The sequence below is a fragment of the Burkholderia sp. MSMB1589WGS genome, from assembly GCF_001636105.1.
In the GTDB taxonomy this organism is placed as follows: domain Bacteria; phylum Pseudomonadota; class Gammaproteobacteria; order Burkholderiales; family Burkholderiaceae; genus Burkholderia; species Burkholderia humptydooensis.
This window is the reverse complement of sequence record NZ_LNJT01000008.1, coordinates 2,582,369-2,640,039: the sequence shown is the minus strand read 5'-3', so window position 1 is coordinate 2,640,039 and position 57,671 is coordinate 2,582,369. Positions and strand designations below refer to the sequence as shown.

The following is a 57,671-nucleotide window of genomic DNA, read 5'->3' as shown; positions in this document are numbered from 1 at the left end:
TCCCCGTCGCGACGAACGCGTTTTGACCCGCGACGACGTTCACGTGCCGATCCGCCGACGTGTGCAGCGACTGAAACGTCGTCAGGCCCATGCCGCCCGCGCTGCCGAGCAGCATCGCCGGCACCTTGAAGCCGTTCGCGCTGCCCGTGCCGCCGCCCGACGTGCGCCCGCCGCTCAAGCCCGGCTCGACTGGCTGCCGCGTCGCGTCGGTCAGTTCCGTGAGCGCGTCGTGACCCGCTTTCAGACTCTCCGCGCGATGCTGCTCGCTCAGCGACGACTGCTGCGCGAGCACCTCGGCCGCGTCCTTCAGTTGATCGCGCGCCGCGTCCACCTCCAGTTGCTCGGCGTCATGGCGGGTCGAGTGCGTGCCGATGTACAGGCCGCGATTCGCGCGGACCGCGCCGTATTGGTCGGCATGCAGCGTGAAGCCCGAGCCGAGATAGCGGCCGCGCGTATTGCCCCGCTGAACGATCCCGTAGCCGAGCGTCAGATGGCTGTAGTCACCCCGCGTCTTGCTCAGCAGACGCGCACGCACCTGTCCGGTCGCATCGTCGAGCTGCATCTCGCTGTAACCGCCGCCGCCTCCGTATTCGCGCGACTGGAAGCCCGACAGCAGCCCGTCCGAATGCCACATCGGCGGCGTCGCCCCGCCCGGCGCGCGCGATACGATATACGGGCGGTCGCAGTCGCCGCCGACGAAATCGACATAGACGGTCTCGCCGCGACGCGGCACGTGTACGCCGCCGTACTGCTGCCCGGTATCCGACTGCGCGACCAGCAACGGCGGCGACGTCTCGAACGCGTCGGGCGGACTCTGCCTGTCCCAATGGAATCGCGCGCGCACGCGGTTCAGCGGATCGGTCCAGACCTCCTCGCCGTTCGGCGTGACCACCGTCGCCATCTCGACCGACATGGCCGGCTTGCGATGCTCGAACGGGCTGCGGTATTCGATGTCGGTGCGCTGCGCGTCCACTTCGATGACGTAGAGGCCCGTCGCGCCGTCCTGCGGATGCGGCGCAACCGCGAACGCCGGGCCATAGCCCGAGCGCGCCCGCTCGATGTCCGATTGCAGGCTGTACGGGAAATGCAGGCCCGAGCGGGCGATCGGCACGTTGTTCTCGATCGTCCAGCGGGCCGCGACGGCGACGAATTCCCGCTCCTTCGGATCGGCTTCGGCGTGCGCCGGATGATCGTTCAGCACGAACCGGCCGCCGACATCGACCCAGCGCGAGCCGCCGACACCGGCGTATCGCCTCGAGCGCGACTCGTATTCCTCCGCTCGAATGCGCGCCCACGCAACGCCTCGATCCGAGTCCGGATACCGGTACGCGCCCGCGCTATAGTCTTCGAGCGGCGGATACGGAATCGCCTTCTGCTCCTGCGTGCGCCAGTTCGTCTGCTCGACGTAGCGGGTCGTTTGCACCGACTGCCGGACCTCGAACGGCATCGCCGGGCGCTGGTAGTCGCCGGAACGCGAGGCGACGTGCACGCTGTTCAACTGGCGCAGCGTTGCCCATTGCGTCAAGCCGTCGAACTCGTCGCCGGCATTGCCTCGATAGAAGTCGAGCGGCTTGGCGTCCGGCAGCGCCTCGACGCGATCGACGATCCTGAGCATCGTCTTCTGCTCGCGACCGTCGTGGGTCCAGTAGCCATAGAGCCCTTCGTCTTCCATGATCCGGTTGACGAAGTGCCAGTCGGTTTCGCTCTGCCGGCAATACGAACGCTTCGCGAGCGCCCCGCTCAGCGCGAACCGGAATGCGCCCTGAAGCTGCGGATAGCGATTGAATACGTCGGACAGAATGTCCTGCGCATCGCGGTCGAGCCAGAAATGCTCGTCGCGGCGATGCCGGAGAAAGTGCAGCGCCGACGAAAAGCCGATTTGCCACGACGTCAGGCCGCCGTCGGCCCCGAGCCGGCGCACGGTATGCACGTAGCCGTGGATCGGCCGGTAGTCGGCATTCAGGTCGAGCACGCCGCGCGGCTGCTGGAGCCACAGCGTCACGGGCTGCGCGATCAGCGCGTCGGGATTCAGGTCGTCGCGCGTGGTCGCGGCGTCGATTGTCCACGTGTAATCGCGGCCGAGCCCGGCGTCGCCGACCGCGCGCAACGGAATCAGCGTGTTCGCGCCGAGCGGCGTGTCGAGCTTCAGCAGCCGCTCGCGCTGCAACAGCCCACGATGAATCGCCTCGAAGATCGGCGCAAACGCCGCCTCCTGCGGCCCGCGTGGCCCCAATGTCATGGTTCAAATCCTTTTTTTCTCAGGTTCGCCGGAATGGGGCGCGTCGCGCCCCTTGTTGTCAGGCGATCGAGCGCGGTATCGGTACCGGCGAACCGCCATCTTTGGCGAATAAGGATACCAAATCTGCTGAGGAAAACATGAAGTCGGTCGGCCCCCGGCCCGACGCGCCAACCCGGCTAACCAAAATTGACAAATGCTTTTTGAATGCCGATCCATTGCTCATGGCCATGCTCGCGTGCGGCGAGGCGTCGCCGCATGGGAAGAGCTCGAGCGTTGCGTCGATCGTTTCATGACGATCGACGACGCACCCGAGCATGCGATGCGCGAGCTGGCCACCGGCTCCGACGACGCTGGCCCCGGCCTTTGCGCCCTCGCACAACGGCGCGCCGAAGCCGTCCGTCGCCCTTCCCGCATCAAGAACGCCTGCCCGCCCGCCGCCAACGTGTAAACTGCTGCCTTTTTTTGACACTGACACTCGTCGCATGGTGCAAGTCCCGCAACGTAGCGCGCTCGGCGGCCCGACGCTGATCCGCCTGCTTGCCCGCCTCGCGGACGCCGACGTTCCGCCGTCCGGGCAGTCGCTGTCGGACCGGCTGAGCCAATGGCTCGCGTGGACCGACGCGATCGCGCTGTCGTCCGCGCTGAGCATGAGTCCGCCCGCCGTCGCGGCCGGCGCGCGCCCCGCCGGCGACGCCCCGCACGGCCAGGGCGCGCGCGTGCGCGCGTCGCTCGCGAAGGCGATTGCCCGCACCGGCGCGTTCGCCGCCGCACGCGACGGCGTCACCCGCGCCGCCACGCGCGGCGCGCCGCCGAACGACGCGCCCGCCGATTTCACGCTCTTTCGGCACGACTACCTGTCGATGCAGCAGGCGATGGAGATCGACATCGGCGATCTGCGCAGCCGCCTTCGGCAGACGATGGCCGCGCAAACGCCCGCGCTCGCCCGGCTCGCGGTGCTCGACGCGACGATGGAGCGCGCGCTCGTCGCGCGCGAGCGGAGCCTCTTCGCGTCCGTGCCGAAGCTGCTCGGCGCGTACTTCGAGCGCGTGCGCCAGGCCGAGCAGCAGCGTCTCGCCGAGGTCGAGGCCGAGGCCGGGTCCGGGGCGACGATCGGCGCCGATGCCAACGCCGCGAAAAACACCGCCGCCCCCGCGCCGGGCGCATGGCTCGACGCATTCCGCAAGGATATGCAGAGCGTGCTGCTCGCCGAGCTAGACGTTCGTTTTCAACCGGTCGAAGGGCTGCTCGCCGCCCTTCGCGCCAGCTAACCGGGCTCCCATGTCCAGATTTCACCTTCACCTCGTCGTCTTTTTCGCCGGCCTCGCCGCGGTCTGCTGGATCGGCGCCGGCTATGCCGTCTCGAATCCCGTCGCGCTCGCCGTCACACTCGTGATCGCGGCCTGCTATCTCGCCGGCGCGCTCGAATTGCGCCGCTACCAGCAGGCCACGTCGACGCTCGCGCGCGCGGTCGCCGAGCTGTCCGAGCCGCCGTCCGCGCTCGGCGCGTGGCTCGAGCGGCTGCATCCGAGCCTGCGCCACGCAGTGCGCGTGCGCATCGAGGGCGAGCGCGTCGCGCTGCCGGGCCCAGCGCTGACGCCGTATCTGGTCGGCCTGCTCGTGCTGCTCGGCATGCTGGGCACGCTCGTCGGGATGGTGATGACCCTTAGAGGCACCGGCGCGGCGCTCGAAAGCGCGACGGACCTGCAGGCGATCCGCGCGTCGCTCGCCTCGCCCGTGAAGGGGCTCGGGTTCGCGTTCGGCACGTCGATTGCGGGCGTGGCGACGTCGGCGATGCTGGGTTTGCTGTCGGCGCTTTGCCGGCGCGAGCGGCTCGACGCCGCGCAAGCGCTCGACGCGAAGATCGCGACGACGCTGCGCACCCATTCGCACGCGCATCAGCGCGGCGAAACCTTCAGGCTCCTGCAGCGGCAAGCCGACATGATGCCGGCGCTCGTCGACCGGCTGCAGACGATGATGAGGGCGCTCGAGCAGCAGAGCGCCGCATCGGCCGAACGGCAGATCGCCAGCCAGCAGGCGTTTCTCGGCAAGGCCGAGGAAACGTACGCGCGTCTCGCTTCGTCGATCGGGCAGTCGCTGAAGGACAGCGTCGCGGAAAGCGCGCGCGTCGCCGGATCGGCGCTGCAACCCGTCATGGAGACCACGATGGCCGCTCTCGCGCGCGAGACGTCCGCGCTGCACGACGCCGTCACGCGCGCGGTGGAGCGGCAGCTCGACGGGCTGTCGGCCGGCTTCGAAACGACGGCGGCCAACGTCGCGAGCGTCTGGCGCGATGCGCTCGCCGAGCATCAGCGTTCGAGCGACGCGCTCGCGGAGCGCCTGCACGGATCGGTCGACCGTTTCGCCGAATCGTTCGATCGGCGCTCGGCGGACTTGCTGGACGGCGTCTCGGCGCGCTTCGACGCGACGGCGAGCGGCGCGGCCGCGGCGTGGCGCGCCGCGCTCGCGCAGCAGGAGCAAGCGAACGAGACGCACGCCGAGCGCAACCGGCAGGCGCTGGAGACGGCCGCCGCGACGTTCGAGCGGCACTCGGCGGCGCTGCTGCGCACGATCGGCGAGTCGCATGCGGACCTGCAAACGCAACTCGCGTCGCGCGACGAGCAACGTCTGACCGCATGGACCGCTTCGCTCGCGTCGATCGCCGCGAAGCTCGGCACGGAATGGGAGCAAGCGAGCGCGCACGCTGCAAACCGTCAGCAGTCGATCTGCGACGCGCTCGCGCAAACCTCGCGCGATATCTCGACCCAAGCCGCGGCGTTCGAACAGCACGCCGCTTCGCTGCTGCGCTCGATGGGCGAATCGCATTCGAATTTGCAGACGACGCTCGAAGCGCGCGATCAACAACGCCTGACCGCATGGACCGCTTCGCTCGCGTCGATCGCCGCGAAGCTCGGCGCGGAGTGGGAGCAAGCGAGCGCGCACGCCGCGAACCATCAGCAGGCGATCTGCGACGCGCTCGCGCAAGCCGCCCACGACATCTCGGCCCACACGCAAGCGCACGCGAGCGACATGATCGCCGAGATCTCGCGGCTCGTGCAGGCCGCGTCGGAAGCGCCGAAGGCCGCGGCCGAAGTCGTCGCCGAGCTGCGCCAGAAGCTCTCCGACAGCATGGTCCGCGACACCGCGATGCTCGAAGAGCGCGGCCGGATGCTCGCGACGCTCGAAACCCTGCTCGACGCGGTCAATCACGCGTCGACCGAGCAGCGCGCGGCCGTCGACGCGCTCGTCGCGACGAGCTCGGATCTGCTGCAGCGCGTGGGCGCGCAGTTCACGGACAAGGTCGACGCCGAGACCGGCAAGCTCGGCGCGGTCGCCGCGCAGGTCACGGGCAGCGCGATCGAGGTCGCGAGCCTCGGCGACGCGTTCGGCGCGGCCGTCCAGTCGTTCGGCGAATCGAACGACACGCTCGTCGCGCATCTGCAACGCATCGAGGCCGCGCTCGACAAGTCGCTCGCCCGCAGCGACGAGCAGCTCGCGTATTACGTCGCGCAGGCGCGCGAGGTCATCGACCTGAGCATGATGTCGCAAAAGCAGATCATCGAAGAGCTGCAGCGCGTTGCCGGTGAGCGCGCGTCCGTCGGAGCCGAAGCAGCATGAGCGACGAAATCGACGGCGGCGTCGAACAGACCGCGCCGATCTGGGCCGCGTTCGGCGACCTGATGTCGGTGCTGCTCGGCGCGTTCGTGCTGATCCTGGTCGGCGTGATCGGCGTGCAGTTGGAGCTGTCGTCGAAGCTCGACGCCGAGGTCAGGCAGCGGCAATTGGAATCGCAGCGCCGCAAGACGCTCGAGCAGGCGCTGGCGGGCCCGCTCGCGGCGGGGCGCGTGACGCTCGTCAACGGGCGCATCGGCATCAGCGGCAGCGTGCTGTTCGCGTTGAATTCCGACGAATTGCAGCCCTCGGGACGCGATCTGCTGAAAAGCCTCGCCGGGCCGCTCGCGGCGTATCTCGACGCGAATCACGAGATCCTGATGGTGAGCGGCTTCGCGGACGACCTGCAGGTGCGCACGGGCAACCGCCGCTTCGCCGACAACTGGGAATTGTCGGCGAAGCGCGCGCTGACGGTGACACGTGCGTTCATCGACGAAGGCGTGCCGGCGGCATCGGTGTTCGCGGCCGCGTTCGGCTCCGAGCAGCCGGTGAGCCCGAATTCGGACGACGCGGGACGCGCGAAGAACCGGCGCGTGGAAATCGCGCCGGTGCCGCGGCGGACGACAGGCGACGGTGAACATCGTGAATGACGTCGCGGCGCGCGCGCAGCACACGCTCGACGCATGGCGCGCGCGCGGCGCCGACCGGCTCGACCCCATGCGCTTTCGCTTCATCGACGCACTGCGGCAGCGGACGGCCGGTCACGGCGGCGACGCGCGCCGGCTGCTGGACGCGCGGCTGGCGGCGCTGATCGACGCTTACGCGGACGACCTTCGGCGCGCCGAATCGAACGCGGATGGGGCCGAATACGGGGCTTCGGCTTCGACGCCAACGCCGGCTGCGTCGCCGGCCGGGCCCGCGCGCGGGTCGCTCGCCGCGCTGCTCGACTACATCGGCAGCCACGAGCGGCGCGACGCCGGCGTTCCTGCCGAAAGTCACGCCGGCCAGGCAGCAAGCCGCACCCGCGTCGCGTTGCGCCCCGAACCGGAGATGCTCGACTACTTCCGGGAAACCTGGTCGAAGCTCAGCGCGGACAGCCAGTTGCGCGCGTCGCTCGAACAGGTGCCGAAGAACGCCGGGCCGCTCAATTCGAGCAGCCTCGTGCACCGGTCGCTGTCGCTGATGCGCGAGCTGTCGCCCGAGTATCTGCGGCAGTTCCTGTCTTACGTCGATGCGCTGTCGTGGCTCCAGCAGATGAATGGCGACGAAGCCGCGGCAGGCGACGAAGCGGCGCGCAGCGCCGGCGGCGGCGGCGGCGCAGGCGCGAAGAAGAGCACACGGAAAAAATCGCGCTAGCGCATGTCGCGCAGGCTGCCGGCCCGCCGGGGCGCGGCGCCTGCCTGCGCGCGAAATCGCGCCGCGACGTCGCATACAATGCGTTTTTCGCAAGACCGCCCATGACTTACACACTCGCCGCCCCATATACGCGCGAACTCGAAATCCGCAAGAGCCGCTTCATCGCGTACGCGATCCCCGTCGAGAACCGCGACGCGGCGATGGCCGAATTGCAGCGGCTGCGCGCCGAGCATCCGGCCGCGACGCATGTCTGCTGGGCGCTGCTCGCGGGCGGCCAGTCGGGCATGTCCGACGACGGCGAGCCGTCCGGCACCGCCGGCCGGCCGATTCTCGAAGTGCTGCGCCATCACGACCTCGACGGCGTGCTCGGCGCGGTCGTGCGCTACTTCGGCGGCGTGAAGCTCGGCGCGGGCGGCCTCGTGCGCGCGTACACCGACGCGATCGCCGCCGCGCTGCTCGACGCCGAGCGCGTCGAGCGGATCACGTACGCACGGCTCGCGGTCGAGCTCGGCTATTCGGACGAAGCGCGCGTGCGCCGCTGGATCGAGCAGGAAGGGCACGATCTCGTCGACAGCGCGTACGGGATGACGGTCAAGCTCGTGATCCGGCTGCCCGCCACCGCGCTCGACGCCGCGCGCGACACGCTGTTCGACCTGACGCAAGGGCGCGCCGGATTTCCTTCTGTCGACTGACGCCGCGCAAGGCGGCGCACGGCACGCGTCGGCCGAATCGACGAACCATCGCCCGGCCGTCACGAAACGGATGGCTGCCGCCCGCGCCACGTTCCTCATGTTCCTCTCGCGCTCCGGCTTTCCAGAGCGCGCTTTGCGGTCCGGCTTGCGGCTGCAGTCGCCGGATTTCGGGCTTCGAGTTTCAGAACCGGAGCTTCAGGCTTCGATCTCGGGCTTCTGCCGTCCGGCTTCTGATACCGGCCCTTGACGAAGCGTCACCCCGCGCGCCGCCGTATCGCCGCTCGCGCGCCGCCGTCACGACATCACGCCCGAGGCCGCGCCGACGATCCCCGCGAGGCTCACCGCCGCCGCCACCGCCGACACCATCCACAAATAGGCGTCGCGCGGCCGCAGCGCCGGCGGCAACGCGATCGCGGCGAGCGCGATGAGCAAGCCCGCGACGAGCGGCAGCATCGCTGCGTTGACCACTTGCGCCGCGACGTTCAGCGACACCAGGTCGGGCGCGATCCAGACGGTCGCCGCGCAGCCCGCGACCGACGCGACATAGATGCCATAGAACCACGGCGCGCGCGTCGGCTTGTCGTCGAGCGAGCGCTCGTAGCCGGCCACTTCGCCGAGCCCCCAGGCAAGCGACAGCGAGCAGACGATCGCCGCGACCATCGATGCGCCCAGCACGCCCGCGCCGAACAGCACGCGCGCCGCGTGCGGGCCGACCACCGTTTCGAGCGCCGCCGCGATCTCGCCGACGCTGCCGAGCGCACGCGGCGCGCCGTCGCCGGCGAGCGTCGCCGCGGCGGCGACGAGCACCGCGCCCGTCAACAGTTGCGTGAGCACGGCGCCCACGGCCGTCTCGGCGCGCGCCGCGCGATGGTCGTCGGGGCCGAGCCGCCGGTCGGCGACGGCCGCCTGCTGATAGAAGACCATCCACGGATTGAACGTCGCGCCGATCAGCGCGGCGGCAAGATAGCCGACCGGCGTGCCGGCCGACGCCGGCCGCGCGGCGCTCGACAGCAGCCCGCCCCACTGCGGATGCGCCTTCCACGCAACGACGAAGAACGTGAGCTCGAGCGCGCCGATCACGATCGCCGCCTTGTCGACGCGCTTGTGCGAGCCCGTCATCACGATCGCGATCAACAGCGCGACGGCGATCGGCAGGCTGAGCGAACGCGGCACGCCGAACATCTCGCCGACGCCCGCGACGCCCGTGAATTCGGTCACGAGCGAGCCGAGCACCGCGACGACGAGGCCGGCCGCGGACAGCCACGCCCATCCCGCGCCGAAATGCGCGCGGATCAGTTCGCCGTGGCCGCGCCCGGTAAAGATGCCGAGCCGCACGGTCAGTTCCTGGATCATGTACAGCAACGGCACGAGGCCCAGCAGCAGCAACAGCGGGCCGACGCCCCACTGCACGCCGGCTTGCGCCGCGGCGACGACGTTCCCGGCGTCGCAGTCGGCCAGCATGACGAGGAGCCCCGGCCCCCACAGCGCCGCCCATCGCAGGCGCGCGCGCAGGTTCGATTTCGACGATTTCGACGATTTCGACGGAACGGAAGAGCCCGGCATGGTTGCTGAAAGGTTGCGTCGGTAGGATGTGGCGGCCGATTGTAGCGTGCCGGACCGGGGCGGCGCACGCCAATCGCGATCGCGCCGCCCCGGTCGCAACCGTCACTTCATCCGTGGATTCGAAATGGAAACCTATATTCTGCTCGGCATCGGCTTCGGCGCGGGCCTGCTGATCGCGATCTGGGGCATCATCCAGCTCAGGTAAGCGCTCAAGTAAGCGAACGGATGCCGAACGGCTGCGGCGGATCGCCTCACGCACGCGCGGGCGCGCGTCCGAATCCGCGCTCGCGCGGTACGCGGCGATCGCGCCCGCACGGCCGACGGGCGACAGCGGCTCCGCCTCGTCCCAGCGCTGCACGCGCGTCGCGGCGACCGCGCCAACGTCCGCACGATGAGCGCGCCGCCGCCCGGCGCGGCGGCCCGGCGGCCCGGCGGCGAACGTCAGCCGAGAAACAGCCGATAGGCGGGATTGCCGGTTTCCTCGCGATACGGATAGCCGAGCGCCGCGAGAAAGCGGTCGAACGCCGCGTGATCCGCCCGAGGCACCTGCAGGCCGACGAGAATCGAGCTCGCGTCGCCGCCCTGATTGCGGTAATGGAACAAGCTGATGTTCCAGTCGGGCGCCATCGACGACAGGAACTTCATCAGCGCGCCCGGCCGCTCCGGGAATTCGAAGCGGAACAGCCGCTCGTCGTGCGCGAGCGGCGAGCGGCCGCCCACCATGTAGCGGATGTGCTGCTTCGACAGCTCGTCGCCCGACAGATCGACGGTCGTGAAGCCGTGCGCGGCGAAGTTGCGCGCGATCTCGTCCGTTTCGTCGCGCCGCCGGATCTGCACGCCGACGAAGATGTGCGCCGATCGCGCATCGGCGATCCGGTAGTTGAACTCGGTCACGTTGCGCTCGCCGACGAGCGAGCAGAAGCGCCTGAAGCTGCCGCGCTCCTCGGGGATCGTCACCGCGAACACGGCCTCGCGCGCCTCGCCCACCTCGGCGCGCTCGGCGACGAAGCGCATCCGGTCGAAGTTCATGTTCGCGCCGGACGTGATCGCGACGAGCGTCTCGCCCTCGATCCCCTCGCGCTCCGCATATCGCTTCGCGCCCGCGACCGCGAGCGAGCCCGCCGGCTCGAGCACGCTGCGCGTATCCTGGAACACGTCCTTGATCGCCGCGCAAAGCGCGTCGGTGTCGACCGTCACGACGTCGTCGAGATACGCGGCGCAGAGGCGAAACGTCTCCTCGCCGACGAGCTTGACCGCGGTGCCGTCGGAGAAGAGCCCGACCTCGGCGAGCTCGACGCGCTTGCCCGCCGCGAGCGATTGCTTCATCGCGCACGAATCGTCGGTCTGCACGCCGATCACCTTGATCTCGGGGCGCACCGCCTTCACGTACGCGGCGACGCCCGCCGCGAGCCCGCCGCCGCCGATCGGCACGAAGATCGCGTGGATCGGCCCCTGATGCTGGCGCAGGATTTCCATCGCGACCGTGCCCTGGCCCGCGATCACGTAAGGATCGTCGAACGCCGGAATGAACGCGAGCCCCTCGCGCTGCTGGATGCGCAGCGCGTGCGCATACGCGTCGCTGTACGATTCGCCCGCCTGGACCACCTCGACAGTCGGCCCGCCGTGCGCGCGCACCGCGTCGACCTTCACGCGCGGCGCCGTCTGCGGCACGACGATCGTCGCCTTCACGCGCAGCCGCGCCGCCGCGAGCGCGACGCCCTGCGCGTGATTGCCCGCCGACGCGGTGATCACGCCGCGCGCGAGCGCGTCGGCGGACAGATGCGCGATCTTGTTGTACGCGCCGCGGATCTTGAAGGAGAACACCGGCTGCGTGTCCTCGCGCTTGAACCACACCGTGTTGCGCACGCGCGCCGACAGGTTTCCCGCGCGCTCGAGCGCCGTCTCGCGCGCGACGTCGTAGACGCGCGCGGTCAGGATCAGCTTCAGGTAATCATCGAGGGTGCCCGCGCTCGGCGCGATCGTCGCGGACGCGACGGGCATGAGGGTTTCGTGTGTTTCCGTTTCGGGTGTTTCCGTGACGGCATCGTCTGACTGCATGGCAGGCTCTCCTGGGAGTGGCCGCCCGGGAGACGGAAACAAAAAACCCGCCTCACGGGGCGGGTTGCTGTGACTGCTTTCGGATGCGCGCTAACCCACCATTCGATGAATGGTGCGAATAATGTGCGCAATGCGGAAGCCGTGGATATTCATGTGCGCAAGCTTGCGGGAGTACGCGCGGTTTGTCAATCCCGCCCGGCGCGCGTCGGAAAAAGACTTCAGTAAATCTCCGGCACGATCATCTCTCCCGGCACCGGGCGCCGGATGTAGTCGTCGTGATGCTCGCGCTGCGGCAGATACACCGAATCGCGCTCGATCTCGTAGTAAGGCACGAGGCTCAGCAGATGGTGGATGCAGTTCAGCCGCGCGCGCTTCTTGTCGACCGCCTGCACGACCCACCACGGCGCCTCGGGAATGTGCGTGCGCATCAGCATCTCCTCCTTCGCCGCCGTGTACGCCTCCCAGCGGCGCCGGCTCTCGAGATCCATCGGGCTCAGCTTCCATTGCTTGAGCGGATCCTCGATGCGGTTCTGGAAGCGGACTTCCTGCTCTTCGTCGGTGATCGAAAACCAGTATTTGACGATCTGGATCCCGCTGCGCGCGAGCATCTTCTCGAACTCGGGCACCGAGCGGAAGAACTCTTCGTATTCCGCGTCGGTGCAGAAGTTCATCACACGCTCGACGCCCGCGCGGTTGTACCAGCTACGGTCGAACAGCACGATCTCGCCGCCCGCCGGCAGATGCGCGACATAGCGCTGGAAGTACCACTGCGTGCGCTCGCGGTTGCTCGGCGCGGGCAGCGCGGCGACCCGGCACACGCGCGGATTCAGCCGCTGCGTGATCCGCTTGATCGCGCCGCCCTTGCCCGCCGCGTCGCGGCCCTCGAAGATCACGATGAGCCGGTGCCCCGTGCTCACGACCCAGTCCTGCAGTTTCACGAGCTCGCCCTGCATGCGGAACAGCTCGCGGAAGTAGCGCTTGCGCGCTTCGCGGCGCTCGGCGGAAAAGAGCGACTCGTCGTCGAAGCGGCGATCGTCGAACTCCATTTCGAGCTCTTCGTCATACGCGTCGACGAGATCCTCCTCGAAGCGGCGCTGCCGCTCGTGCAACGGCGCGGTGTCGCGCCGCGTGTCCTTCTCGCTCATGTCCATGTCGGCCTCCTTGCTGCGCGTCGCAGACGCGTTCCGTGGACATTATCGCAGGCTCGGATGTCGGGGGAATGACTGCGCGCCGGTGCCGCCCGGCGATTGCCCGCGAAAGGCGAGGAACCGCGCGCGCCGCCGATACCGGCGCGATCGCGCGCCGCGCCGTTCAGAACCGGTAATTGAGCAGCAACGTGCAGAGCAGCACGTTCGTGGTGAGCGTCGTCGTGTTCGACGCGAGAATCCGCTTCGTATCGTTGATGTTGACCGTGATCGCCGCCTTCAGCGGAATGTACGACAGCGAGGTCGACAGCGACAACTGGCGCGTGAGCTGATAGTTCGCGCCGACGACGAACACGGGCGTCCACGCGCTCTTCACGCTCGCCGTCGCGCGCACGCCGTTCGGCAGGATCAGGTTCGCGCCCGCCTGCAGCAGGCGATCAAACGCGCCCGGATCGGTGAGCAGCGATTGCAGATCGCCGAGCGAGATGCCCGCCGACAGCAGGCCGCCGAGCGACGCGAGCTTGTGTGCGAACACCGGGTTCAGGTTCGTGTTCGTGAAGCGCGTGTAGCTGATGCCGAGCCCGACGTACGGCCGGAGCCGGTCCTCGCGCTTGCCGAGGTAATACTTGAACACGGTCGACGCGAGCCACGCGCGCGTCGTGCCGAGCGGATTGCTCTGCGCGTTGCCGAGGTCGATGAGCGGCAGCCGCCCCTGCACGCCGGGGAAGATCTTGTCGAACGGCAGCCCGATGCTGCCGTGGCCGCGCATCGTCAGCTCGGGCGGGATCCCGCCGACGATCTCGGCCGCGACGTGCTCGCCGAAGAAATGCGTGAACGTGAACGCCGGCGTGTTCGTGTTGCTGATCGACACGGAGGAGCCCGGATTCACGAAGCTGCCGATTCCGAGCGCCGCCGTCGACGTCGTCACGGGCGTCGAGCGCCCGGTCGACAGCACGTAGTGCCAGCCGATCCCGATCATGTTGCTGTCGTCGCCCCGCAACTGCTCGAGAAGCGTCGGCCCCTGCGCCTCCGGCAAGTCGGGCAGCCGCTCCGGATCGATCGGGTGCAGCTCGTACGGCATCCGGTCGTAGCGCACGCCGGCGATGAAGCGCGGCGCCGCGCCAGCGGGCGGGCGGCGCGGCGCGGCGCTGTCGCCGCCGCCGTCGTCGCCGCCGCCGCCGGACGCGCACCCGCCGCCGTTGCACGCGTCGGCGGACGCCGCGCCGTCCGCTGGCGGCCCGCCGGGCGCGTCGGCGAAGCCGATGCCGTCGTCGCCCTCGGCGCGCACGCGCTGCGCGGCGGCGACCGCAGCGGCGCGCTGGCCGAGCGTGATCGTCTCTTCGGTGAGCTTGCGCGGGCGCGGCGCGTTCGGGTCCGAGGCGAACGCGCTCGATGCCGCCGATACGCCTGCCCCGTCCGGCGCGCCGTCCAGCGCCGCGCCACCGTTCGACGCCGCGCCGCGCCCCGCATCGGCCGCCGCCGCGTCCGCCGCCCGGCGGCGCGCGTCGCCGGGCACCGGTCCCCACGCGCTCGCGTCGAATCCGGGCGCGTCGCCGCCCGGAAAGAAGCCAATGCCGTCCGCGCCGTCGCGCCATCTCGCCGCGCCGCTGTCCTGCGCGTGCGCGGACCACGCGCATGCGAACAGCGTCGCGCCGAGCCAGCAGGACACCGGAGCGCGCCAGCCGCGGCGCGCACGTCGCCGTCGACGATGCTTGTCACCCCGCTTGTCACCCCGCTTGTCACCCATTACGCATCAGCCGTCACGCGGGCGTACCGAACATCCGCTGCCGGATCCGATACAACGGTTCGAACAGCCATTCGAGCAACGTGCGCTTCTCGAGCACGATGTCCGCCCTGAGCGTCATGCCGGCCTTCAGCGCGAGCGCCTTGCCTTCGAACGCGGGCCTGCGCTCGGCAAGCTCGACCCAGCTCTTGAAGTAGGTCTGCGGCGCGCCGTTGTCGGCCGGCAGATTCAGCTCCTTCGCGGTGAACGCGACGGGCGACACCGACAGCAGCTTGCCGCGATAGGTGCCGAACTTCTCGACCGGATAGCTGCCGTAGGCGAGCTTCACTTCCTGGCCCGGCTTGACGAAGCCGGCCTTCGACGACGGGATGTACAGCTCGGCGATGAGCCCGTCCGCCTTCGCGGGCAGGATCTCGACGACGCGCGTGCCGGGTGGATCGATCACGCTGCCCTGCACGACGTCGAGCCGCACGATCTGGCCGTCGGCGGGCGCGTAGAGCGCCTGGTTCACGCTCTCGTCGATGTTGTATTCCTTCGAGTTCAGCTCTTCCTGCTTGATCTTCAGCTCGGCGTTCGAACCGTCGTACTTGCTCTGCACGGTTTCCAGATCGCCGCGCAGCTTCATCGCGTTCTTCACGAGGTCGGCCCGGCGCAGCATCAGGTCCTGATACGCCTGGCTCGCCTGCAGGTATTGCGTGTTGACCTGGTTGTACTGCTCGAGCGTGACGACCTGCTCGTTGAGCAACTGCTTCACGCGGTCGCGCCGCTCCTGGTATTCGGAGACGATCCGCTTCTGGTCCTGGAGCTGCTTGTCGATGAGCCCGCGGCTTTGCTCGAACGCCGCGATCTGCTGATTGATCTGCTGGATCGTCGACTGGTATTCGAGCTTCGCCGCGTCGATCTGCTGGCCAACCTCGACGCGCTGCCGCTTGATCGATTCGCGCATCCCCTGCACGTTGTTCGCCTGCGACACGAAGCTCGTGTCGCGCGTGACGCTCAACAGCTTCTGCCCGGCCTTCACGTGCTGATCCTTCGCGACGAACACCTCGCGCACCGCCCATCCGGGCGGCGCGCCGACGCCGATCAGCCCGGAGCGCGGCGTGAGCACCCCCATCACGTTCTCGGTGTTCGCATACGTGAGGCGCACGAGCGCGACGATGAACATCGCGAACATCGCGATCGACAGATAGCAGAAAAAGCGCATCGAAATCGGCACGTCGACGACGCCGTTGATCACGGTGCCGAACGTCGTACCGCGCGCGAGCTTGCGCGGCGTCTTCTGCTCTCTCAGAGCGGTCATCCAGATTGGCATGGGCGAAACTCGTCAGGCGCTGCGCAGCGTCCGCGCGGCGGCGCGCGCATTCTGCTCGAGCAACGGGGATGGCATCAGGTACGGCGTGAAGTGCTCCCAGAAGTGCCATTGCTCGGGCTGCTTCACGAGCGCTTCCTCGAGCTTGTCGGCAATCCGCTGGTGGGTGGCCGCGACGCGCGACGCGTCGTCGGCGACGCCGAGCATCCGCGACACGGGCCGCGCGTCGAGCGCGACGAAATGCACTTTGCACGCGTCGCGAAACGGCACGCCCGTCGCGTACGACACGAGCACCGGAATGTCGTGCTCGACCGCGAGCTTCACGCCGCCGCCCGCGAGCCGCACCCAGCGGCCGCCGAGCCGGCATGCGTTGGTCTTGCCGAAGCGGCCGTGCAAGTCGGAGAACAGCAGGAACACGGGCGCCTCCTTGCGCAAGCCCGTGACGAGCCGGCGCAGATGCACGCGCTGCTCGATGTCGATCAGCTCGATCTTGCCCGCGCCGTATTCTTCGACGAGGCGCTGCGCGTCGTCGAAGAACGCGCCCGGCGCGTCCTTGTGCATCACGATCATCATCTTGCGGTCGCCGGGAATCATCAGCCGCAGCTTCGACACGAACAGCATCAGATTGCCGAAGTGCAGCCCCGCGAGCATCAGCGGGCCGCCTCGCGCGAGCGCCGCGCGCAGCACGGGTTCGCCCTCGCATGCCATCCGGTCGATCAGCGCCTTCATCGACGCGATGCTGTGCGAGCGCAGCATCAGCCCCGCGACCTCGGCCTCGAACAGCTCGCGCACGATGCCGTCGGCGACGCCGCGAATGCGCGCGGGATCGTCGTTCAGGTGCGCGCTCAGCATGTGCCGCACCGACATCTCGATCGAGCCGCGGATCGACGGAAACAGGCGCAGGCACACGCCCGCGCACCAGCGCATCATGCCGAGCCCGCGCTCGGGCGAGCGGCCGAGCGCGACCCGCTTGACCACCCGCCGCACGAAAAAGCAGTACGAGAATGCATTGAAGAGAAAAAGCCGCATCAGCGTCATTTCTGCACCTCCAGCTCCGGCTGCCGCGCGGGCGTGATGTCGGCCAGGCGGCCATCGCGCATTTCGTAGATGCGCTCGACCATCGACAGGATCGACGCATCGTGCGTGACGAGCACGATCGTGCACGGCAGCGTCAGCACGTTGCGGCAGATTTCGTGCGTCGTCGCCTGGTCGAGGTTCGACGAGAACTCGTCGAGGATCAGCAGGCGCGGCTCGCAATACAGCGCGCGCGCGATCAGCAGCCGCTGCATCTGGCCCGCCGACAGGAATTTCTGCGTGTCGCCGAGCGGCGTGTCGTAGCGGTTGTCGAGCACGTCGATGTCGCGATCGATGCACGCGAGGCGCGCGGCCTCGTGCATCGCGCCCAGGCGCGGCGCGGGCGCGAAGTTCGTGATGTTGTCGCGGATCGTGCCGCGGAACAGTTGATCCGACTGCGTGACCGCCGCGACGTGCTTCCGGTAGAGTCTCAGGTTCACCTCGGACAAATCGACGCCGCCGACGAACAGCGAGCCGGGCGCCGGCTGGTACAGCCCGCAGATCAGGTTCAGCAGCGTCGTCTTGCCGCTGCCGGTGCGGCCGACGATCGCAATCTTCGCGCCGGCCGGCACGTCGAGATTCACGTCTTCGAGAATCGCACGGCGGCCGCCCTTCGGTGTGTACGTCAGCGCACGGATCGACAGCGAGCCGTCGAAATGCTCGATCGAGCGCACCGGCGCGTCGGGCGCGGGCTCCTCGGTCTCGGTCTGCAGCACGTCGGCGACGCGGTCCATGTGAACCTGCAGCACCTTGCGCCGCACGTAGAGCTGGATCGAATCGACGAACTTGTCGGCGAACAGGTTCTTGTATTGGATGAATGCGTAGATGATGCCGATCGTGCTCTGGCCGTGCATCACGAGCCACGCGCCGTACGTGACGATCACGAGCTGCTCGACGTGGACGATGCCCTTCGAGATCGCATCGAACAGCAGTTGCAGCCGCTCCTGCTGGCGCACCGCCTGCAGCTTCTGCGTGAACGCGTTCACCCACAGGCTGCTGCGCGCCGTCTCCGACGACAGCAGCTTGATCGAATGCGCGGAGCGGATGTTCTCGATGAGGAGCGCGTCGGCCTCGGCGCCGCGCGTGAGGATCTGCGACATCGCATCCTGCAGTTGCGGCTGGATCGCGAGCCGCGACAGCGCGAACAGCACCATCCCCGCGAGGCTGATGCCGGCGAGCACCGGGCTGTAGTACAGCATCAGCACGAGCGTGACGACGCACGTGAAGATATTGAGCAGCCCGCCGATCAGCCCGTCGACGAGAAAGCGGCCGATTTCCGACACCGACGACACGCGCGAGATCGAATCGCCCGTGTTGTGGAACAGGTAATAGCCGATCGGCAGCCGCGCGAGATGCCCGACCATGTTCGACGACAACTGCTGCGACACGATGTTGCGCAGGTAGCTCTTGATGTTGCCGACGAGGTTCGCATACAGCGTGTCGAACAGGAACACGATGCCGAACAGGATCGTCAGCAGGTACAGGATGTCGACGTCGGTCTTCTTCAGCGCCTCGTCGATCGTCAGTTGCACGTATGACGGCCCGAGCAGCAGCAGCAACTGCGCGGCGATGCCGCCCGCGACGCCGAGCAGGATGCTCTTGCGGATGCCCGTCAAGCCGACCAGATAGTCGCTCAGACGGATCCTGTCCGACGTGCCGACATGCTTGAAGCCGATGTCCGGATTGAGCTCGAGCGCGTAGCCCGTGATCTGCGTGAGCGCCTGCGCGAGCGGCAGCCTCGTCTCGCCGAGCGCCGGATCGACGATGTGCACGCTGCCGTAGCAGACCTTCGTCAGCACGACGTAGTGGTTCATCCCCCAGTGCAGGATGCAGGGCAGCTTCAGCGCGTCGATCTCGTTCGCTTCGAACTGGAGCCCGCGCGCGCGCATCCCGAGGTCGTTCGCGATCTCCATCAGATCGAAGAACGACAGCCCGGAATCGATCCTGACCGGATACCGGTTGCGCAGCGTGCGCAACGTGGTGTCGCGGCCGTGCCAGGTCGCGATCATCGCAAGGCACGCGAGACCGCACTCGGTCACCTCGTCCTGAAGAATGGGCCTGACTTTATTTGTATTGAACCACATAGCTTGCGAATCGCTGGACACGACAATGCCGGCCCGCGCGCGGCGCGATCTGGCCCGAGGCCTGCGCGCGAGCGCGGCGTGAACGCGCGCCCCGCCTGTGCGGAACGCGACGGGAGACGATGCGCGAAACCGGCGTCAGTTGCCGGAGCCGAGCGCCATCTTGAACTGGTTGACGGCCTGGGCCTGGTACTCGGTCAGGAGCCCGTTGACGACGGGACCGATCGACTGATTCGCAAGGGAAACCGTGTAGGCGGCCGAGTTGGCGTATGCGGAGCCTCCGCCGCGGATCGCACGGGCCTGCTGTTCTGATATGGCTTGCATTGGGGTGGCCTTTACGCTGGTAGCGATGTCATCGACCCGAATCCGCATCCGCCCGAGCGGACGACCCCATTCGGAGATGCCTCGACATCACTGTCTCCTGATCATTTCCTCCGATTGCCAACGAAAACGAATGAATAAATGTTTTTATATCTCGATTGGCCACGGATTACCGTTTTTACAGCTCGAACTTCGGATGATTTTACGCGGGGGGCGCCTCCCCGCGCGAATGCGACGGCTAGTGCTTACTTGCCGTTGCTATTGAAGTTCTTCGGGTCTTGCAGATAGCCGCCGAGCGTCGGCATGAACTGGCCGAGCGCCGTGAACAGCGGACCGGACGCCGCCGCCAGCGTGCCCAGCGAGCTGATCGGGCCGCCACCGTTGACCATCCTGGCCTGCTCCATCGTCATGACCTTCATAACTATCTCCTCGTAAAGAATAAAGACGACGTCAAGACTTCTCTATTAATGCCAATGGCCGTAAATAACCGAACGACGTTTATTTTTTATCGCTGCGATTACAAGCCGGAATCAGGCTATCATGCGCCCAAGACAGAAACAAGATGGCCGGCCGCGTCTTATATAGATTTTTGACGATCCGGAATTCACCAAAAAGATGCATGCGTTTCAACTCATTATTTAAAACGTTTAATTTGTGTCGCAGACCGCTTGACACAAGGCGGAAGAGGGAGACGGAGATGTTTGAAACAGCGAATTTGGGTGCCTCGTCTAAATTTCGGCATGCGGGTTTTCACTTAACGACAAAATCCTTTCGGCTTCACGTCAATGTGGCTTACGTTACTGTTTGCGCGGCGCTTGCCGCACTCGGCACCGGTTCCGAATCGGCGCGCGCATTCTGTCTCGACGACGCTTATCAGCACGCGATCTCGAACGATCCGAAATTCCTCCAGGCGCGCGCCGAATACGACGCCGCGCGGCAGAAGTTTCCGCAGGCGCGCGCGCAGATGCTGCCGCAGGTGAGTGCGCAGCTCGAATGGGGCCGCTACGGCACGCACGCGAACCTGTTCGGCATCGACGTGAGCGGCAACAGCACCGCCGCGTACGGCGCCGCGCAGCTCTCGCAGGCGCTCTTCAACATGCCGTACCTGTACGACATGAGCCGCGCGAAGGAATTCGAGGAATCCGCGCGGCAGCAGCTCGAAGTCGCGAAGCAGGAGCTGATCATGCGCGTCGCGAACGCGTGCTTCGATCTGCTGTCCGCGCGCGAGAAACTGCAGCTCGCCGACGACGAAGTCGACGCGCTCACGCGCCTCGAGAGCGACACGCGCCGCATGGCGCAGCTCGGCATGAAGACGATCGGCGACACGGCCGAGATCGAGGCGCGCAGAAGCCTCGCGCAATCGGACGAGGCGCTCGCGCGCACCGACGTCGAGGCGCGCCGCGCCCGCTACGAGACGCTGCTCGGCTCCGCGATCGACTTCACGCGCTGGCCGCGGCTCGCGATGCACGGCGTGTCGCCGCGCATTCCGACGGGCGACTACCAGCCTCAGGACAACCCGTCGTATCAGCAGGCGTACCGCGACCTGCGCGTCGCGCGGCTCGCGTCGAAACGCATCAACGCGGAGCACCTGCCGACCGTCGATCTGTTCGCGACGTATTCGCGCGGCCTCAATCCGAACCTGCGCGGCCTCACCGACAAGAACGACTTCCATCAGAGCGCGATCGGCGTGCAGGTGACGATTCCGATCTTCTCGGGCGGCAGCGTGCACTACCGGAAGATCGAGGCCGACCACGTCGCGACGCAGTACCAGAACCGGCTGCGCGAAGTCGAGCAGCAACTGAGCACCGACCATCGCGAGACGCTCGCGGCGCTGCAATCGATCGGCGCGCGAATCCGCGCGCTGCAGCAGTCGCTGCAGGCGGCGCGGCTCGCGTACGACTCGTCGATGAAGGCGCACCAGGTGGGCTACAGCACGACTTACGAGACGCTGAACCTGCGCACCGACATCTCGAACATCCGCCAGAAGCTGTTCGAGAGCTACCTCGACGCGCTGAAGCTGCAACTGAAGCTCAAGGGCATTCTCGGCACGCTGGACGAGCAGTCGCTCGTCGCGGTCGACAGCTTCCTCGCGAGCAATGCGGCGCAAACGGACCGGAAGAGCGAATGAGCGCCCGCGCCGCTACGTGCGTCGATGAACGGCTGCCACGTCCAACGATGCGAAGCGATCGCGGCGCTGCGCGCTCACTGGATCACGCGCGACACGCCGCGGCCGCGCGGATCGGACACGGCCTCGGGCGTCTTGCCGTCGATCTGGATCGCCTGGATGTCGCCGCTGAAATCCTGGCCCTTCAGCGTGTAGCCCTTCGCCTCGATGCCCTTCGCCAGATCGCCGTCGATCGGGTGGTACGGCTCCCAGAAGATCGTGTTCGGCGGCAGCAGTTGATGGTGAAAGCGCATCGCGCCGACCGCGTCCTTCAGCGGCATCCTGAAGTCGTACAGGTTCGTGATCACCTGGAAGATCGACGTGAAGATCCGCGAGCCGCCCGGCGTGCCGATCACGAGCGCGACCTTGCCGTCCTTCGTCAGGATCGTCGGCGACATCGACGACAGCGGCCGCTTCCTCGGCTCGATCGCGTTCGCGTCGCTGCCGACGACGCCGAACATGTTCGCGACGCCCGGCTTCGCGGAGAAGTCGTCCATCTCGTCGTTGAGCACGATGCCCGTGCCTTCGGCGACGACGCCCGAGCCGAAGTAGCCGTTGATCGTGTACGTGTTCGACACCGCGTTGCCCCACTTGTCGACGACCGAGAAGTGCGTCGTCTCCGCCTTCTCCGGCATCGACGTGCCCAGGCCCGGCTGCACGCTCTTCGTGTCGGACGGCTTCTCCGGATTCACCTCGGCCGCGCGCTTCGCGATGTACGCGTCGCCGGTGAGCTGCGCGACGGGCACCTTGTAGAAGTCCGGGTCGCCGAGATACTGCGCGCGATCGGCGAACACGCGCTTCTCGATCTCGGCGATCAGGTGCACATATTGCGGCGAATTGAGCGAGACGCCGTCGAAGTCGGCCTTGCGGTCCGCCTTCATCTTCAGCAACTGGACGAGGCCGATGCCGCCCGAGCTCGGCGGCGGCGCGGTGATCACGCGATAGCCGTTCCAGCTCGCCTGGATCGGCTCGCGCCACACCGCCTTGTACTGAATCAGGTCCTGCTTCGTGATCAGGCCGCCGCCCTTCTTCATCGACGCGGCGATCAGGTCGGCCGTCCTGCCGTCGTAGAAGTCCTTCGCGCCGTCGTTCGCGATGCGCGCGAGCACCGCCGCGAGCTCCGGCTGCCTGAAGTTCGCGCCCGCCTTCAGGCCGCTGAAATATTGATCGAAGTTCGTCTTGCCGCCGAACTCCTTCGACGCGTCGACGCCGCGCTGCGCGAGCTGCTCGTCGACGATGAAGCCGTCGCGCGCATAGCGGACCGCGGGCGCGAGCACCTGCTTCCACTTCAGCTTGCCGAAGCGCTTCTGCACTTCCCACATCCCGGCCACCGTGCCCGGCACGCCGACCGCGCGATCGCCGTACAGGCTCATGCCCTTGACGACGTTGCCGTCCTTGTCGAGATACATGTCCTTCGTCGCGGCGAGCGGCGCGCGCTCGCGATAGTCGAGGAAGTACGGCTTGCCGCCGATGTAGACGGTCATGAAGCCGCCGCCGCCGATGTTGCCCGCTTCCGGATAGGTGACGGCGAGCGTGAACGCGATCGCGACCGCGGCGTCGACCGCGTTGCCGCCCTGCTTGAAGATCTGCTCGGCCGCGTCGGCGCTGTATTTGTCGGCGACCGCGACGGCCGAGCCGTCCAGCACGACGTGCTGCTGCGGGCCTTTCGCGTGAGCGGGCGCGCTCGGCAGGAAGCCGGCGACCGCCGTGCTCATGAGTGCGGCGAGCACCGTCGACTTGAAGCGATTCGTTGCGTTCATGACATGTCTCCCATTTGGATCTCCTTGCTAATTGGGGCACGAAAGTTCGATGAATAGGCTTATAGCATGGCCGCGCGCGTATACAAAAATGGGGTTTCGTAGGCACGCCGGCGGGCGGGCCGCACGCGGGCGAAGCGCGTCGCACCGGATGGCGGCGACTCACGCCGGACGGCCATGCGGCGCGCGGAGGCCGTCGGGGCGGGACCGACGGCGCCGGATCGTGACGGCGCGTGAAGCAATGCAGCTTGAATCAACATGGTTAGTTGCATCGCAGAATTCGACGACGACAGCGCATCGTGCGACCGCGGAATGCCTGCATCCGGCACGACGCCGGCGTTGGCCGGATGGACCGTGGCCTTGACGCATCACACGAGCGCCGCACTGCTTGCAACTACTCGTTCGAGCGCATCGACCCGCGCCGAAAATTTTCCTTCCCCGCCGCTGCGCGCAGCGCGCCAAATCTGCGAAGATAGCGCCCCCTTTCGATTTCGGCGGTACGCCGACGCAATACCGGCATGGCATCACACGCAGCACATCATGCGAGCGGCTGGGCCGCGGGGCTCGTCGCCGCGGCGCTCGTCGCGCAGGCGGGCGCGGCGGGACCGTGGCACGTCTACAGCCTCGCCGCGTTCGCGGCGGGCGTCGCGGGCGGCACCGCGCCCGACTGGCTCGAACTCGCGTGGTGGCGCCGCTCGCGGCGGCTCTGGGTCACGCATCGCACCGTCACGCACTGGGGCGTCGCGTGGGTCGCAATGCTCGTCTTCGCGTACCGGTCGCTCGGCCATCGCCACGGGTGGGCGGCGCCGCTTTTCGGCTTCGCGTGCGGCGGCCTCGTCCACCTGATCGCCGACTGGCCGAACCCGCTCGGCGTGCCGTGGCTGTGGAAGCGCCATTCGCTGAACTGGTGGAACAGCGGGCACTGCGATCTGATCGTCGTCGCGGCCGCATGGGCGGGCGCGCTGTGGCTCGCGCAGGCCGCGTGGGGGCACGCGGCGCCGCTCGCGCACTGGCTCGGCTGGCTGCGCACGGTGTGACGCCCGGCAGACGGCATGCCCGGCCGACGTCGACATACGGCCCGGCCTGCGCCGCGGCCGCCGGCATAATGGCGAACGCGGCCTCGCCGCGCCCTTCGACGATCGGGCCGGATCGTCCGTGACACAACGCACAAGAACATGACCGACGACATCACGACGCCTCCGCCTTCGTCCGGCACTGACGCGGCGGCTATTCGCTCGCCGACGTTGCGCTGTCCCTCCTCAACGTCTGGTGGATCGTCGGCGTCTGGCGCGCGGCCAGGCAGCACATCGCCCGCACCGGCCGCCGATTCTGGGCGCGCGCGGCACAGGTGACGGTGGCGCTCGTCGCGGCGCGCATCGTCTATTCGATCGTGGCCATTCCGCACTCGATCGAGACGCTCCAGTTCCTCGTCATCAATCCGGGGAGCCTGTTCACGGACCCGGTCGGCACGCTGAGGAACTGGCTGTTCTGACGGCTGTCGGGGCGGCGGCGACTCGCACCGCGCCGATCGCTCCGATCCCCCTACCGCGCGCCGCAGTGCAACGCGCCGCCGTTTGCGTTTCGCCTGCAGGCCGCCCGCGCGTCTGGCACACTATCCCGCTGGGCCGGGCCGAGCCTTGCAACGCCCGCGCCCGCCCTCACTTACGGTAGCGATGGACATCACCCCCACCCGCCCCGCCGCCGGCGCGCTCGGCGCGTTCCACCCCGTCGTCGCCGCCTGGTTCTCCGGCACGTTCGCCGCGCCCACCACCGCGCAGGCGCTCGCGTGGCCGCACATCAAGGCCGGCCGCTCGACGCTCGTCGCCGCGCCGACGGGCTCCGGCAAGACGCTCACCGCGTTCCTGTCCGCGCTCGACGATCTCGTGCGCGACGCGCTCGCGCACGACGGCGCGCTGCCGGACGAGACGCTCGTCGTCTACGTGTCGCCGCTGAAGGCGCTGTCGAACGACATCCACGTCAACCTCGACGTGCCGCTCGCCGGCATCGCCGCCGAGATTGCGCGGCGCGGGCTGCCCGTGCCGCAGATCCGCACCGCGGTGCGCACCGGCGACACCACGCAGGCCGAGCGCGTCGCGCACCGCAAGCACGCGCCGCACATTCTCGTCACGACCCCGGAATCGCTGTACGTGCTGCTGTCGTCCGAATCGGGCCGGCGGATGCTCGCGAGCACGCGCACCGTGATCGTCGACGAAATCCACGCGCTCGCGACAGCCAAGCGCGGCAGCCATCTCGCGCTGTCGCTCGAGCGGCTCGACGCGCTCGTCGGCCGCAAGCTGCCGCGCATCGGGTTGTCCGCGACGCAAAAGCCGGTCGAGGCGGTCGCGCGCTTTCTCGTCGGCGGCCGCGGCGACGCGCCGCTCGATTGCGCGATCGTCGATACCGGCCACACGCGCACGCGCGATCTCGCGCTCGAATTGCCGCCCGTTCCGCTCGGGCCGGTGATGGCGAACGACGTGTGGGAACGCCTCTACGACCGCATCGCGGAACTGGCCGCCGCGCACCGGACGACGCTCGTGTTCGTCAACACGCGCCGGATGGCCGAGCGCGCGGCGCGCCATCTCGCGGACCGGCTCGGCGCGGACGCGATCGCCGCGCACCACGGCAGCCTCGCGAAGGAGCACCGCTTCGACGCCGAGCAGCGCCTGAAGCACGGCAGGCTGAAGCTGCTCGTCGCGACCGCGTCGCTCGAGCTCGGCATCGACATCGGCGATGTCGACCTCGTCTGCCAGCTCGGCTCGCCGCGCGGCATCGCGCCGTTCCTGCAACGCGTCGGACGCTCCGGGCACCGCGTCGGCGGCGTGCCGAAGGGGCGGCTCTTTCCGCTGTCGCGCGACGAGCTCGTCGAATGCGCGGCGCTCCTCGACTGCGTGCGGCGCGGCGAGCTCGATCTGCTGCGCATCCCGCGCGCGCCGCTCGACGTGCTCGCGCAGCAGCTCGTCGCCGAAGTCGCCTGCCGCGAATGGGACGAGCACGCGCTCTATCGCTGCGTGACGCAGGCCGCGCCCTACGCGACGCTCGCGCGCGAGACGTTCGACGACGTGCTGAAGATGCTCGCCGAGGGCTTCACGAGCCGGCGCGGCGCGCGCGCCGCGTACCTGCATCGCGACGTCGTCGCGCACACGGTGCGCGGGCGGCGCGGCGCGCGGCTCGCGGCCGTCACGTCGGGCGGCACGATCCCCGACAACGCCGACTACGCGGTGCTGCTCGAGCCGCAAGGCGTGAACATCGGCACCGTCAACGAGGACTTTGCGGTCGAGAGCCTCGCGGGCGACGTGTTCCAGCTCGGCAACCAGTCGTACCGGATCATCCGGATCGAGACGGGGCGCGTGCGCGTCGAGGATGCGCACGGGCAGGCGCCGAACATCCCGTTCTGGCTCGGCGAGGCGCCCGCGCGCAGCGACGAGCTGTCGGCGGGCGTCGCGCGGCTGCGCGCGCAGGTCGACGCGCTGCTTGCGCGCGGCGATGCGGCCGGCGCGCCCGCGGCCGCACCCGCGCCGCGCCGCCTCGCGCCCGTGCTCGCGTGGCTGACGGGCGAGCTCGGCATCGACGCCGAGGCCGCGCGGCAGATCGCCGACTACCTCGCGCGCGCCCGTGCGGCGCTCGGCGCGCTGCCGACGCAGGACACGCTCGTGATGGAGCGCTTCTTCGACGAATCGGGCGGCATGCAGCTCGTGATCCATTCGCCGTTTGGCAGCCGGATCAACCGCGCGTGGGGCCTCGCGCTGCGCAAGCGCTTCTGCCGCAGCTTCAACTTCGAGCTGCAGGCGGCCGCGACCGACGACGCGCTGATCCTCTCGCTGTCGCTCGCGCACAGCTTCGCGCTCGACGAGGTGTGGCGCTACCTGCGCGCGTCGAGCGCCGAGCACGTGCTGATCCAGGCGCTCCTCGACGCGCCGCTCTTCACCGCGCGCTGGCGCTGGAACGCGACGACGTCGCTCGCGCTGCCGCGCTTCGCGGGCGGCCGCAAGGTCGCGCCGCAACTGCAGCGGATGAGGAGCGACGATCTGCTCGCGACCGTGTTCCCCGATCAGGTCGCATGCGCGGAGAACATCGTCGGCGAGCGCGAAGTGCCGAAGCATCCGCTCGTCGACCAGACGCTCGACGACTGCCTGCACGACGCGATGGACACCGAAGGCTGGCTCGCGCTGCTGCGGCGGATCGAGACGGACGGCGTCGCGCTCGTCGCGCGCGATCTGAGCGCGCCGTCGCCGCTCGCGGCCGAGATCCTGAACGCGAAGCCGTACGCGTTCCTCGACGACGCGCCGCTCGAAGAGCGCCGCACGCAAGCGGTGCTCGCGCGGCGCTGGACCGATCCGGAATCGGCCGACGATCTCGGCGCGCTCGACGCGGGCGCGATCGACTCGGTGCGCGACGAGGCGTGGCCGCTCGTGCGCGACGACGACGAGATGCACGACGCGCTCATCGGGCTAGCATGCGTCGCCGACGATGAAATCGATTCGCACGACGGCTGGCGCGCGTGCGCCGCGCGGCTCGCGGCGGGCCGGCGCGCGGCGCGGCTCGCGCTCGCCGGCGGCCGCGGGCTGTGGATTGCCGCCGAGCGCGTCGCGTGCATGCGCGCGCTGTACGGCGAGGACGTCGCGCCCGATCCGCCGCTTGCCCCGCCGCCCGGCTTCGACGCGCCGTGGGAGCGCGACGCCGCGCTCGTCGACGTGATCCGCGCACGCCTCACGGGCTTCGGCCCGCTCACGGCCGACGCGCTCGCCGCGCCGCTCGCGCTGCCCGCCGCGTCGGTCGCGATCGCGCTCGCCGCGCTCGAGCGCGAGGGCTACGCGATGCGCGGACGCTTCACGCCGGGCGCGCGCGACGACGAATGGTGCGAGCGGCACCTGCTCGCGCGCATCCATCGCTATACGGTCAAGCGCCTGCGCCGCGAGATCGAGCCCGTCGAGCTCGCGGATTTCATGCGCTTCCTGTTCCACTGGCAGCGCGTCGCGCCCGATACGCGCGGCTTGGGCGTGGATGCGCTCGCGCCGGTCGTCCATCAGCTCGAAGGCTTCGAGGCGGCCGCGAGCGCGTGGGAAGACGAGATCCTGCCCGCGCGGCTCGCCGACTACGTGACAGGCGGCCTCGACGAGCCGTGCCGCGCCGGCAAGCTGACGTGGACGCGGCTCGGCGCGCCGCCGAAGGCCGCGAGCGCGCCGGTGAAGACGACGCCCGTCGTGCTGCTGCCGCGCCGCGAGCTCGCGGTCTGGCAGGCGCTGCGCGATCCGGCCGCGCTGCCGGCGCTGTCCGCGCGCGCCGAGCGCGTGCGCGCGACGCTCGCCGCGTATGGCGCGATGTTCTTCGACGAGCTGACCGCGCACGCGCGCCTGTTGCCCGTCGAGCTCGAGCGCGCGCTCGGCGAGCTCGTCGCGGCGGGCCTCGTCAATGCGGACAGCTTCGCGGGCCTGCGCGCGCTGATCCGGCCGGCCGCGCAGCGCAGTGCGCACCTGTCGTCGCGCGTGCGGCGCGGCGGCGCGCTGATCGGCGGGATGGACGACGCGGGGCGCTGGGCGCTCGTGCAGCGGCTGCCGCTCGCGCCGCTCGATTTTGATGAAGACGACGATGACGCATCCGGCGGCAGCGCGCGCCGCTCCGGCGCATCCGTCGCCGATGCCGATGCGCGCATCGCGCGCGCGATGCGTGCGGCGCCGCCGCCGACGGGCCGCCATGCGATCGCGCCCGCCGCGCTCGAGCACGTCGCGCGGACGCTGCTGCGCCGCTACGGCGTCGTGTTCTGGCGCATCCTCGCCTGCGAGGCCGAATGGATGCCGGGCTGGCGCGAGCTGCTGCCCGTCTACCGGCGGCTCGAGGCGCGCGGCGAGATCCGCGGCGGCCGCTTCGTCGCGGGCCTCGCGGGCGAGCAGTTCGCGCTGCCCGACGCGATCCCGATCCTGCGCGAGCTCCGCCGTCGGCCGGCCGAAGGGTTGCTGCTGTGCGTGAGCGGGGCCGATCCGCTCAATCTGACAGGCACGCTGCTGCCCGGCGAGCGCGTGCCCGCGCTCGCGGGCAACCGGCTCCTGTTCCGCGACGGCGTGCCGATCGCCGCGCTCGTCGGCGGGCAGTTCGTCTATGCGCGCGAGCTCGACGCAGCCGGGCAGGACGACGCGCGCGCGAGGCTTGCGCGGCATCGGTAACGCGGGCCGCGGGGTTCGGCGGTTCTGCATCGATGCTCGATCGACTCGTGCTCGGCGCGGCCCCTACCAGAACTGGTCAGTAGTGTTTTCCGGGCTCCGCCCGAACAATCGTCGACGGGCACGCCCGGCCGCCCATCGTCATGGCCACCCTCTACATCACCAACGCGGACAACGAAGTCTTCGCGACCGTCAACGGACTGGTCGTCTACGCCAGGAAAACCGAGAACAACCCCACCTTCTCCGACCAGGTCGACCTGACACCGTATCTCGCCGACGGCCTCAACACGCTGGTGGTCGCCGGCGTCAACTGGGGCGGGCCGGCCACGTTCAAGGGGACCGTCGTCGTCGGCAAGATCGAAACGCCGTTCGCGTTCACCGCGCCGAGCACGCCGAACGGCATTGTCTTCCATCAGACGTTCGTGATTCCGCAATAAGCGTTCGCATCGCGCGGACGGGTCTCGGCCCGTCTGCGTCGCGGTTCCCGTCTCCTCGCGCCGCACGGACGGCGCGCACCGGCCCCCTCGCGCCGCCTGCCCGAACCCGGCCGATCGCACGGCGCAAGCGCCCCGCTTGCGCATTTCCTTCCGAAACAATCCCCGTCGGCAGCAACAAACTACTGAACGCTCGCACGCCGAAACCGACGCCATCCACTATCATCGCCGCTTGCGTTCCACGCCGCCCGGCGGCGACCCTGCCCGGCCGGCCGCGCGGACACGCCGGCACACTCGAACACATGCCCCTTCAGGAGACCCGACAGATGAACGCCCCCGTCGAGCGCGGCGCCAGGGCCGTGCCGCACCACGCCGGCTCACTCACGATCCTCCAGGGCACCGCGCTCTACATCGGCGCGGTGCTCGGCACCGGCGTGATCGCGCTGCCCGCGCTCGCGGCCGAGGTCGCGGGCCCCGCGTCGCTCATTGCATGGGCGGCGCTCGTCGTGCTGTCGATCCCGCTCGCCGCGACCTTCGCCGCGCTCGGCGCCCGCTATCCGGACGCAGGCGGCGTATCGACCTACGTGCGCACCGCGTTCGGCCCGAAAGCGGCGGCCGTCGTCGGCTGGTGCTTCTATTTCGCGGTGCCGGCCGGCGCGCCCGCCGCCGCGATGTTCGGCGGCGCGTACGTCGCCGCCGTCACGGGCGGCGGACACGCGACGGTGATCGCGTCGGCGGCCGCGCTGATCGCGATCGTCGCGGCCGCGAACGCGTTCGGCGTCACCGTGTCGGGGCGCATGCAGCTCATGCTGTCCGCGCTGCTCGTCGCGCTGCTCGTCGCCGCCGTGCTCGCGTCCGCACCGCACGCGCGCGCGGCGCACCTGCATCCGTTCGCGCCGCACGGCTGGCTCGCGGTCGGCGAGGCCGCCGCACTGCTCGTCTGGAGCTTCGCCGGCTGGGAAGCGATCACCCATCTCGCAGCCGAGTTCCGGCGGCCCGCGCACGACCTGCCGCGCTCGACGGGCATCGCGGTCGCGGTGGTGGGGCTGCTGTACCTGTCGGTCGCGGCCGCGAGCGTGCTCGTGCTCGGGCCCGCGGCGGGCGCATCGGGCGCGCCGCTCGCGGAGCTGATCGCGCGCGGGATCGGCGGCAACGCGCAGTTGATCGCGACGGCGGCCGCGCTGCTGCTCACGCTCGGCACGATGAACGCCTACTTCGCGGGCGCGGCGAAGCTCGGCGCCGCGCTCGGCCGCGACGGCGCGCTGCCCCGCTGGTTCGCGCAAGGCAGCCAGACGGGCGGCGTGCCGCGGCGCAGCCTCGCCGTCCTCGCGGCGCTCGCCGGCTGCGCGCTCGTCGCGGCCGTCGCGACGGGCATGGGGCCGAAGCCGCTCGTGCTCGCGACGTCGGGCAATTTCGTGATGGTCTACGTGCTCGGCGCGGCGGCGGCCGCGAAGCTCCTGCCGCGCGGCGGGTTCGCGCATCGCGCGTCGATCGTCGCGTTCCTGTCGGCGCTCCTGCTGCTCGCGACGACGGGCTGGTATCTGCTGTGGCCGCTGCTGCTGACCGCGTCGGCCATCGGTTATCTTCTCGTCACGGACAGGCGGACGGCGGCGAAGCGATGAAGGCCGCCGGCCATTCGGGGAAATGCGCGACGTCCCGCGCGATGCGCCGCAAGACGCGCCGCACGATCTGAAGCAGCACCGCTGCATCCGCTTCCGGTTCGGAAGCGGCACGCTCTATCGCCGGGATCTGTCGCATCGCGGCAAGACCGCGAGCGTCGACGTCGACGGGCCGCTCACGCTCGGCAAGCTGAGAATGCTCCTTCGAAACCGCCGGCGCCCGGCGTCAGCGCGCGCCCTTGCCTTGCTCGTCGATCTCGTCGCGCAACCGCGCCTCCCGCTCGCGCAACGCGGACGTGAATTCGTCGCCGAAGTCCTCCATCTCGTACAGCGGCCGGATCTCGATCTCCGAATCGCCATCCATCGGATTCGGGCACCGTTTCACCCATTCGACGGCCTCTTCCATCGACGCGACCTTCCACAGCCAGAACCCTGCGACAAGCTCCCCGGTTTGCGCGAACGGCCCGTCGATCACGGTCCGCGCGCTGCCCGAGAAGCGCACCCGCTTGCCTTTCGCACTCGGATGCAGACCATCGGCCGCGAGTATCACGCCCGCCTTCACGAGTTCCTCGTTGAACTTGCCCATCGCCTCGAACTGTTCCTTCGACGGCATCTTGCCCGCCTCCGATTCGTTCGTCGCCTTCACCATGACCATCACGCGCATTTTGCCTTCTCCTTGAGTGGACGAGTCGATCCGCATGGCAGCCGGAACCGGTCCGGCTGCGTCGGGTGGCCTCGACATGTCGACGAGCGAACATCGCCGAATTCGACACGTCAGAGCCGGTTCCCGCCAATAATCTGCGCAAGCGGCCCGGAAATCACGGGAATCCCCGACATGGCGGATAGACTTTGCGCCAGAAGCAAAACGGGACGAGATGTGACGGCGGGCAACACCTTGGCTGTTGCAACGGTGCCCCTCCGATTCTGCCTGAGCGGTCGATGACGTCCCGACGCTTACTCTACGGCCTGCGCTTCGACTGCCGCAAGCGGCAACGTGACGGTCAACACAAAACCGGCTCCGGGCGACGTGCGGATCTGGGTATCGCCGCCCAGTAGCGCAGCGCGCTCCCTCATCCCGAGCAGACCGAACGATCGCCGGCCAAGGCTGGAATCACGCACGGCGCCGCGGCCGTTATCGGCAATCCGCACGATGCAATGAGAATCGTCGCGGGTGATATCGATCACCACTTCGGTTGCAGCGGAATGACGTGCGACGTTCGTGAGCGCCTCCTGAACAATGCGAAACACCCCTACCCTGCTTTCGCGATTGAAGTGGATCGCCTGCGCATCGATGTGACGAGTGACGTGCACGTGATAACGCGCCGAGAATTCTTCGATCAACCAGTCGATGGCGGGGATAAGGCCGAGATCGTCCAGCATCGCAGGACGCAGGTCTGCCGCGAACCGCCGCACCGAATTGATCAGTTGATCGATCAACGCATAGATGGAGCTGAGGTCATTCCGTGAAATCAAACGCTCCGGGCCTGCCGGCTTTTTATGTTCCAACAGCGTAACCGCCATCTTCAGGGCAGTCAGTTGTTGGCCGAAGTCGTCATGCAATTCGCGGGCGATGCGCGCCATCTCTTCCTCGCGTATCTTCTGGATATGCGCGGACAGGCGCCGCAGCTCTTCGCGCGAGATTCGCAGCGCCTCCTCGGCGCGCTTGCGTTCGGCGATGTCCGCGACCACCGAAATGAAATAGCTCGGCTTGCCTGCGTCGTCGCGCATCAGCGCGACGGTCAGCTCGATCCATACCTCGCTGTGATCTTTCCTGAAATAGCGCTTTTCCATCGTGTACGTATCGATCTGCCCATCGAGCACCTGGCGCACCTGCGCGAGATCCGCATCCAGATCGTCGGGATGCGTGATGTCCTGGAAGGTCAGCGCGAGCAACTCTTCGCGCGTGTAACCGACGATGTCGCACAGCTTCTGGTTGACGCGCAGCCAGCGGCCGTCCGGGCTGACATGCGCGATGCCGACGGCCGCCTGCTCGAACGTGGCGCGAAAGCGCTTTTCGCTGTCGCGCAGGGCACGCTCGGTTTCCTTGCGCGCGGTAATGTCACGCAAGAACCCGCTGAAGTACCGACGTGTGCCGACGCCGATTGGCGTGATGGCGAGCTCGACCGGGAATTCATGCCCGTCGCGGTGCAAGGCGGTCCACTCGATCCGCTGGTGCAGCAGCTTTGCCTCGCCAGTCTCCAAGTACCGCTGCAAAGCGCGGGTATGAGCCTCCCGATAGCGATGGGGAATGATCAGCTCGCTCATCGAACGACCAAGCGCTTCATCGGCCGACCAGCCGAAGATGGCCGCAGCCTGCGGATTCCAGCCGACCACGACACCGTCGGAATCCATCGTGACGACAGCGTCCAGCGCGGTGTCGACGATCTGTCGCATGCGCTCTTCGCTGTCGCGCAGCGACTGCAGCGCGTGCTCCAGCTCCACGCTCTTGCGGCGCAGCGCGTCGGCTGCACGTTCGAGTTCGGCGGTGCGCTGCGCGACCCGATGCTCCAGTTCGCGGTTGAGCGCTTGCAGTTCTTCTTCTGTCTTGCGGTGTGCGGCAACCTCGCGCAGCAAATCGTTGCTTGCCGCTTCCAACTGCTTCACGCCTGGCAGCGCAAGCGCCTTCGGCATCAAGGGCCAGATTGCGACGGCAGTGGACAGGGAGGCGATCGCGGTGATCGTCTTGACGCCGGCATCGAGCCAGTACTCTGGCTGCCAGATGTTCAGAATGGCAATCAAATGCGTCGTCCCGCACGCCAGGATAAAGGACGCAAACATGAGAAAGGCCCAACTGAACGGCAGCTCGGCACGACGCCGCGTAAAGGTCCATAGCGCGACCGGAATCGAGTAGTACGACAACGCGATGACCGCGTCCGAGCCGACGTAAGTCCACAGCAGGCCGGATGACCAATGAAAACAATAGCCGTGGGGCATGAATCCGGTTGATCCGAAAAATTGGGCGATCGCATCCATGAATTCCTCGCCAACGGGATGGTTGACGTATGCCTGGCCTGGTTGAGCGAAACGCAACTGCGTTCGTGGGCATCGGGCATCTTGACGCCTTAAATAGGGTTCAACGCTAGCTGTCCGCTTCGATAATCGAATTGGAATTATCACACTAGCATCTAGCAAGAGGCATGAGCCGACCCGCTACCGGGCCTCGACGGAGCGCCGGATTCGCGGCGTTTCCAGGCGCTACGCCGGTTGCCTGATCGGGAGCACGATATGGAACGTCGTTCCCCTGCCGGGTTCCGATTCGACAGTCAGTTGTCCGTGGTGACTGGACACGATGCCGTAGGAGATGGACAGGCCCAGTCCCGTTCCCTTGCCAACGGGCTTGGTCGTGAAGAAAGGCTCGAAGATGCGCGTCAGGTGTTCAGACGCGATTCCGCAGCCATTGTCGCTGATGGCGATGCATATCGTATCGGCATCGGCGCTGGTGCGAATCGTGATCCTGCCAAAGCGATCGCGCATCGCATGAGACGCGTTGACGATGATGTTGAGGAAAACCTGATTCAGTTGCGACAGCACGCACTCGATGTCCGGCAAATCGCCGTATTCCTTGACGATTTCGGCATGCGCCTTGACTTCGTTCTGGACGACACGCAGCGTCGAATCGAGACCTTGATGGACGTTCGCCAGAACAAACGTCGGTCTGGCGTCGTTGCGCGCGAAATCCCGCAAATTCTGGACAATCTCCTTGACACGCATCAGCCCATCCCTGGATTCACGCATCAACGCAGGTATGTCTTCTTTCAGGTAGTTGAGCTCCGCGGTCTCCTTCGCCGAGTGAATGGTCGACATCGCCTCGGGCGAAGCGATCTTCTCTTCCATGTTTTCGTACAGCGTCAGCACGTGGAATAGCTTGCGCAGATAAGCTTCGAGCGTACCGAAGTTGCTATAGACGAAACCGACGGGATTGTTGATCTCGTGCGCGACGCCGGCGGCCAGCAACCCGATGGACGCCAGCTTCTCGGATTCCAGCAGCTTGACATGCGCCAGCGTCAACTTCGCATTGGTGCTGACGAGTTCCCTGTTTGCCGCCGTGAGCTCGTTCGTCCGTTCCGCGACGCGCTCTTCCAGGTGACGCTGGTGGTTGAGCAGTTCGTTGCGGCTCGCCTCGAGTTCCTCCGCCATCGTGTTGAACGACTCCGCCAGTTCGGCGATCTCATCGTCGGCATCGATCTCGATGGGCTGATTGAAATTGCCCAGCGCGTACTGCTGCGCCGAGTCGCCGATCCGGCGCAGCGAGGACGTGATATGCCGGATGATGCTGTACATGGCGATGCCGGCCAGCATGGTCGCGAGACCCAGCATGGACAGGACAAGGCCACGGGCAATGACATACCGCTGCGCTTCCAGCGCCTGGGCCGCCAACGCCTGGCTGCGCTCCAGCTCGATCATCGACTGCCAGGACTGGATATAGGTCGCCAGCTTTGGCATGACCAGTTGGTGCAGCGCATTCGCGGCCGCATCGCGATCTCCCGCAGCCAACCGCTTTTCCACGGCTGTCCGCGTATTGACGTAATCCCAGCGAGCCTTCAGGACGGCTTTGAACGCAGCCCGCTCGTCGGGTGTATCGAGCAGGCTCTCGAACGTCTTGTACAGAACGGTAATGCGCTGGGTGGTGTTCTTCTGCGCGGCGAAGACCGTGTCAAACTGCTGCTGATCAATGGGGTCGCGGCTTTGGATCAGGAACAGCTCGAACGCCCGCCGCGCGTTCTCGTTGACCAGTCGTATTCCGCCCTGCGCCAGCAGCACCCGGTCGAAATGATCGGCCTTCGCGCCGGAATCCTGCGCGCCGCGCACCAGTCGTTCGCGCGCGGCTTGCAAGGCCCCCATTTGATGGAGTGTCACGAGATTGGTCACAACCAGCAGGAGCAGCAGGAAGGCAAATGCCAGCCACAGGCGGGTACGTATCTTGAGGTGGGCAATCCACCACCGGAACTTCATTTCTTCCCCCTGTCCCGTTGCGCCCGGCCATCAAACGATGGATTCGGGAACAGGGCTCTCGTCGCCCGCGAGCAGGACCGCACACTCATGGGCAGGCAGCGCCGGACTCACCAGAAATCCCTGAATCTCCCCGCACGCGCGCTCCTGCAAAAATCCGAATTGCTGGACGGTCTCCACGCCTTCCGCGATGCATTGCAGCCCGAGATGGTTCGCGAGAGTCATGATGCCCTGGACCACCGCCGAGGCACCCGGATGAGTGACCACGTCACGAATGAACGAACGGTCGATCTTGATGCGGTCGATCGGGAACTGGCGCAGGTACGACAGCGACGACCAGCCCGTGCCGAAGTCGTCCAGAGAGAGGCTCACACCAAGCTGCTTGAATTCGCGCATGATCCGGATCGCCTCCTGAGCGTTGTAGAGGGCCATCGTCTCGGTCAACTCGAGCTCCAGCCATTCGGCGGCAAGGCCTGTCTCGCGCAGCGCCTCGTCGACGGTGCGAACGATGTCGCCGCGCTGGAGCTGGTACGCCGAGAGGTTGACCGCCATCCTGACGGGCGGCAGTCCCGCCGACTGCCACTGGACGCTCTGCTGGCAGGCCGTGCGCAATACCCATTGGCCAACCGCGACGATCAGGCCGAGTTCCTCCAGCATCGGCACGAACTGCAGCGGCGAGATCAGGCCATGCTCGGGATGCCGCCAGCGCAGCAATGCCTCGACACCCGTGATCGCACCCGAATGCGTGCAGACCTGCGGCTGGTAATGCAGCACGAACTCGCCGCGATCAAACGCATACCGGATGTCGCGGGCCAACGCGAGGCGCTGTTGCGCGGCCGCATTGAGTTCGGGCGTGAAGAAGCGGTAAATTCCGCGTCCGTTCGCTTTCGCGTCATACATCGCCGTATCGGCGGCCCGCAGAAGTGTCTGCACGTCTTCGCCGTCGGCCGGATAACGGCTGATGCCGATGCTGCAGCCCACGTGCAGTTCATGGTTTTCCACGAAGAACGGGCGCGACAGCGTGGTCAATACCCTTGTTGCGACCTCGCCAGCGCCCTGATCGCCATCCACATCCGCAAGGCCGATCACGAACTCGTCGCCGCCGAGGCGCGCAACCGTGTCGCCTTCGCGCAGGCAGCCGCGCAAGCGCATCGACGCCGCCTCGAGCAGCCGGTCGCCGATATGGTGGCCAAGCGAATCGTTCACGTGCTTGAAGCGGTCCAGATCGAGCATCAATGCGGCCACGCGCCCGCCTTCGCGTCGCGCCCGCGCGATTGCCTGGGCGAGGTGCTCCTGCAACAGCGCGCGATTGGGCAGGCCCGTGAGCGCATCATGCAGCGCCATGTACCGGACACGCGCTTCGGCCTGCTTGCGCTCCGTGATGTCGCGCACGTTGCACTGGACGATCCTTGCTCCGCCGACGGTATAGAGGCTCGCGAGAAACTCGACGTCGAGCAGCGTACCCGTGGCCGTCGCGAGCGACGTGTGCTCGCACCGGATCTCTCCGCTTGCCGCGAGCGTCGCGCACAGACTCGCGCATTCAGGAACGGCTTCGAACGGCGGCACGCTTCCGATCGGCCGCCCGACGAAGTGGTCGCGCTCGAAGCCCAGCATCTCCACCAGCGACGCATTGACATCCGTAATCCGGCCGCCCGCCATGTCGACGAGGATGATTCCGTCGCTCGCCGTCTCGAACAGGCGCCGGTAACGCGCCTCGGACGAAGCGAGCCGCGCGTTCGCGAGAACCAGTTGCTGCTGCGCCGCGCGCAGCGCGAGATGCGTCTTCACCCTCGCCGCCAGCTCGACGATCTGGAACGGCTTGGTGAGATAGTCGATGCCGCCCGCGGCGAAACCGGCAACCTTGTCCTGCACGTCCGAGAGCGCGGTCATGAAAATGACGGGCGCGTCGCGCGTATGGTCGATCGCCTTCAGACGGCGGCACGTCTCGAAGCCGTCGATGCCCGGCATCATCACGTCCAGCAGGACCAGATCGGGCACGACGAGCTGCGCTCGCCTGATCGCCTCCTCGCCGCTCTGCGCGACCAGGACTTCAAGCCCATCGGCCTCGAGCGCGCTCACGGCCAGTTCGAGATTGGCCGGCGTGTCGTCAACCACGAGGACCGTCTGCGCCCGCCATTCGGGAATCATCGTTTCGTCGTTCATGTTTCGGTTACCTGTGCCGGATTGATGTAGGTTTCGACAAGCCTGAGAATCGCCTCGGACCGGTAGCCCTTTGCCATTTCCGTCAGCCTGTCCGCAAACACGCGGCATTGCGGCTCGGCTGTGATGAGTTCTTCCGCCCAAAGCCGGATCGCGCGCATGTTGCCGGCGAGTGCGAGCCGGTACAGATGCGCCATCCGCCCTTCATCCGGAATCGCCAGCGGCTCGATCGACGGCGTGTCCCCGGCGCGCTCCGCGTTCGACCCGGAGGCCTCATGGCGCCACTGCAGCCCGAGCAGCGTGCCGAGTCCGCCCAGCAACCGGTCGTGATCCACCGGCTTGGGCAGAAACATGGAGGCGCCCGCCGCGAGCGCGGCCGCCGCGTCCTCCGGCGTGGCGCTGGCCGATACCGCGATGATCGGCACATCCCGCAATGCCGGAATCTCGCGAATCCGCCGGGTCGCCTCCATGCCGTTCATGACCGGCATGCAAATGTCCATCAGGATCAGATCCGGTCGGTCGTTCTCCGCCGCATGGATTGCCTCGACGCCATTGACGGCTTCGTCGATGTCGAAGCCCAAGGCGCCCAGCGTGTCGCGCAGCACCGACCGGTTCGCATCGATGTCGTCGACGACCAGCAGGCGCCGGCGGCGGGCGCCCTGATATCCGGTGATGCTCCGCGCTGGCTGCGCACGCGCGGGCGCCACCTCGACCACCGCCAGCTCGAGGTCGAACCAGAACCGGCTGCCGGCGCCGGGCTCGCTTTCGACCTCGATCTCGCCCCCCATCAGCCGCACGAGTTGCCGGCTGATGGACAGCCCCAGCCCCGTGCCGCCCGCGCGGCTTTGCGCTTCGCCCGCCTGTTCGAACGGATCGAAAATGCTCGTGAGCCTGTCGTGGGCAATGCCCACGCCGGTGTCACGGACTTCGAATCGGACACGGGCGAGTTCATCCGCAGGCTGCAGCAGGCTCACACGCAGTTCCACGCGTCCGCGCGACGTGAATTTCACCGCGTTGCCGAGCAGATTGAGCAGCACCTGACGCAGGCGCTTGTCGTCGATCCATACGGAGGGCGGCAAGTCAGAAGCGGCATCGAGCACGCAGGCCAGCCCTTTTTCCTCGCTCTTCACGCGAATGATGTCCATCACGCTCGACAGCACGCCGTCGAGCCCGGCCGGGCCCGGACACAGGTCGAGCTTGCCTGCCTCGATCTTCGCGAGGTCGAGAATGTCGGTGATCAGCATCAGCAGGTGTTCGCCGCTTTGCTTGATGATGCTGGCCGCGCGCACCTGCCGCTCGCCGGCCGCCGCGTCGCGCCGGAACCACTGCGCGTAGCCGAGAATCGCATTGAGCGGCGTGCGCAGTTCGTGGCTCATGTTGGCGAGGAAAATCGACTTGGCGCGGTTGGCTTCCTGCAGTTCGCGCGTGCGCTGCCGTACCCGCTCTTCGAGGCTGTCATGGGCCCGCTGCAGATCGAGATTGGCGTTCGTCAGCTCGCTGCGCGCCCGCCGCAGGCCTTCGCGCGCATCGCCGAGCCCCATCGCGGCAATGCCGATCTCCGACTGCAGCATATTGAAGCTCTCGGCCATCCGGCCCAGTTCGTCGCCCCCGTGGCCCCGGAGCCGGTCAGGCGCGAAGTTCGCATAGGCGCCGTCCAGATCGCCTCGGCCCAGCGCGCTCATCGCGTTCGAAAAGTCCTTGAGCGTGCCGGTCGCGAGACGGCGGGCCGCGCGGCTCAGTTCGTCGGCGGAATGCGCAATCATGCCCGGCAGCACAATGCCGACGGTGACCGTCAGCATTGCGACGGCGACGAAGATGTCCTCGAGCGCGGTTTCCATCGGCCCGTTCTTCCGGGCAATCTGGCTGATCGCCAGCATGTAGCCTGCGCCATCGAGCGCCAGCACGAGCAGCATTGCGCCCGTCAGCTTGAAGTGCAGCGTGTCGCCGATCCCCGGCAGGCCCGCGCGGCGGCGATCCTCCCACTTGCGCCACGCAAAAAGCGCCGCGCCGGAATACGCGAACACCAGGCCGCATACGACCGTGGGCAGGCCGTACTGCTCGAAGCCGAGCACGCCCGAGAGCATCCATACGCCCGCGGCGGCAAGGCCGAGGCCGATCGTGCCGCGCGGCGCCCGGTACGGCCGGTGCGCGAGAGGCGCATCGCGCCGCAGCAGCCACACGGCGACACTGCAAAGAAAGATGCTCGTGAGGTATGTGAAGTTCGCCGCCGCAAGCAGCCAGACGGGGTCGCCGAGCAGCAGCAGACCCAACGAGAAACCCGCCGTCACGAGCGTCGCGCACCACGGCACGTCGGCCCGGTTGCGCAACGCGAGAAACCTGGGCGCCACGCCATCCTCGGACAGTTGGGCAAGCGTGCGCGAGGCGCCGGCAAGCGGCTGTATCGTGCCATGAAACATGTTGAACATCATGAACCAGATCGCCGCGGCCTTCGCGAGACTGCCGAACACCGGCGCGAAGCTCGGCCCCAGCACCTGGCCGAGATCCTGGCCAAGCGGGCCCGGACCCAGCAGGCCCAGCCATACCCCAGGCAACACCGCAAAATAGAGTCCGGCCATCGCCGCGCTCGCCAGCATCGCGCGCGGCACGTTGCGGTTCTGATCGGCCGTCTCGCCGACGTGACACGTGGCGGCCTCGAATGCCGGTGCGGCAAAGCCGATCAGATACAGCCCGGCCATCAGCGACGTGAGTTCGCCGAAGTGCCCTGCAAATGGCGTCGTCAGGTGAAAATCCGCGGCACGGTGCCAGTCGACCGTGCCGGCCATGACCGGCGCTATCGCCGAGATGAACGCCAGCCCGGCCGATGCAGTCGCGATCGGTATCGCGAGCCGCGTGACCCATCGGATGCCGCACAGGTTGACGAACGTGAACGCGGCGACGAGCGCGCAAGCGAGTACGGTAACGGGCACCCCCGGCAGATACCATTCGTTGATCGCCGTCGCCGAAAAGATCGCGGTCAGACCGCAGGCGGGCACCCAGCCCCACCAGTAACACGCGCCGGCAAGCGTGGAGAGGATTTCCCCGTAGCGCCTGAATGCTTCGGTGCACGCAGCCGCGATCCCGCCCACGCGCGTCGGCGACATCAACACCAGCTCGATCCACCCTGGCGCGGCGGCATAGCTGAGCAGCAGCCCGGCGATGAGCAGCGGAACGGCGGCGCTGCCCTGCCCGGGAATGTCGCCCTGCCCGGCAAAGAGCGCCGCGAGCAGAAACAGGCTCTGGTTGCTGCCGCCCATCGCCAGCGCGGTCGTACCTACCCATCCCAGCGTGCGCGGATGCCGGCGTGGCGTTTCGTTCGCTGTCGCTTCCATGACGCATCCTCACTTACGGCCTTTCAGGCGTTTTCCTCACGCGGTCCGGCAACTGCAACCGTCCGCACCGCTTGCCGTTGCGCCGCAAATCGGCGCGGCAATGCGTTTCCTGCCGCGTGGATACGGCGATCGTTCCGGTGGCACGCATCGTCATTCGTTGACATTCCGTGATCGAGCGTGCGCGGTGCCGGATGACGGCCGTCATCTCACACGTTGCGCTGCGGCACCGCACCGGCAGACTCGTGAATCACGATCTCGAACGGCGCTGCCTCCTGCGCCTCGAATCGCCGAAGCTGCGCGACCTGGTGCGAAGACACCACGCTGCCCCGGGTCACGAGCAGAATGCCGCCGTTGGTACGCAGATCGCCGGCGAGCCGCATGCCTTCCCGCAGTTGCGAGGCGTTGACTTGCGAGACCGCTCCCGGTCCCGCCAACGCAGAGGGATCTTTCGACAGGGCAACGAATTGCTCGACGATCGCCGGGTCGTAGCGCATGCCCGACTGCGACACGAGCATCCTGAGCGCCTGTTCTGCCGTGAACGGCTGGCTGACCATGCTGCCTCCGCGCAACGCCTCGAAGTCGCGCGCCACCGCGAGAAGGCGCGAGCCGAACGGGATCTCCTCCCCTGCGAGGCCGTCGGGCGTGCCGCGTCCATTGAAGCGCTCGTACTGATGGCGGATGATGTGCGCGACAGACTGGAGCTGCTGCACAGGCGTAAGCACCATCTGCGCACGCAGCGCATGCTGGTAGTACAACTGGCTTTCTTCCGCGGACATGCGATCGAGCGGCTTGCGCAGCAATTCGTCCGGCAGCGACAGCTTGCCGATGCCGTGCAGCAGCCCCGCGAAGAACAGTTCCTGCGCCTGCAGACCGCTCATGCCGAAAGCCAGCGCAAGACTGCGCGCAGCTTCGCCGATCCGCAGCGATTCGCCCCCCATCACACCGCAGCGCAGCTCGATCATGTTCGCGCAAACCTGAACCATCGCCGTGAAGTTGTGCTTCAGGTCGCTTTGGGCATCGTCGAGAAACATCACCGTCTGACGGAGTTCCTCGGTGCGGGCGTGCACCTGGACTTCGAGTGCCGTATTGAAAGTGCGAAGCGCCTCGTTCTGCCGGCTGGCGACCTCGCCCAGCCGCGCGTTTTCACGGCGCAGCCGCTGCTGCTCGATCGCCTCGTCGACGGCGAGCAGCACCTCGCGATCATCCCAGGGCTTGGTCAGGTAACGGTAGACGGCCCCTTCGTTGATGGCCCGCACGGCCAGGTCGATCTCCGAATAGCCGGTGAGCAGGATGCGGGTCGTATCCGGGTACAGCGTCCGCGCGCGGGCGAGGAAATCCGCTCCGTTCATGTACGGCATCCGCATGTCGGAGATGATGACGTCGACCGTGTTGCAGGCGAGAATGTCCAGGGCTGCAGCGGCGCTGTCGGCGGTCAGGACCTGGTATCGGGTCGTTCGGAACAGGCGCCTGAGTGACGAAAGCACGCCAAGTTCGTCGTCGACGAGCAGGACGGTGGGCGCAGGCGCGGATGCACTCGCTTCATGTTCCGCGAATGTCGCTGGCGCTCCATTGTCGATGTCCGCCCCCCCATCATTAACAGGGATAAATGGATTCGTCACCTTTTCATGTTCGATCATGATGCCCCCATTTCCGGCCGTCCTTGCTCCTTGGATATCGGCGGAAATAGCCGCGAATATATCGGGGGAAACACGAAGGGAATATCCATTTTAAATAACTCAACCAGCCTGTTTTTCAATAAGTGAAAATCACGCCAGAAGCAGGCGAACGACCGTCGCTGCCGTGCCGGGAAAAGAATGAAAGAGATGAAAGGAAGCGGCGCATTCGCGAAAAATGGCTTTCGCCGAGTCAACTGGTTCGCCGGCGTGCGCCGTGTAGGAAAAGCCTGACATCAACGGAAAGACTCCTACATCAAAAATGACTGTCGGCTGAATTTCTCTATTTGATGGCTATTGGAAATTTTTCTCGCAGCAAAATCAGCGACGCGCTCACATATCGACCCACGATGAAACGCAATGACGGCACGGACGAAGCACGGGCGGCACACTGCTGGTTGGCCAGTGCGCCATCGCCGTCCGCTGCGCAGCCGAAAGAGGGACTCGTCAGGCTATGACATGACGCGATCGTTTGCGGCGGCGCAGCGCGACGCGCAGCCGATCGGCGCGCCGCGCTCGGCGCGAATGCCATAATCGTGGCTGATTCAGCAGAACCGGAACCCCACCATGCAAAACATCGACAATCCGCAGCGCGACCGGGAAGCCGGCTCCGCCGACACGACGCAAGACACGACGCGCATCGACGACGTGCGCATCGGCGCGGTGCGCCCGCTCATCTCGCCCGCGCTGCTGCAGGACGAACTGCCCGTGCCGAGCGCCGTCCAGGCGCTCGTCGAGGCGAGCCGCAACGCGATCGGCGGCGTGCTGCACGGCCGCGACGACCGCCTGCTCGCAATCGTCGGCCCATGCTCGATCCACGATCACGACCAGGCGCTCGACTACGCGCGCCGGCTGAAGGCCGCCGCCGACGCGCTGTGCGACGATCTGCTGATCGTGATGCGCGTGTATTTCGAGAAGCCGCGCACGACGGTCGGCTGGAAGGGCTACATCAACGATCCGCGCCTCGACGGCAGCTTCCGCATCAATGAAGGGCTGCGCGCCGCGCGCCGGCTGCTCATCGACATCAACGCGCTCGGCCTGCCCGCCGGCACCGAATTCCTCGATCTGCTGAGCCCGCAGTACATCGCGGATCTGATCGCGTGGGGCGCGATCGGCGCGCGCACGACCGAGAGCCAGAGCCACCGGCAGCTCGCGTCGGGGCTGAGCTGCCCGATCGGCTTCAAGAACGGCACCGACGGCGGCGTGCAGGTGGCGGCCGACGCGATCGTCGCGGCGCGCGCGAGCCACGCGTTCATGGGCATGACGAAGATGGGCATGGCCGCGATCTTCGAGACGCGCGGCAACGAAGACGCGCACGTGATCCTGCGCGGCGGCAAGAAGGGCCCGAACTACGACCGCGCGAGCATCGACGAAGCGTGCGCGGTGCTGCGCACGGCGGGCTTGCGCGAGCAGGTGATGGTCGACTGCTCGCACGCGAATTCGAACAAGTCGCACCTGCGGCAGGTCAACGTCGCCGAGGACCTCGCGCGGCAACTGTCGGACGGCGAGCGGCGCATCACCGGCGTGATGGTCGAGAGCAATCTGGAGGCCGGCCGGCAGGATCTGAATCCCGGCACGCCGCTGCAATACGGCGTGTCGATCACCGACGCGTGCCTGAGCTGGGCGCAGACCGAGCCCGTGCTCGACGCGCTCGCGCAGGCGGTTCGGCGGCGGCGCACGGCCTGACGGCCGACGGCCTACGCCGTCACGACCGTCAGCGCGAACCCGTCCCAGCCCTTCGAGCCGACGGTCTGCAGCGCGGTCGTCGACAGGCGCGGATGCGCGGCGATGAGCCGGAAATATTCGCGCACGCCGAGCGCGTCCGGGTCATGGTTCTGCGGGTCCGCGACGCGCCCCTGCCGCACGACGTTGTCGGCGACGATCACCGTCCCCGGACGCGACAGCGCGACCGTCAGCGGCAGATACGCCGGATAGCTGTCCTTGTCGGCGTCGAGGAAGATCAGATCGAACGGCTCGGCGCGCTCGGCGATCAGCCGCTCGAGGCTCTCCTTCGCGCGGCCGACGACGACCGACACGACGCCGTCCAATCCCGCGCGCCCGATGTTCTCGCGCGCGAGCGCCGCGTAATCGGGGTTCGCCTCGAGCGTGACCAGCGCGCCGCCCGGCGGCAGCGCCCGCGCGAGCCAGATCGTGCTGTAGCCGCCCAGCGTGCCGAGTTCGAGAATCCGGCGCGCGCCGCGAATCGTCGCGAGCAGGTTCAGGAATTTGCCTTGATTCGCGGTGACGTTGATCGCGGGCAGGCCGGCCGCCCTGCTCGACGCCAGCGCCGCATCCAGCGCCGGATCGGACGTCGCCAGTTGGCTACAGAAGAAATCGTCGACCGCGCTCCATTGCCGTTCGTTCATTGCGCACCTTTCTCGTTCTCATGTCGGGGGAAGGTCATTCTATGGCGAACGGCCCGCGTCGTTCGCGCCCGATCCGCTCGCCGATGCCGCCAAACGCCGCCCCGCCCCGCCTACCGGGCTCGACTCAACCGAGCCCGACGTCGACGATGCGATTGCGCCCGCCCGCCTTCGCCTGATAGAGCGCCTGATCGGCCGCCTCGACGATCGCGGCGATGGGCGGCGCGGACGCGCCGTCCGGCTGCCACACCGCGACGCCGACGCTGACCGTGACGAACCCGACCTCCGAGCCTTCGTGCTCGATGCCGAGCATCCGCACGCCGAGACGCACGCGCTCGGCGACGACGAGCGCGCCGCCGCGCGGCGTATCCGGCAGCACGACGACGAATTCCTCGCCGCCGTAGCGCGCGACGACGTCGCCCAAGCGCGCCGCCTGCTGCGCGATGCAGCGCGACACGGTCGCGAGCACCTCGTCGCCGACCTGATGGCCGTATGTGTCGTTGTAGCGCTTGAAGTGGTCGATGTCGACGAACAGGATCGCGAGCGGACGCGCGCCGCCCATCGCGCGCCGCCATTCGCGCTCGAGCGTCTCGTCGAGCGCGCGCCGGTTGTGCAGGCCCGTGAGGCTGTCGGTGCCGGCGAGCCGCGCGAGCGCCGCCTCGGCCGTCGACTTGCGCCACAGCGAATGCGCGAGATACGCGCTCATCACGACGAAGATCAGCGCGAACACGCCCGTGAGCACGCCGAAGCGCCACGCGCGCACACGCCACGTCGCATGGATGTCGTCGTCCGCGAGCGCGACCTGCACGATCAGCGGAACGTCGTCGAGCCGACGATACAGGTAGAAGCGCTTCACGTGATCGATCGGCTCGACGTCGAAGAACTCGCCCGAGCGGCCGAATTGCATGCGCGAGTAGAGGCTCGTTCCGCTCAGGTCAAGGCCGACGGACTTCTCGTCGAACGGAATCCGCATCAGGACGCGCCCGTCCGCGTGCATCAGCGCAAGCGCGCCGTGGGGGCCCGCACTCGCCGCCGCCAGCAACTGCTGGAAATACGCGACGCGCACCGCGAGCACGACGACGCCCGCGAACGCGCCGTCCGCGCGCTCGATGCGGCGCGACAGCGCGATGCACGGCTCGCCGTCGCGCGACGGCATCCGGTACGGCCCGCTCAGATACGTGCCGAGCGTCGGCGCGTCGCGCTGCGCGGCGAAGAAATCGTACGACGCGAAGCTCGCGGTCGGCAGCGGGCCGCTCGTCGACGCGAGCGTCACATGCCCGCGCGCGTCGAGCACGTACATCACGCCGGCCTCGTTCGCGGCCGCCGCGGCATCGAACAGGATCTCGCGGCGCAGGTCGGCGGGCAGCGCGGCGATGCGGCGCTCGCCGAGCTGCGCGGCGATGCGCGCGAGCATGCGGTCGTACAGACGAAAGCCGCGCGCGACGTCGCGCTCGATCATCTGCAGCGTGTTGCGCGCGGCGCGTTGCGCGTGCTCGAATGCGTCGTCGCGGCTGTCGCGCAGGATCGCCGCGCAGATGGACATCATGACGATCGCAATCGCCACCGCGCCGGCGATCACCATGTAGCCGAGCGGCATCCGGTGCGACGGCCCTCGCCGTCGGCGCAAGCCGGCATGTATCGATTTCATGCTTGTCTGATGAGCGCGATGCGCTTCGTCACGAAAAACATCGTCGGCCATTGTCTGCGACGCGCGCGGCACGACACGCATCGAAACGGCGCGCATCGCGCGCCGACAGACCGAACCGGATCGGAAAATTCCGATCACAAAGTGCGTCGGCGCGCCGAATCGGCGACGCGGGGCAATCGATCGGAAGGCATTTTGAATCGACGTCGCGCAACGCGACGAGCGGCCATTCTATCGAACGTTCGGCGCAATGTTGACCTCGCGCACTGCAATCCGATACACGTCGCAGGAAAGTGCTCAAGAACGCCCGATCGACGCCGATAACGCCCACAGCGCACGTTGCCGCCGATTCGTTTCCGCCATGCCCGCGCGGCCGCGGGCGCAGCCCGGCGATGCGAGGCGCGCTTGCGCGCGCGATGCCGTCCGGCGTACTTTTGCATGACGCGCAAGCGCGCCGAACAACGCGTTCGACCGGATGCGCGATTCGCTTAGGGCGCCAAACGCCGAAACGCGCCCAAGCATCGCGCATTCGAACTGCACGCGGCGCAACCGCCGCTCCGACTCAAACAACGTTCATTCACGACATGGCCAACGCGAAATCGTCATCATCCGTTCCCACCGAATTCCTCTACATCGGCGCGGCCGGCGAGCACTACATCATGTCCGAGTGCTTCCGCCACAACATGGAGGCGTTCAAGCTGCCGATCGACAAGGGCTTCGATCTCGTCGTCACGCGCGCGTACCGGCATCTGTCGCGGCTCGACGATGCGCCGCGGCCCGTCGAGCGCGGCGTGCCCGAAACGCCGGTCTACGTGCAGGTCAAGAGCCGCCAGGCCGCGCCCGTCGCGTCGCCGAAGGAAAAAGGCGAGCGGCCGAGCTGGGAAGGCTATTTCCCGATCAAGCCGGCCGACCTGGATCTGATCTGCGCGACGCCCAATTCGGCGCTCGCGTGCGTGCTGTTCGTCGATACGCGCGGCGAGCTGACGCGCAGCCGCACTGCATATGCATGGTGGATGTCGAGCGCGTATGTCAACACCCTGCGCGACGCCGGGCATTTCATCGCGATGCCGAACAAGGACGCGCTCGAGCTGTGGGTGCGCTATGTCGAGCCCGCGCCGGACAGCGGCTACAGGCAGAACACGTATCTCTCGCTGCTCAAGCAATGCCAGATCAAGGGCTCGGAGCCGGGCAAGAAATCGAGCGGCTTCCTGCTGTCGGAAGAACGCTTCGATTTCGGGAAGCTCGGCATGGCGTGAGCGGACGCTCGTCGTTGGTCGCGCGGGGCGGCGCGGCGGTGCACGCCAACCGCCGGCGTCACGCGTTGGGCCCGCCCCCGCCGCGCCGCTGGTTCGCCGCGCCCCGCCCGCCGCGCGCGCGCCCGCCCGCCGCGCCCAGCCGCCGCCGCGCAACCGCCCGCACCGCGTCGATCAGCGCGCGCGCGACGGGCGACGGCTGCGCGTCGGTGCGCAGGATCAGCCCGACCGGCTCGTCCGCGCCCTCGACGGGCAGCGCGAGCCGCACGAGCGTGCCGGCCGCGAGATCGAATTCGGCCGCGTGGCGCGGCACGAACCAGACCGCGTCGTTCTCGAGCGCGAGCGCGCGCGCGACCGACACCGACAGCACCTCGACGAACGATTCGAGCGGCGGCGCGCCGCACGCGCCCAGCAGTTGCTCGGCCGCCTGCCGGATCATCGTGCCGTAAGGCGGCAGCACGACCGGGTAGCGCGCGAGCTGCGCGGCGGGCGAAGCGCTCGCCGCGAGCGGATGGCCCGCGCGCACGACCGCGACGAGCGGCTCGTTGTACAGATGCTCGAACGACAGCCCGACCATCCGCTCGGGCTCCGACAGCCGCCCGATCGCGCACTCGATCGCGCCCGCCTTCAGCCGCTCGAGCAGCTCGGCGTTCGCGGCGGTCGTGATCCGCACGACCGCGCGCGGCCATTCGCTCGCGAGCACCTTCAGCACGGCGGGCGCGAGCGACGCGGCGACGGTCGGCAGCATGCCGATCTCGAGCGTCGCCGCCGCGCCGCCGCTCTCGCGCGCGAGGAGCCCCACGCCCTGCCGCAGCGCGAGCACGCACGCGCTCGCGTGCGGAATGAAGAGCTGCCCCTCGCGCGTCGGCCGCGCGCCCTGCCGGCCGCGCTCGAACAACCGCACGCCGAGGATCGCTTCGAGCTCGGCGATCGTCTTCGACACGGCCGGCTGCGTGATCGACAGGCTTTGCGCGGCCTTCTGCACGCCGCCGAACTGCGCAACCGCGAGAAAGCACTGCAGATGCCGGAACTTGACCCGGCCGTCGGCGATCCGGTTTTGCATAACATCTGGTTATACGATCAGCGATAAAACGTCATTTTGCATAACTTTCCGGATTAGCTAAAGTCCTTCCATCCCGCCTTGACAACCATCAATCTGGAGACGCTCTCGATGGATTCCTCGACGCTCTCGCCACGCGACTGGCCGTCGCATCCCGCGTACATTCATCCGCCGTACCGCTCTTCCGTGAAGCGCGGCCCGACGCAGCCGCTGATTCCGCTGAAGGAGACACTGCGCAATCAGCGCGCGCCCGTCTACGGCGCGGCCGATCTCGGCCCGCTCGACCACGATCTGACGAAGAACGCGGCGAAGAACGGCGAGCCGCTTGGCGAGCGGATCGTCGTCACGGGCCGCGTGCTCGACGAAGGCGGCAAGCCGGTGCGCAACACGCTCGTCGAGGTCTGGCAGGCGAACGCCGCGGGCCGCTACGTGCACAAGGTCGACCAGCACGACGCGCCGCTCGATCCGAACTTCCTCGGCGCGGGCCGGTGCGTCACCGACGAGAACGGCCGCTACCGGTTCCTCACGATCAAGCCGGGCGCGTATCCGTGGGGCAATCATCCGAACGCCTGGCGGCCGAACCACATCCATTTCTCGCTGTTCGGCGACTACTTCGGCTCGCGGCTCGTCACGCAGATGTATTTCCCGGGCGATCCGCTCCTCGCGCTCGACCCGATCTTCCAGGGCACGCCCGAGGACGCGCGCGATCGCCTGATCTCGCGCTTCTCGATCGTCACGACCGAAGAAGGCTTCGCGCTCGGCTACGAATTCGACATCGTGCTGCGCGGCCGCGACGCCACCCCGATGGAGCGCTGAGCATGACGACGCTGAAACAGACCCCTTCGCAGACCGTCGGCCCGTACTTCGCGTATTGCCTCTGCCCGCAGCAGTACAACTACGATCTGAAGAGCCTCTTCACGGCGGAGATCGCGACGCCCGACGCGGCGGGCGAGCCCATCCTGCTCGTCGGACGCGTGCTCGACGGCGACGGCAACGTCGTCAGCGACGCGGTGCTCGAATTCACGCACGTCGACGGCGAGGGCCGCTATCCGGCGTCGCGCGACGAAGCCGCTGCGAGCGGTTTTTTCGGCTTTGCGCGCGTCGGCACGGGCACGGATGCGCAGAACCGCTTCGTCGTCCATACGGTGAAGCCAGGGCGCACGTCGGAGACGGACGCGCCGCACGTCGACGTGACGGTGATGATGCGCGGGATTCTCACGCACGCGTTCACGCGGATCTACTTCGACGACGAAGCGGCCGCGAACGAAACCGATGCGGTGCTTGCAAGCGTGCCCGCCGCACGTCGAGCGACGCTGATCGCAAAGCGCGACGCGCGGGCGAACGGCGTGACGGCCTATCGCTTCGACATCCGCATGCAGGGCGAGCGGGAGACGGTGTTCTTCGACGTCTGAACGAGTCGCGACGGTTGCGCGCGCCGGCCCGCGCCGCGCGCAGCCCGACGGCGCACTCCGGTTCAATTTTCATTTGAAATCGCATCGCCGCTTGAATACCCCGCCATTCGTCCTATCCTGAATCAGCCGATTGCATATATCGCGAAACGAAAAAGAAAACATCAAGCCGGTCATTGATCAAAAATACTGCGGAGACTCGCACATCGCTGATATCGATTAACAACGCTTGCGTCCCGACTCGGCCGCCGGCCGGCCATCCACGCTTGCCGGCATGCCCATGTGCGGGCGCATCCGCAAGGTTCACTCGGATCCCGTGTCGCGCGATTGCCGTCCGGCCAATGCCCGGCGCTCGCGGATGCCGGGGATGTCGCAGCGCCAGTGTGTCGCTGGCTGGTTCTTCTTTAATGCCTCACTCAAACACGTGGAGGTTGAAAATGAATTACCAGATCAACATTTCAATCAGCAATGCAGGCTTGAATACCATTTATCAGAACGGGCTTCGCGTCACGCTCGTCAAGAGCGTGATTTCGGACCCGCTGCAGCAAGGCAATCTGCCGATCGCCTGGGTGACGTTCCAGCCGCTCCAGTTGAACCAGATTTCGTGGCAGGAACAGTACACGATGTATGCGACGACGACGATCCTGCAGGCGGGCGCGACGATCACGATGACGTCGCAGACGGGCGCGCCGATTCAGGCGGGCTGGACTTACACGTTCGAGCGCGCGCAGTTCAATGGCGCCGACGGAGGCAATCCCACCACGTACAACCTCGTCAACAACCAGGCGGGCAGCTTCAGCTTCGGGCTCGCCCAACAGGCGATCGTCAACAACGTTCCTGTCGTGGCCCCGCTCAACGCCGTGCCGGTCGCGTACAACATGAGGGCGTCGTTCACGCCGATCGAAAATCTCTCGCTGTTCCTCGCGTCATACAGCAACAATGGCTCGGTGATATCGCAGGTGGCCAGCAACGCGCTGCCGGTTGCGCTATCCAGCCAGAGTCCGATCGCCAACGTCGGGTTCAATGACCGGACCAATACGTTCTACCTCGAGCAGCCGGCCATTCGCACCGGAGAGGATTTCGTCGCGAGCCTTCGGGGCGCCGTCACCGGGACCGAAAACTACGGCGCATTGAGAAGAATCGTGTGAGCGGCGCGGGACCCGCCTGCCGCTTCGGGCGACAGACGGGTCCCGCGCGAATCATGCCGGCCGGCACGATCTACATCGCGATCGATGCGACGGGCGTGGAGAAAATCCGCGACGCGCAGCTCGCGGTGACGTTGACGAGGCGGGTCGACGCCTATGTCGGCTCGACTCGGGCGAGCGCGCGCGGCGCATCGGTCGGCACCTCCGTCATATGGCAGGCGTTCTCGCCATACGAGCGCAACAGCGTCGTCGTCGACGACGCCGTGCTGCTTTACATGACGGCCACGCCGCTGACGGCCGGCAACGTGATCGGGATCAACGCGACGACAAACGGGCCGGCCCGCATCGAGACGCTCTATTCGTTCCGCAACGGCCAGATAGACAACGGCAACGCGGGCATCGGGCCGGCCGGCGCTTACGCGATCCGCAATGTGCAGGCCGGCGCGTCCGCCGCTTTCGGGCTCGCGCAATGCGCGACGGTCAACGGCGCGGCCGCGCTGTCGACGATGAACGCCACGGCGGTGATCACGAATACCCAGGCGGCGTTCTATCTGCGCGAATGCGCGGATCTGTTCCTGTCTTCCGGCGTCAACGGCATGATCGCTCCGTTCACGCCGGCGAACGGCCTCGCGGTGCCGCTGAACGGCGGCACGGTCAATGTCGGCTTCGACAACGCGTCCAATACCTTTTATCTCGCCTGAGCGCGCGCCCCGCCCGTCGCCCGCTGCGCGCAGGTACGCAGGCCGCTCAGCGCAGCATGAACGACATCGCCGACAGGCAATTCAACGTCCGCACGACGTGCTCGACCGACGGCGCGGCGAACCGCAGCGTGAGCGCGTCGACGCGCTCGAGCGACGGCCACTGGCAGAACAGGTCGGCGGCCGCGACGGTCTGCGTCCGCAGCTCGCAGGCCGCCGCGCGCGGCGCGTGCGCACGCGCGGCGCGCGCGACCTCGCGCGCCTGCTCGAGCGCCTGCCGCGCGGCGACGCCGATCGCCCCGCACGCGGCGGCGGGCGTCATCGACACGCCGCTCGCGAATCCCGCCGCATCCTTCACGGTCACGAAGCGCGCCGCCGGAAAAAGCGGCCGCGTCTCGTCGACGAACACGTCGTCACCGGACAGAAGCGCGACGTGCGCGCCGTATTCGTGCGCGAGCGCGCCGTAGAGCCCCGCCTCGCCGACTTCGCGCCCGTCGAGCGCGACGCGCGCGAACGCGCCGCTGTTGATCGTGTGCGCGAGCAGCCCGCGCGCGCCTGCCTTCGCGTGATAGCCGATCATGAACACGAGGTCCGGCCCGGCTTCGAGGCCCGCCATCATCCCGAGCGTGCGCGGCTTGCCGAGCACGACGCGCGCGCGGGCGTCGATGCCGTCGGGCAGCAGGTTGCGAAAGCCGCCGTGCGAATCGTTGACCCACACGCGCGTCGCGCCGCCCGCGAACGCGCCTTCGACGGCGGCGTTCGCCTCCGCCGTCATCCAGCGGCGCGCGCGCTCGTATTCGGCATTGCCGGCGCGTGTCTGCTCGACGTTCACGACCCCCGCCACCCCTTCGATATCGGTCGAAATCAGGACTTTCATCAGTCTCCCGCGCGCGATTCGCGCAGCCATCGTTCGAGTTCCGGCGCCGCGTCGCGCAGCGCGCGGCGCGTGTGGCCGTCGCGGCCCGCGACGCGCGTCGCCTGCCACAGCGCGTCGACGATCGCCTGCTCGACGCTGTCGGCCGCGGCGGCGAACAGCGGATCTAGCGCCGCGTCGGCGACGAGCGGCGGCAGCGCGATGCGCCCGGCGTCGTGCGGCACTGTGTATGCGGTCGAGAACGCGAGCGCGATGTCGCCGCTGCCGTGGCCGTACACCGAGCCCGTGCGCGCGAGCCCCGCGGCCGCGCGCAGCGCGACGCGCTTCAGTTGCCGCGACGACAGCGGCGCGTCCGTCGCGACGAGCATGATGATCGAGCCTTGCTCGGGCGGCGGCGCGTCCGCAGGCGAAGCGGCGGCGTCGGGCGCGCGGCGACGCGCGAGGCCGCCGGCCGCACCGCTGTCCGTGCGGGCGTGCGCGCTGTCGTCCGCGTCGTGCGGCGCGCCGGCCGCGTCCCGCCCGGCGATCATCCGCCCGACCGGCACGCCGGCGATCGTCAGCATCGGCAGCCGCCCGAAGTTCGCGAGCACGAGCGCGCCGACCGTCCACGATGCGCCCGCCGCGCGCACGACGCGCGACGCCGAGCCGATCCCGCCCTTCAGATCGAAGCACGACATCCCCCGCCCCGCGCCCACCGCGCCGCGCGCGAACGCGGGCCGCGCGTCGGCGAGCGCCTGCGCGTAATGCGCGGGCGTCACCGCGAACGCGTGCAGGTCGTTCAGATAACCGTCGTTGCATTCGAACACGAGCGGATTGACGGTCGGCCACGCGCGGCCGATCTGCGGATTCGCGCCGATCGCCGCACGGATCTGCGCGTGCGCGAGCGCGCCGACGCCGAACGTGTTCGTCAGCGCGAGCGGCGTCTCGATCACGCCGAGCTCGTCGACCTGCACGAGCCCGACGCTCTTGCCGAAACCGTTGATCACCGCGGCGGCGGCGGGCACCTTGTCGCGATAGACGTCGCCCGCGTGCGGCCGCACGACGGTCACGCCCGTCTGCACGCCGCACGCGTCGAGCGTCGCGTGGCCGACCGTCACGCCCGCGACGTCGGCGATGCTGCGAAGCGGCCCCGCCGGCAGCGCGCCGACGTGCGGCGCGGCGTGCGCCCCATCCGCTACGTTCGCTACGTCCGCCACGTTCGCCGCATCCGGCCCGCCCGCTGCGTGCGCGCCCATCAGCGGCGTTCCAGCTTCGGATCGAGCGCGTCGCGCAGCCCGTCGCCGAGCAGGTTGAACGCGAGCACGGTCAGGAAGATCGCGATGCTCGGGAAGAGCGCGACGTGCGGCGCGTTGACCATGTCCGCGCGCGCTTCGTTGAGCATCGCGCCCCACTCGGGCGTCGGCGGCTGCGCGCCGAGGCCGAGGAACGACAGGCTCGCGGCGGTGATGATCGACGTGCCGATGCGCATCGAGAAGTAGACGACGACCGACGACACGGTGCCGGGCAGGATGTGCCGCATGATGATTGTCCAGTCGGTCGCGCCGATGCTGCGCGCGGCCTCGACGTAGGTCATCTGCTTGAGCGCGAGCGTGTTGCCGCGCACGAGCCGCGCGAACGCGGGCACGCTGAACACCGCGACCGCGCAGATCACGTTGACCATCCCGTTGCCGAGAATCGCGACGATGCCGATCGCGAGCAGGATGCCCGGAAACGCGAACAGCACGTCGGCGACGCGCATCGTCGCGCGGTCCCACCAGCCTTCGTAGTAGCCCGCGAGGAGGCCGAAGAACGTGCCGACCGCCGCGCCGAGCGCGACCGAGAAAAAGCCCGCGGCGAGCGAGATCCGCGCGCCGGCAACGATCCGGCTGAAGATGTCGCGGCCGAGCGAATCGACGCCGAACCAGTGCGCGGCCGACGGCGCCGCGTTCAGCGCGTCGTAGTCGAAATAGTTCTCCGGGTCGTACGGCACGACGTGCGGGCCGACGATCGCGACGGCGACGAGCAGCAGCACGAACGCGCCCGCCGCGAGCGCGACGTGCTGCCTTTTGAACTTGCGCCAGAACTCGCTCCACGGCGTGCGGATCGCGGCCGGCGCGGCGGCCGACGGGGCCGGGGTGGTGGGAACAGTCGCGTTCATGCGCGCCTCACTTGAAACGGATCGTCGGGTTGATGACCGCGTACAGCACGTCGACGGTCAGATTGATCAGGATGAACTCGATCGAGAACAGCAGCACGATCGCCTGGATCACCGGGTAGTCGCGCATCGTCACCGCATCGACGAGCAGGCGCCCGAGCCCCGGCCAGTTGAACACCGCCTCGACGACGATCGAGCCGCCGAGCAGGAAGCCGAACTGCAGCCCCATCATCGTGACGACCGGGATCATCGCGTTGCGCAGGCAGTGCCTGAGCACGACCATCGGCTCGCGCACGCCCTTCGCGCGCGCGGTGCGCACGAAATCCTCGCCGAGCACCTCGACGAACGACGCGCGCGTGAAGCGCGCCATCACGGCGGCCACGGCCGCGCCGAGCGTCACCGAGGGCAGCACATAGCTCTTCCACGAGCCGTCCGGCACGACGGGCAGCCAGCCGAGCTTCACCGAGAACACTTCCATCAGCAGCATGCCGAGCGCGAACGCCGGAAACGAGATGCCCGACACCGCGAGCGTCATCCCGACGCGGTCCGGCCAGCGGTTGCGCCACACGGCCGACGCGATGCCGATCGCCATCCCGAACAGCGTCGCCCACGCCATGCTGACGACGGTCAGCGACAGCGTCGGCATGAAGCGCTCGCCGATCTCGGTCGCGACGGGCCGCTTGCTGCGCGTCGAGATGCCGAAGTCGCCGTGCGCGATCCGCGTGAAGAAGCTCGCGAACTGCGCAGGCAGCGGCTTGTCGAGGCCGAGATCGGCGCGCACGAGCGCGACCGTCGCGTCGTCGGCCTCGGGCCCGGCCGCGAGCCGCGCGGGGTCGCCCGGCAGCAGGTGGACGAACAGGAACACGAGCACCGCGACGCACGCGAGCGTCGGCAGCAGCCCGAACAATCGTTTGACCAGAAAATTCAGCATGCGCTTGCCTCTCGATGCGGCGCGCGGGGCCGCCGCGCGCCGCCGATGCCCGAGGCGGCCAGGCCGCCTCGCGTCACTCGCGTCACTCGCGTCACTCGCGTCACTTGATCGCGATCTCGTCGAAGTTGAACGAGCCGTCCGGCATCACGTATGCGCCCTGCAGACGCTTGCTGCGCGCGTAGACGATCTTCTCCTGCACGAGCGGAATCCACGGTGCGTCTGCCCAGATCCGCTTTTGCGCGTCCGAGTACAGTTCGGCCTTCTTCGCGCGGTCGGTCGTCTCGAGCGCCTTCGCGAGATCGGCGTCGACCGCGTCGTTCCTGTAGTACGCGGTGTTCACGAGCTTAGGCGGAATCGACGACGACGCGAGCAGCGGCGTGATCGCCCAGTCCGATTCGCCCGTCGACGCGGACCAGCCGATGTAGTACATCCGCACGGGCGCCTTCGCCGGGTCCTGCGCGCTCTCGACCTTCGCCACCCGCTCGCCCGCCTCGAGCGCCTGCACCTGCGCCTTCACGCCGACCTGCGCGAGCTGCTGCTGGACGAACTGGATCGCCTTCTGCGACGTCGAGTTGTTGTACGCGGACCAGAGCGTCGTCTCGAAGCCGTTCGGATAACCCGCCTCCTTCAGCAGCGTGCGCGCCTTCGCCGGATCGTAGGGCCACGGGCCGAGCTTCACCGCGTAGTCGACGCCCTGCGGCACGATGCCCGTGGCGGGCGTCGCATT

General features: G+C 68.0%; 44 protein-coding genes and 3 pseudogenes (2 of these 47 running past the window's edge). 21 read left to right on the top strand and 26 right to left on the bottom strand.

Annotated elements, in window-relative coordinates; all coding sequences use genetic code 11:
• Positions 1-2,239, bottom strand: the 5' portion of a protein-coding gene (locus WT16_RS28770) for a type VI secretion system Vgr family protein (protein WP_063534790.1). It extends 395 nt beyond the left edge of the window; the window shows 2,239 of its 2,634 coding nt (coding positions 1-2,239); the start codon lies at positions 2,237-2,239; the stop codon falls past the left edge of the window.
• Between the two features lie 289 nt (positions 2,240-2,528).
• On the opposite strand from WT16_RS28770, the gene WT16_RS28765 reads away from it, so the two are divergent.
• From WT16_RS28765 to WT16_RS28740, 6 genes are all read left to right on the top strand, one after another.
• Positions 2,529-2,687 carry a hypothetical protein gene (locus WT16_RS28765; protein ID WP_009915173.1) on the top strand — a complete coding sequence of 53 codons (159 nt, stop codon included), beginning with the start codon at positions 2,529-2,531 and terminating at the stop codon, positions 2,685-2,687.
• Positions 2,688-2,721: 34 nt separating this feature from the next.
• On the top strand, positions 2,722-3,507 hold the full coding sequence (locus WT16_RS28760; protein WP_063534789.1) for a DUF3348 domain-containing protein: 786 nt from the start codon (positions 2,722-2,724) through the stop codon (positions 3,505-3,507).
• A 10-nt stretch (positions 3,508-3,517) separates the two neighbouring features.
• Complete coding sequence (locus WT16_RS28755; protein ID WP_063534788.1) at positions 3,518-5,854, top strand: DUF802 domain-containing protein; 2,337 nt, start codon at positions 3,518-3,520, stop codon at positions 5,852-5,854.
• Positions 5,851-6,498 (top strand): OmpA family protein, encoded by a 648-nt coding sequence (locus tag WT16_RS28750; protein WP_063534787.1) that lies wholly within the window; start codon positions 5,851-5,853, stop codon positions 6,496-6,498. The genes WT16_RS28755 and WT16_RS28750 overlap by 4 nt, the downstream gene beginning before the upstream one ends.
• Positions 6,491-7,204, top strand: a complete 714-nt coding sequence (locus tag WT16_RS28745) for a DUF2894 domain-containing protein (RefSeq protein WP_063534999.1) — start codon at positions 6,491-6,493, stop codon at positions 7,202-7,204. Before WT16_RS28750 ends, WT16_RS28745 begins: the two co-directional genes overlap by 8 nt.
• A 101-nt stretch (positions 7,205-7,305) precedes the next feature.
• Positions 7,306-7,896 (top strand): YigZ family protein, encoded by a 591-nt coding sequence (locus WT16_RS28740; RefSeq protein ID WP_006027081.1) that lies wholly within the window; start codon positions 7,306-7,308, stop codon positions 7,894-7,896.
• A 294-nt stretch (positions 7,897-8,190) separates the two neighbouring features.
• Here the strand turns inward: WT16_RS28740 and WT16_RS28735 are convergent, their stop codons facing one another.
• Entirely contained in the window at positions 8,191-9,459 is a 1,269-nt protein-coding gene (locus tag WT16_RS28735) for a divalent metal cation transporter (protein ID WP_063534786.1), read from the bottom strand.
• A 46-nt stretch (positions 9,460-9,505) separates the two neighbouring features.
• On the opposite strand from WT16_RS28735, the gene WT16_RS34190 reads away from it, so the two are divergent.
• A complete protein-coding gene (locus WT16_RS34190) occupies positions 9,506-9,664 on the top strand; it encodes a hypothetical protein (protein WP_155246035.1) in 159 nt (52 codons plus the stop codon).
• A 236-nt stretch (positions 9,665-9,900) separates the two neighbouring features.
• Here the strand turns inward: WT16_RS34190 and ilvA are convergent, their stop codons facing one another.
• The 8 genes from ilvA to WT16_RS28695 form a co-directional block, all read right to left on the bottom strand.
• Positions 9,901-11,460: a threonine ammonia-lyase, biosynthetic gene (ilvA, locus tag WT16_RS28730; protein WP_063534785.1), complete on the bottom strand. Its 1,560-nt coding sequence runs from the start codon at positions 11,458-11,460 to the stop codon at positions 9,901-9,903.
• 275 nt (positions 11,461-11,735) lie between these two features.
• Entirely contained in the window at positions 11,736-12,668 is a 933-nt protein-coding gene (gene ppk2, locus WT16_RS28725) for a polyphosphate kinase 2 (protein ID WP_006027078.1), read from the bottom strand.
• Positions 12,669-12,828: 160 nt separating this feature from the next.
• Entirely contained in the window at positions 12,829-14,409 is a 1,581-nt protein-coding gene (locus tag WT16_RS34185) for an OmpW family outer membrane protein (RefSeq protein WP_063534784.1), read from the bottom strand.
• A gap of 13 nt (positions 14,410-14,422) precedes the next feature.
• Positions 14,423-15,718 carry an HlyD family efflux transporter periplasmic adaptor subunit gene (locus tag WT16_RS28715; protein ID WP_015602969.1) on the bottom strand — a complete coding sequence of 432 codons (1,296 nt, stop codon included), beginning with the start codon at positions 15,716-15,718 and terminating at the stop codon, positions 14,423-14,425.
• Positions 15,719-15,730: 12 nt separating this feature from the next.
• Positions 15,731-16,753 carry a hypothetical protein gene (locus WT16_RS28710; protein WP_063534783.1) on the bottom strand — a complete coding sequence of 341 codons (1,023 nt, stop codon included), beginning with the start codon at positions 16,751-16,753 and terminating at the stop codon, positions 15,731-15,733.
• Positions 16,750-18,873 carry a peptidase domain-containing ABC transporter gene (locus WT16_RS28705; RefSeq protein ID WP_015604065.1) on the bottom strand — a complete coding sequence of 708 codons (2,124 nt, stop codon included), beginning with the start codon at positions 18,871-18,873 and terminating at the stop codon, positions 16,750-16,752. The genes WT16_RS28710 and WT16_RS28705 overlap by 4 nt, the downstream gene beginning before the upstream one ends.
• Before the next feature lie 135 nt (positions 18,874-19,008).
• The gene (locus WT16_RS28700) at positions 19,009-19,194 is read right to left on the bottom strand and encodes a hypothetical protein (RefSeq protein WP_015603767.1); all 186 of its coding nucleotides are present in this window, start codon (positions 19,192-19,194) and stop codon (positions 19,009-19,011) included.
• Between the two features lie 242 nt (positions 19,195-19,436).
• A complete protein-coding gene (locus WT16_RS28695) occupies positions 19,437-19,610 on the bottom strand; it encodes a hypothetical protein (RefSeq protein WP_009915194.1) in 174 nt (57 codons plus the stop codon).
• Positions 19,611-19,753: 143 nt separating this feature from the next.
• Between WT16_RS28695 and WT16_RS28690 the strand changes: the two genes are divergently transcribed.
• On the top strand, positions 19,754-21,319 hold the full coding sequence (locus WT16_RS28690; protein WP_197486522.1) for a TolC family protein: 1,566 nt from the start codon (positions 19,754-19,756) through the stop codon (positions 21,317-21,319).
• A gap of 74 nt (positions 21,320-21,393) precedes the next feature.
• Here WT16_RS28690 and ggt read toward each other — a convergent pair whose 3' ends face one another.
• Complete coding sequence (gene ggt, locus WT16_RS28685) at positions 21,394-23,115, bottom strand: gamma-glutamyltransferase (RefSeq protein WP_015602499.1); 1,722 nt, start codon at positions 23,113-23,115, stop codon at positions 21,394-21,396.
• Positions 23,116-23,630: 515 nt separating this feature from the next.
• On the opposite strand from ggt, the gene WT16_RS28680 reads away from it, so the two are divergent.
• The 6 genes and pseudogenes from WT16_RS28680 to WT16_RS35330 all read left to right on the top strand — a co-directional run.
• The gene (locus tag WT16_RS28680; RefSeq protein ID WP_006027071.1) at positions 23,631-24,149 is read left to right on the top strand and encodes a metal-dependent hydrolase; all 519 of its coding nucleotides are present in this window, start codon (positions 23,631-23,633) and stop codon (positions 24,147-24,149) included.
• Positions 24,150-24,218: 69 nt separating this feature from the next.
• Positions 24,219-24,604 (top strand): annotated as a pseudogene (locus WT16_RS33275) (hypothetical protein); the annotation flags it as partial.
• 181 nt (positions 24,605-24,785) lie between these two features.
• Positions 24,786-29,270, top strand: a complete 4,485-nt coding sequence (locus WT16_RS28670) for a DEAD/DEAH box helicase (RefSeq protein ID WP_063534781.1) — start codon at positions 24,786-24,788, stop codon at positions 29,268-29,270.
• A 140-nt stretch (positions 29,271-29,410) separates the two neighbouring features.
• Positions 29,411-29,704: a hypothetical protein gene (locus WT16_RS28665; protein WP_063534780.1), complete on the top strand. Its 294-nt coding sequence runs from the start codon at positions 29,411-29,413 to the stop codon at positions 29,702-29,704.
• A 323-nt stretch (positions 29,705-30,027) separates the two neighbouring features.
• Positions 30,028-31,323 carry an amino acid permease gene (locus tag WT16_RS28660; protein WP_063534779.1) on the top strand — a complete coding sequence of 432 codons (1,296 nt, stop codon included), beginning with the start codon at positions 30,028-30,030 and terminating at the stop codon, positions 31,321-31,323.
• 43 nt (positions 31,324-31,366) lie between these two features.
• A pseudogene (locus WT16_RS35330) lies at positions 31,367-31,525 on the top strand (LysR family transcriptional regulator); the annotation flags it as partial.
• Positions 31,526-31,546: 21 nt separating this feature from the next.
• Here WT16_RS35330 and WT16_RS28655 read toward each other — a convergent pair.
• From WT16_RS28655 to WT16_RS34180, 7 genes are all read right to left on the bottom strand, one after another.
• Positions 31,547-31,984 carry a YciI family protein gene (locus WT16_RS28655; RefSeq protein WP_015603236.1) on the bottom strand — a complete coding sequence of 146 codons (438 nt, stop codon included), beginning with the start codon at positions 31,982-31,984 and terminating at the stop codon, positions 31,547-31,549.
• Positions 31,985-32,274: 290 nt separating this feature from the next.
• Positions 32,275-34,293: a PAS domain S-box protein gene (locus WT16_RS28650; RefSeq protein WP_063534998.1), complete on the bottom strand. Its 2,019-nt coding sequence runs from the start codon at positions 34,291-34,293 to the stop codon at positions 32,275-32,277.
• A gap of 222 nt (positions 34,294-34,515) precedes the next feature.
• Positions 34,516-36,273, bottom strand: coding sequence for an ATP-binding protein (locus tag WT16_RS35480; protein WP_156521525.1), 1,758 nt, complete (start codon positions 36,271-36,273; stop codon positions 34,516-34,518).
• Positions 36,274-36,303: 30 nt separating this feature from the next.
• Positions 36,304-38,433 (bottom strand): EAL domain-containing protein, encoded by a 2,130-nt coding sequence (locus WT16_RS28640; RefSeq protein WP_059932814.1) that lies wholly within the window; start codon positions 38,431-38,433, stop codon positions 36,304-36,306.
• Positions 38,430-41,759, bottom strand: coding sequence for an amino acid permease (locus WT16_RS28635; protein WP_063534778.1), 3,330 nt, complete (start codon positions 41,757-41,759; stop codon positions 38,430-38,432). The genes WT16_RS28640 and WT16_RS28635 overlap by 4 nt, the downstream gene beginning before the upstream one ends.
• 206 nt (positions 41,760-41,965) lie before the next feature.
• Positions 41,966-43,396 carry an HD domain-containing phosphohydrolase gene (locus WT16_RS28630; RefSeq protein WP_063534777.1) on the bottom strand — a complete coding sequence of 477 codons (1,431 nt, stop codon included), beginning with the start codon at positions 43,394-43,396 and terminating at the stop codon, positions 41,966-41,968.
• A 129-nt stretch (positions 43,397-43,525) separates the two neighbouring features.
• Entirely contained in the window at positions 43,526-43,669 is a 144-nt protein-coding gene (locus WT16_RS34180) for a hypothetical protein (RefSeq protein WP_156521524.1), read from the bottom strand.
• Positions 43,670-43,999: 330 nt separating this feature from the next.
• Here WT16_RS34180 and WT16_RS28625 point away from each other — a divergent pair, with 330 nt between their 5' ends.
• Complete coding sequence (locus WT16_RS28625; RefSeq protein ID WP_063534776.1) at positions 44,000-45,118, top strand: 3-deoxy-7-phosphoheptulonate synthase; 1,119 nt, start codon at positions 44,000-44,002, stop codon at positions 45,116-45,118.
• Between the two features lie 11 nt (positions 45,119-45,129).
• Here the strand turns inward: WT16_RS28625 and WT16_RS28620 are convergent, their stop codons facing one another.
• Together WT16_RS28620 and WT16_RS28615 are read right to left on the bottom strand one after the other, a co-directional pair.
• Positions 45,130-45,798: an O-methyltransferase gene (locus WT16_RS28620; RefSeq protein WP_063534775.1), complete on the bottom strand. Its 669-nt coding sequence runs from the start codon at positions 45,796-45,798 to the stop codon at positions 45,130-45,132.
• 124 nt (positions 45,799-45,922) lie between these two features.
• Positions 45,923-47,392: a GGDEF domain-containing protein gene (locus tag WT16_RS28615; protein WP_063534774.1), complete on the bottom strand. Its 1,470-nt coding sequence runs from the start codon at positions 47,390-47,392 to the stop codon at positions 45,923-45,925.
• A gap of 3 nt (positions 47,393-47,395) precedes the next feature.
• Between WT16_RS28615 and WT16_RS35750 the strand changes: the two are divergent.
• A pseudogene (locus WT16_RS35750) lies at positions 47,396-47,764 on the top strand (hydrolase).
• Between the two features lie 260 nt (positions 47,765-48,024).
• The gene (locus tag WT16_RS28605) at positions 48,025-48,696 is read left to right on the top strand and encodes a hypothetical protein (protein WP_059932822.1); all 672 of its coding nucleotides are present in this window, start codon (positions 48,025-48,027) and stop codon (positions 48,694-48,696) included.
• A 58-nt stretch (positions 48,697-48,754) separates the two neighbouring features.
• On the opposite strand, the gene pcaQ is transcribed toward WT16_RS28605, so the two are convergent.
• Positions 48,755-49,756 carry a pca operon transcription factor PcaQ gene (pcaQ, locus tag WT16_RS28600; protein WP_063534772.1) on the bottom strand — a complete coding sequence of 334 codons (1,002 nt, stop codon included), beginning with the start codon at positions 49,754-49,756 and terminating at the stop codon, positions 48,755-48,757.
• Positions 49,757-49,864: 108 nt separating this feature from the next.
• Here pcaQ and pcaH point away from each other — a divergent pair, with 108 nt between their 5' ends.
• From pcaH to WT16_RS28580, 4 genes are all read left to right on the top strand, one after another.
• Positions 49,865-50,569 carry a protocatechuate 3,4-dioxygenase subunit beta gene (pcaH, locus tag WT16_RS28595; protein ID WP_063534771.1) on the top strand — a complete coding sequence of 235 codons (705 nt, stop codon included), beginning with the start codon at positions 49,865-49,867 and terminating at the stop codon, positions 50,567-50,569.
• A 2-nt stretch (positions 50,570-50,571) separates the two neighbouring features.
• Entirely contained in the window at positions 50,572-51,165 is a 594-nt protein-coding gene (pcaG, locus tag WT16_RS28590) for a protocatechuate 3,4-dioxygenase subunit alpha (protein WP_063534770.1), read from the top strand.
• A gap of 473 nt (positions 51,166-51,638) precedes the next feature.
• Positions 51,639-52,310: a hypothetical protein gene (locus WT16_RS28585; RefSeq protein WP_231892124.1), complete on the top strand. Its 672-nt coding sequence runs from the start codon at positions 51,639-51,641 to the stop codon at positions 52,308-52,310.
• 53 nt (positions 52,311-52,363) lie between these two features.
• On the top strand, positions 52,364-53,008 hold the full coding sequence (locus tag WT16_RS28580) for a hypothetical protein (RefSeq protein ID WP_006027052.1): 645 nt from the start codon (positions 52,364-52,366) through the stop codon (positions 53,006-53,008).
• A 46-nt stretch (positions 53,009-53,054) separates the two neighbouring features.
• Here WT16_RS28580 and WT16_RS28575 read toward each other — a convergent pair whose 3' ends face one another.
• The 5 genes from WT16_RS28575 to gsiB form a co-directional block, all read right to left on the bottom strand.
• Entirely contained in the window at positions 53,055-53,882 is an 828-nt protein-coding gene (locus tag WT16_RS28575; RefSeq protein ID WP_006027051.1) for a M55 family metallopeptidase, read from the bottom strand.
• Positions 53,882-55,114, bottom strand: a complete 1,233-nt coding sequence (locus tag WT16_RS28570; RefSeq protein ID WP_063534768.1) for a P1 family peptidase — start codon at positions 55,112-55,114, stop codon at positions 53,882-53,884. Before WT16_RS28570 ends, WT16_RS28575 begins: the two co-directional genes overlap by 1 nt.
• Entirely contained in the window at positions 55,114-56,016 is a 903-nt protein-coding gene (gene gsiD, locus WT16_RS28565; RefSeq protein ID WP_006027049.1) for a glutathione ABC transporter permease GsiD, read from the bottom strand. The genes WT16_RS28570 and gsiD overlap by 1 nt, the downstream gene beginning before the upstream one ends.
• 7 nt (positions 56,017-56,023) lie before the next feature.
• Positions 56,024-56,944 (bottom strand): glutathione ABC transporter permease GsiC, encoded by a 921-nt coding sequence (gene gsiC, locus WT16_RS28560; protein WP_006027048.1) that lies wholly within the window; start codon positions 56,942-56,944, stop codon positions 56,024-56,026.
• 100 nt (positions 56,945-57,044) lie between these two features.
• Positions 57,045-57,671, bottom strand: the 3' portion of a protein-coding gene (gene gsiB / locus WT16_RS28555; protein WP_063534767.1) for a glutathione ABC transporter substrate-binding protein GsiB. The gene runs 936 nt beyond the window's last position; only the last 627 of its 1,563 coding nucleotides appear in the window; its start codon lies off the right edge, out of view; the stop codon is at positions 57,045-57,047.

Coding starts and splice junctions, on each gene's coding strand:
- WT16_RS28640 (WP_059932814.1), bottom strand. CDS start 38,433: ATGAACGACGAAACGATGATTCCCGAATGGCGGGCGCAGACGGTCCTC.
- WT16_RS28700 (WP_015603767.1), bottom strand. CDS start 19,194: ATGCAAGCCATATCAGAACAGCAGGCCCGTGCGATCCGCGGCGGAGGC.
- pcaH (WP_063534771.1), top strand. CDS start 49,865: ATGGATTCCTCGACGCTCTCGCCACGCGACTGGCCGTCGCATCCCGCG.
- WT16_RS28760 (WP_063534789.1), top strand. CDS start 2,722: ATGGTGCAAGTCCCGCAACGTAGCGCGCTCGGCGGCCCGACGCTGATC.
- WT16_RS28625 (WP_063534776.1), top strand. CDS start 44,000: ATGCAAAACATCGACAATCCGCAGCGCGACCGGGAAGCCGGCTCCGCC.
- WT16_RS28765 (WP_009915173.1), top strand. CDS start 2,529: ATGACGATCGACGACGCACCCGAGCATGCGATGCGCGAGCTGGCCACC.
- ggt (WP_015602499.1), bottom strand. CDS start 23,115: ATGAACGCAACGAATCGCTTCAAGTCGACGGTGCTCGCCGCACTCATG.
- WT16_RS28670 (WP_063534781.1), top strand. CDS start 24,786: ATGGACATCACCCCCACCCGCCCCGCCGCCGGCGCGCTCGGCGCGTTC.
- WT16_RS28615 (WP_063534774.1), bottom strand. CDS start 47,392: ATGCCGCTCGGCTACATGGTGATCGCCGGCGCGGTGGCGATTGCGATC.
- pcaG (WP_063534770.1), top strand. CDS start 50,572: ATGACGACGCTGAAACAGACCCCTTCGCAGACCGTCGGCCCGTACTTC.
- WT16_RS35480 (WP_156521525.1), bottom strand. CDS start 36,273: ATGAAGTTCCGGTGGTGGATTGCCCACCTCAAGATACGTACCCGCCTG.
- WT16_RS28715 (WP_015602969.1), bottom strand. CDS start 15,718: ATGCCAATCTGGATGACCGCTCTGAGAGAGCAGAAGACGCCGCGCAAG.
- WT16_RS28755 (WP_063534788.1), top strand. CDS start 3,518: ATGTCCAGATTTCACCTTCACCTCGTCGTCTTTTTCGCCGGCCTCGCC.
- WT16_RS28750 (WP_063534787.1), top strand. CDS start 5,851: ATGAGCGACGAAATCGACGGCGGCGTCGAACAGACCGCGCCGATCTGG.
- WT16_RS28660 (WP_063534779.1), top strand. CDS start 30,028: ATGAACGCCCCCGTCGAGCGCGGCGCCAGGGCCGTGCCGCACCACGCC.
- WT16_RS28705 (WP_015604065.1), bottom strand. CDS start 18,873: ATGTGGTTCAATACAAATAAAGTCAGGCCCATTCTTCAGGACGAGGTG.
- WT16_RS28570 (WP_063534768.1), bottom strand. CDS start 55,114: ATGGGCGCGCACGCAGCGGGCGGGCCGGATGCGGCGAACGTGGCGGAC.
- gsiC (WP_006027048.1), bottom strand. CDS start 56,944: ATGCTGAATTTTCTGGTCAAACGATTGTTCGGGCTGCTGCCGACGCTC.
- WT16_RS28630 (WP_063534777.1), bottom strand. CDS start 43,396: ATGATCGAACATGAAAAGGTGACGAATCCATTTATCCCTGTTAATGAT.
- WT16_RS28735 (WP_063534786.1), bottom strand. CDS start 9,459: ATGCCGGGCTCTTCCGTTCCGTCGAAATCGTCGAAATCGTCGAAATCG.
- WT16_RS28650 (WP_063534998.1), bottom strand. CDS start 34,293: ATGGATGCGATCGCCCAATTTTTCGGATCAACCGGATTCATGCCCCAC.
- WT16_RS28680 (WP_006027071.1), top strand. CDS start 23,631: ATGGCATCACACGCAGCACATCATGCGAGCGGCTGGGCCGCGGGGCTC.
- WT16_RS34185 (WP_063534784.1), bottom strand. CDS start 14,409: ATGGGTGACAAGCGGGGTGACAAGCGGGGTGACAAGCATCGTCGACGG.
- WT16_RS28635 (WP_063534778.1), bottom strand. CDS start 41,759: ATGGAAGCGACAGCGAACGAAACGCCACGCCGGCATCCGCGCACGCTG.
- pcaQ (WP_063534772.1), bottom strand. CDS start 49,756: ATGCAAAACCGGATCGCCGACGGCCGGGTCAAGTTCCGGCATCTGCAG.
- WT16_RS28665 (WP_063534780.1), top strand. CDS start 29,411: ATGGCCACCCTCTACATCACCAACGCGGACAACGAAGTCTTCGCGACC.
- WT16_RS28740 (WP_006027081.1), top strand. CDS start 7,306: ATGACTTACACACTCGCCGCCCCATATACGCGCGAACTCGAAATCCGC.
- WT16_RS28695 (WP_009915194.1), bottom strand. CDS start 19,610: ATGAAGGTCATGACGATGGAGCAGGCCAGGATGGTCAACGGTGGCGGC.
- gsiD (WP_006027049.1), bottom strand. CDS start 56,016: ATGAACGCGACTGTTCCCACCACCCCGGCCCCGTCGGCCGCCGCGCCG.
- ppk2 (WP_006027078.1), bottom strand. CDS start 12,668: ATGGACATGAGCGAGAAGGACACGCGGCGCGACACCGCGCCGTTGCAC.
- WT16_RS28690 (WP_197486522.1), top strand. CDS start 19,754: ATGGCCGGCCGCGTCTTATATAGATTTTTGACGATCCGGAATTCACCA.
- ilvA (WP_063534785.1), bottom strand. CDS start 11,460: ATGCCCGTCGCGTCCGCGACGATCGCGCCGAGCGCGGGCACCCTCGAT.
- WT16_RS28580 (WP_006027052.1), top strand. CDS start 52,364: ATGCCGGCCGGCACGATCTACATCGCGATCGATGCGACGGGCGTGGAG.
- WT16_RS28620 (WP_063534775.1), bottom strand. CDS start 45,798: ATGAACGAACGGCAATGGAGCGCGGTCGACGATTTCTTCTGTAGCCAA.
- WT16_RS28655 (WP_015603236.1), bottom strand. CDS start 31,984: ATGCGCGTGATGGTCATGGTGAAGGCGACGAACGAATCGGAGGCGGGC.
- WT16_RS28605 (WP_059932822.1), top strand. CDS start 48,025: ATGGCCAACGCGAAATCGTCATCATCCGTTCCCACCGAATTCCTCTAC.
- WT16_RS28575 (WP_006027051.1), bottom strand. CDS start 53,882: ATGAAAGTCCTGATTTCGACCGATATCGAAGGGGTGGCGGGGGTCGTG.
- WT16_RS34180 (WP_156521524.1), bottom strand. CDS start 43,669: ATGTCAGGCTTTTCCTACACGGCGCACGCCGGCGAACCAGTTGACTCG.
- WT16_RS28710 (WP_063534783.1), bottom strand. CDS start 16,753: ATGACGCTGATGCGGCTTTTTCTCTTCAATGCATTCTCGTACTGCTTT.